Genomic DNA, 57,494 nt, shown 5'->3' with positions numbered 1-57,494 from the left:
GAGGAATAGTTGTGCCGAGGATGCCCATACCCAGCACAGTCGGAATGCCTGTCACGCTCATATCGACGTGTTGCATCGCAGTACGACTGTACTCAGTGTGGCCCACGGAACAACCGCTCAGTGCCAGCGCAGCAAGCGCAGGCCAAAGCAGAGAGGTTTTCATGGCTGTGATCTTCATTAAAGCATGTCCGTAAAATCCCTGGTGAAGACTTTCGACATGCGAATTAAATTCATTCCGTGAATGAATAAACGCGTCAGATCCCGCGCGCGCCGGTTTATATTATCAGTGAAATTACACAGTGTTCGTTAATGCTTTGTTATTTGAACGAATATAAATAGTAAATTGAAGCTAAATTATTATGACGACACACTGGATTTCAGGCTTAAATTTTACACGGTTTTTTCTTAAGAACAATTCATCAAATTTAATATTAATCAAAAAATACAAAAATACAGACTTAATCCAACCTGTAGTGCCAATTAACTATCAATTTAGATTTATCACTAAAGTGAGCCTTATTTAAGTCAGTTAAATAGTTTTATATGCTGTTTTTTGCTTTTAACTCAGTTATTGCGTTCGTGAATGATTATAAGCCTGGCAAGCTCTGCTGCTAAGACAGTCGTGAAAGGTGCTAATGTATCAGTGGGCTAAAGTTGGCAAAATGCTCATGCTAAAAAGCTTAGCGGCAAATGGTAATAATTCAGTGACTTGGCAATGTCGAACGTACGCTTTACGAAGAAGATCTATCAATTAGGCGAATGATTAGTATTGAACGGTCGAGCGGACGCTCTTTGCCGGGCCATCTATTATCGGCAGCAAAGGAAAAGGTGTTAACAAAACTTGCGTTAGTGTAAAATCGCGGGCCGCCTAAGATTGCACAAGCGATGCGCAGCGGTAACAGATTCTGATATAGGAATTGGTAATCCCTGTATCGCACCTCTTCTTACCACGACGCCTGGGAAGGCGACAACGAGGCTCCATGAGCGAAAAATTACAGAAAGTATTAGCGCGTGCCGGTCACGGTTCGCGTCGCGAAATCGAAACCATGATTTCTGCCGGACGTGTCAGCGTTGACGGCAAACTGGCGACGCTTGGCGATCGCGTCGAAAGTGATAAATCTTTGAAAATCCGTATTGATGGCCATCTGGTGTCCATCGCTGAGTCGGCGACCGAAGTGTGTCGCGTACTGGCGTATTACAAACCAGAGGGTGAACTCTGTACCCGTAACGATCCGGAAGGGCGCCCAACCGTGTTTGATCGTCTGCCGCGTCTGCGTGGTTCACGTTGGATTGCCGTCGGTCGTCTGGATGTGAATACGTGCGGGCTGATGCTGTTCACCACCGATGGTGAACTGGCTAACCGTTTGATGCACCCAAGCCGTGAAGTTGAGCGTGAATACGCGGTTCGCGTGTTTGGCGAAGTGGATGACGATAAGATCCGTCAACTGAGCAAAGGCGTGCAACTGGAAGATGGTCCGGCCTCGTTTAAAACCATTAAGTTTGCGGGTGGCGAAGGGATCAACCAGTGGTACAACGTGACGCTGACCGAAGGACGTAACCGCGAAGTGCGTCGTCTGTGGGAAGCGGTGGGCGTGCAGGTAAGTCGTCTGATGCGTGTCCGCTACGGTGATATTCAGCTGCCGAAAGGTCTGCCACGCGGCGGTTGGATCGAGATGGAATTACCCGCGGTGAACTATCTGCGCACTTTAGTCAGTATGCCCGAAGAGACAGTAACCAAAGTCGCAGTAGAAAAAGATCGTCGTCGCACCAAAGCTAACCAAATCCGTCGTGCGGTAAAACGTCACGGTGTGGTGAGCAACAATTCCCGTCGTAATAACACGAAACGCGGTTCCTGATGCGAATGCTGACGCCGCGTTCTGCGGCGTCAGGTTTTACCAATCTATTCCTTGTTGTGCCTGAATGCCCGCATCGAACGCATGTTTCACCGGACGCATTTCCGTCACAGTATCCGCTAAGTCCAGTAAGGTACGATGACAGCCGCGACCGGTAATGATCACGGTTTGCTGTAATGGACGTCGTTTCAGCGCCTCGGTCAGCTCATCTAAATCCAGATAATCCATGCTCACCATGTAGGTGATTTCATCGAGGATCAGCAGATCGACGCTGTCATCCGCCAGCATGCGACGTGCCTGCTGCCACACCAACTGACACGCGATGGTATCCGTTTCGCGGTTTTGCGTATCCCAGGTAAAACCGGTGGACATCACCTGGAATTCGACACCGTGCTGTTCCAGTAGATTGCGTTCACCATTCGGCCATTCGCCTTTAATGAATTGTACCGCCGCCACTTTTTTACCATGACCGCAGGCGCGCAACGCGGTACCGAAAGCGGCGGTGGTTTTACCTTTGCCGTTGCCGGTGAACACCATCAAAATGCCGCGCGTCTCAGTAGCAGCGGCGATACGGGCATCAACCTGTTCTTTCAGTCGTTGCTGGCGTTGCTGATGGCGATCGCTCATGCGCTTGCGGGTCCCGCTTTACGTCCGGGCTGCGCATCAAAGCTGGTGCCGGTTTTACGTCGGCTATCATCGCCCATTAAGTAAAGGTAGAGCGGCATCAAATCAGCGGGTGTTTTGAGCAAATTAGCATCCTCTTCCGGGAACGCACTGGCTCGCATTTTGGTGCGTGTGCCGCCGGGATTAATGCAGTTAACCCGTAAATGGCCGTTTTTATATTCATCGGCCAGCACCTGCATCATGCCTTCAGTGGCAAACTTTGAGACCGCATACGCACCCCAACCTGCACGCCCGGTACGGCCGACACTGGAGGTGGTAAACACCAGCGATCCGGCGTCCGATTTCAGCAGCAACGGAAGCAGTGCCTGCGTTAAATAGAAGGTGGCATCAAGGTTAATCTGCATCACATCACGCCAGATTTGAGGATCGAGTTCTTCTAACGGCACGATCTCCCCCAAAATGCCGGCATTATGCAGCACACCATCCAGACGCGGCACCAGCGCAGCGACCTGTTCGGCCAACTGCTGGCAAGTTTCTGGTGTAGCTTCAGCCAAATCCAGTAATAAAGAAGTTGCTGGCTGTTGGTTTAACTGGCTGATGGCTTGCTCAGTGTTGCGCAGCGTCTCGGGATTGCGTCCCAACAGGATGACGCGCGCACCATAGCGCGCATAGGTCAGCGCCGCTTCACGGCCAATGCCGTCGGAAGCGCCAGTGACGAGGATAATGCGATTTTCCAGTAGATCGCTTTTCGGTTGATAATGCACAGCGATGTCCTTTGGTTGGGTCAGAAGGTTTTTGGCTTTATGCCTTAATTTGCCGCCCGGTGCAATCACTCTGCCTCGCATTCTGTGCCGCCAGCGGGCATTTCAGGCGACGACAGCGCGCAAAGCGGGTAAACTCAAACTTGTTGTAATTTACTGTTTAATAAGGCGGCAGAATGGATTTTTTCTCCAGTTACGGATTATTTCTGGCTAAGGCTGTCACCATAGTGGTGGCGATCGCAGCTATTGTTCTGATTGTGCTTAATGCCGCGCTGCGTAAACGTCACAGCAGCGGGCAGCTGCGTTTGACCCATCTTGATGATGATTATCGTGAGATGAAAGAAGAGTTACAGCTCGCCAAAATGAAACCGCAGGCGCAGAAAGTATGGCTTAAGCAGCAGAAGAAAGAAGAGAAACAAAAGGCTAAAACCGAGAAACGCAATGCCAAAGCTGGCGTGAGCGAAACACCTAAACCAACACTCTATGTGCTGGAGTTCAAAGGTAGCATGGACGCGAGTGAAGTTGCCTCGTTGCGTGAAGAGATCTCCGCCGTGCTGGCGGTTGCCGCGCCTGGTGACGAAGTGCTGTTACGTCTGGAAAGTCCCGGCGGCGTGGTGCATGGTTACGGCTTGGCGGCTTCGCAACTGCAACGCTTACGCGATGCGGGCCTACAACTGACTGCCGTGGTGGATAAAGTCGCCGCCAGCGGCGGTTACATGATGGCTTGCGTAGCGGATCGTATTGTGGCCGCTCCGTTTTCTATCATTGGATCGATCGGCGTGGTCGCGCAGATTCCAAACTTCAATCGCCTGTTAAAACGTAACAATATTGATGTCGAGCTGCATACCGCCGGTCAATATAAGCGTACGTTGACGCTGTTTGGTGAAAACACCGAAGAAGGGCGTGAAAAATTCCAGGAAGATCTTAATGAAACGCATCAGCTGTTCAAGGATTTTGTGCAGCAGATGCGTCCGTCGCTCGATCTCAACAAGGTGGCGACCGGCGAGCATTGGTATGGACGTCAGGCGCTGGATTTAGGCCTGGTCGATGAAATTGGCACTAGCGATGCGTTGATTATCAAAAATATGGAACGCTTTACCGTGCTGGGCGTGCATTTCGCGCGGAAGCGGAAAATGATGGATCGCTTTACCAGCAGCGCGAGCCTGGCGGCTGAGCGATTGATTCTGAAAATATGGCAGCGCGGTGAGAAGCCGCTGCTGTAAGTGAGCCCGGCAATTGCCGGGCTTTTTTTTATGCCAGATGATATTGAGAGGAGAGTTCGACCGCGAGGTGTTTAAACACGTTAAACACCGTGGTGGTTTTGGCGGTAGGCAAACCTTCAGAATCGAGAAAATAGGGACCGCGAAACACCAATACGTCGCCTTGCTGAATCACATCGTCTGCTTCTAATCCAACAAAATAATTGTCGTGCTGCGTGATTATCTGATTGGCTATTTCCAGTAACATCTGGCGTGAAATAGATTCCGTTGGCCCTGACATTTTACACCTCTTTTTTGACAGCCATTTTTCTCCTTCTATATTACTTGCGAGTCGTCGCGTTCAGCAAATCAGCGTTGCGTCAGAAAAATGGCGCAAAATTAGGCAGAATGCTAATTAAGTTGCGTAACGGATTTTATCAGGTAGAGTGTGGGCGATTCAGCTTTCAGGGAGATCGCACCCGGATGTGTGGTTCTGTCAGATGGAAAACTCGCTCTTAATCATAAAGTTGCAGAAGTCGACGCAATCTGACCTGAGATTATCCCAGCTGCCTTGTAATGCGAAATTGTGGCAGCAATATTGAACCCATTGGGTTTTGGGACCTCCAATTCTCTCCCGTTTATCAGGACGTTTCATTTAGGTAAAGGTACATATGGGTAAATCACTCGTAATCGTTGAGTCCCCGGCAAAGGCCAAAACAATCAATAAATACCTCGGTAATGACTACGTGGTGAAATCCAGCGTCGGTCATATCCGTGATTTGCCGACCAGTGGTTCAACTGCCCGTAAAAGTGCCGACGGGGAAAAAGCGAAGCCTGGCAAAAAGGTTAAGAAAGATGAGAAAGCCGCTTTAGTCAATCGCATGGGTGTCGATCCCTGGCATGGTTGGGAAGCGGATTATCAAATTCTGCCGGGCAAAGAAAAAGTTGTCGCTGAGTTGAAAAATCTGGCAGCTGACGCTGACCACATCTATCTCGCAACCGACCTTGACCGCGAAGGGGAAGCCATTGCCTGGCACCTGCGGGAAGTGATCGGTGGAGACGATAAACGCTTTAGCCGCGTGGTGTTTAACGAAATCACCAAGAATGCGATTCGTCAGGCGTTTGATAAGCCGGGAGAGCTCAATATTGAACGTGTTAATGCCCAGCAAGCGCGCCGCTTTATGGATCGCGTGGTGGGTTATATGGTTTCGCCGCTGCTGTGGAAGAAAATTGCCCGTGGCTTGTCAGCCGGTCGCGTTCAGTCTGTTGCTGTGCGTCTGGTGGTTGAGCGCGAGCACGAAATCAAAGCCTTCGTGCCAGAAGAGTACTGGGAAATCGATGCTGATTTCGCCACGCCTAAAGGCGCCGATCTGGCCATGCAGGTCACACATCAGAATGACAAAGCGTTCCGCCCGGTTAATCGTGAGCAAACTCACGCGGCGGTCGCTATTTTGCAGAAAGCGCGTTATGAAGTGTTGGATCGTGAAGACAAGCCGACCAGCAGCAAGCCTTCTGCACCTTTTATTACTTCAACGTTGCAACAGGCCGCAAGCACGCGTCTTGGCTTCGGCGTTAAGAAGACCATGATGATGGCGCAGCGCTTGTATGAAGCCGGTCACATCACCTATATGCGTACCGACTCCACCAACCTGAGCCAGGATGCAGTGGCGATGGCGCGTGACTATGTTGAAAGCAGCTTCGGTAAGAAATATCTGCCAGATGCGCCCAATACCTATGCCAGCAAAGAGAATTCACAGGAAGCGCATGAAGCCATTCGTCCTTCAGATGTGAATATCGTGGCAGAGCAGCTGAAAGATATGGAAGCCGACGCGCAGAAACTCTATCAGCTAATTTGGCGCCAATTCGTTGCCTGCCAAATGGTACCGGCCCAGTACGACTCCACTACACTGACCGTGGGCGCGGCTGAGTTCAAATTGAAAGCCAAAGGCCGCACGCTGCGTTTCGATGGCTGGACGCGCGTGATGCCTGCGCTGCGTAAAAATGATGAAGATCTAACACTGCCGCCGGTTGATGTAGGCGACATGCTGGATCTTAAAGAACTGATGCCAAGCCAGCACTTCACCAAACCGCCGGCGCGCTTCAGTGAAGCTTCGCTGGTACGCGAGCTGGAAAAACGCGGTATTGGTCGTCCATCAACCTATGCCTCGATTATCTCAACTATTCAGGACCGTGGTTACGTGCGTGTAGAGAACCGCCGTTTCTACGCTGAAAAAATGGGTGAAATTGTTACCGATCGTCTTGAGTCTAATTTCCGCGAACTGATGAATTATGACTTCACCGCGCGCATGGAAAACAGCCTCGATCAGGTGGCTAATAATGAAGCCGAATGGAAAGCGGTGCTCGATTCCTTCTTCAGTGATTTCAGCCAGCAGTTAGATCACGCTGAAAAAGATCCGGAAGAGGGGGGCATGCAGCCGAACCAGATGGTGTTGACATCGATTGATTGCCCGACTTGCAGCCGTCCAATGGGCATTCGCACAGCCAGCACCGGTGTGTTCCTGGGTTGTTCGGGTTATGCCTTGCCGCCAAAAGAACGCTGCAAGCAAACCATCAATCTGATCCCGGAAAATGAAGTGCTTAACGTGCTGGAGGGCGATGATGCCGAAACCAACGCGTTGCGCGCCCGTCGCCGTTGCCAGAAGTGTGGTACCGCGATGGATAGCTATCTCATTGATAATCAGCGTAAGCTGCACGTCTGCGGTAATAATCCAGAATGTGATGGCTACGAGATCGAGCAGGGCGAGTTCCGTATCAAGGGCTATGATGGTCCGATTGTTGAGTGCGAGAAATGCGGCTCTGAAATGCACCTTAAAATGGGCCGTTTCGGTAAGTACATGGCTTGTACTAACGACGAATGCAAAAACACCCGCAAGATTCTGCGTAATGGTGACGTCGCGCCGCCAAAAGAAGATCCGGTGCCGCTGCCAGAACTGGAGTGCGAAAAGTCGGACGCTTACTTTGTGTTGCGTGATGGCGCAGCGGGCGTGTTCCTTGCCGCTAATACCTTCCCGAAATCGCGTGAAACCCGCGCGCCGCTAGTGGAGGAGCTGAAACGCTTTGCCGATCGTCTGCCAGAAAAGCTGAAGTATCTGTCAGAAGCGCCAGCCACCGATCCGGAAGGCAATAAAACGATGGTGCGTTTCAGTCGTAAAACGAAACAGCAGTATGTTTCATCGGAAAAAGATGGCAAAGCCACCGGCTGGTCAATGTTCTATATTGATGGCAAATGGCAGGAAGCGAAAAAGTAATTCCTCTTAAGGCCAGCGTCTGCTGGCCTTTCTCTTATCCTTATAGCTAATCGTTCTACATTCTTCCTTTAACTGATATAGTTGTTATAGAACTCTTTTCGTTTCGCTGACTCGCTTTCCCTCCCTCATTGCAATCAAGGCGGAAACACGCCTGCCGGGAATGCACCTCTGTCGCTACCAGGAAGATATAACTATGAAATTGCAGCAGTTGCGTTACATCGTCGAAGTGGTAAATCACAACCTTAATGTCTCATCGACCGCCGAAGGCTTATATACCTCACAGCCAGGCATTAGTAAGCAAGTACGTATGTTGGAAGATGAGCTGGGCGTGCAGATATTTGCGCGCAGTGGTAAGCATCTGACGCAAGTAACGCCTGCAGGCGAAGAGATCATCCGTATTGCACGCGAAGTTCTGTCTAAAGTTGATGCGATCAAATCAGTGGCAGGTGAACATACCTGGCCAGATAAAGGATCGCTGTATGTCGCGACGACCCATACGCAAGCGCGTTATGCGCTGCCGGGCGTTATAAAAGGCTTTATTGAGCGCTATCCTCGCGTCTCTTTGCACATGCATCAAGGATCGCCGACGCAAATTGCTGAGGCAGTTTCAAAGGGAAATGCTGACTTTGCGATTGCCACTGAAGCATTGCATCTTTATGACGACCTGATCATGCTGCCGTGCTATCACTGGAATCGTGCCATTGTGGTTACACCCGATCATCCGCTAGCGGGTAAATCCAATGTGACGATAGAAGAGCTGGCGGATTTCCCTTTAGTCACCTACACCTTCGGCTTTACCGGCCGTTCTGAGCTGGACACGGCGTTTAACCGCGCAGGATTAACGCCACGCATTGTTTTCACCGCGACCGATGCAGACGTAATTAAGACTTATGTGCGCTTAGGCTTAGGCGTTGGTGTGATTGCCAGTATGGCGGTGGACCCGGTTGCTGACCCTGATTTAGTGCGCATTGAAGCTTCAGAGATCTTTACGAATAGTACGACTAAGATTGGCTTTAGGCGCAGCACCTTCCTGCGCAGCTATATGTATGATTTTATTCAACGTTTTGCACCACACCTCACACGTGATGTGGTGGATGCGGCGGTCGCACTGCGCTCTAATGAAGATATCGAAGCCATGTTCCGCGACATCAAATTACCTTTCAAGTAAATTCATAACTCATTCTTTTGCCAAGGTGTCCAGTGGGCACCTTCGGAATCCCTTAGCGCTTAGCGCCACGAGTACATCAAAAAAAATCATTATTTTTATGTAAATGAAACATGGGTCACATGTTTTTTCATTGTTATTTATTAAATGCGAATCAGTACACATTTTTTACGATGCTACTTTGCAGCCCGCCAGGAATATTCCCATACTCTAGTTAAGAGTTGATGGAGAAGGGCTTTTTGACTGGGTTACTAAATTAAACTCAAATTTAGAATGGATCTAATTTGTGATTAACCCAAATTTACAATGTAACTATTTAATTAATAGTTATCATGGCAATTAAATTTATCTCATCAATTTTTTACGTTTTGATAAATAGCGTTAATCGTTGTGCTCAATAAAAATAACTGGATTTTCGGTCTTAACAAGTTTAGGATTCGTCCTAAATCTTAATCGTTGTCATCAATCGTTTTATTGAGAGTGATTATCAAAAACTATGAATACGAGAATAACTGTACAGCCGGGCTTCCGGACTAAAAGCACCAAAGTTGAGCGCACTGGCAACACCCGTCGCAAAGCTTGGATGACTGTCTTCGCTGCTTCAGCACTGTTCTGGGTAGTGGTGGCGTTAATGATTTGGCGTATGTGGGGTTAAACCATGTGGGCAAATACACTCAGTCGTAAACATCCGGTATCTGCGCGTCAGCCGCAAACGCCTGCGTGCAAAGTGAAAGATGTGGTTTCCACTGAACCGCAAGTTACGATTCCTACTTCGTGGGAACTCAGTGAAAACCAGCGTAATTTTATAGAATCCTTCATGGATATGAAGTCGAAATAACGCAGCATGCGTTCCGTTCCATATTTAGACATTTAGTCCCTCTTTTTGCCGGATTATCCGGTGGGCAAGTTAAAAGCCCGTCCTTTAACACTCAGCATTAAAAAAACGGTGTCATCAGTACAGCGCTGAAGACGGTGGTCTTTTTTTGCCCGGAATCCGGGAGGGAGTGAATTATGAACATCAATACAACAACGTTATCCTGGTTTAGCGTATATACCTTCTCGCTAGCGTTTTGGGCTGCCGCCTTTTGGGCGATGATTTAGCCTTAACGCAAATTAAATCGAATTCTTTAAATGCCCTGACAAATGTTGGGGCATTTTTCATTGTATTTTAATGTGTCTATTCGTGTTGTTATCAAAACGTTAACGCTAATGTAGTCTATCTTTAAGTTAAACCTTGCAGTCACTGAGGTTTAAAAGAGATCCACTTACATGGAGGCGCTATGTCGTTAACGTTACGCGAGCAGAGTCAGGACACGCTGGATGTTCGGGCAAAAAAATATCACTACTACAGCCTGCCTAAAGCAGCCCAGCAATTGGGCAATATTGATCGCTTGCCCAAGTCTATGAAAGTCCTGCTTGAAAACTTATTGCGCTGGCAGGATGGTGATTCTGTCACGCTTGAAGATATTGAGGCGTTGGTCGCCTGGCAAAAAGATGCTCACGCCGATCGTGAGATTGCCTATCGTCCGGCGCGTGTATTAATGCAAGATTTTACCGGCGTGCCAGCGGTGGTGGATTTAGCGGCCATGCGTGAGGCAGTAAAACGCCTCGGTGGCAACGTCGCTAAAGTTAATCCCCTTTCGCCGGTTGACCTGGTTATTGACCATTCCGTCACCGTGGATCATTTCGGCGATAACAAAGCTTTTGACGAAAATGTGCGCCTAGAAATGGAACGTAACCATGAACGTTACGTTTTTTTGCGCTGGGGACAAAAAGCGTTTAACCGCTTCCGTGTGGTCCCACCTGGCACGGGCATTTGTCATCAGGTCAATCTCGAATATCTGGGTAAATCTGTCTGGCATGAAACACAAGATGGCAAAGAGGTCGCTTATCCGGATACGTTAGTCGGCACCGATTCGCATACCACAATGATCAATGCGCTTGGCGTATTAGGGTGGGGTGTTGGCGGAATTGAGGCTGAAGCGGCAATGCTTGGCCAACCGGTGTCTATGCTGATACCAGACGTGGTCGGTTTTAAACTCACGGGTAAATTGCGCGCTGGCATTACTGCAACTGATCTGGTGTTAACCGTCACGCAAATGCTACGTCAACATGGGGTAGTGGGTAAATTCGTTGAGTTTTACGGTGATGGCTTGGCTGATTTGCCGCTTGCCGATCGCGCGACCATCGCTAATATGGCTCCAGAATATGGCGCGACCTGCGGTTTCTTCCCTATTGATGAAGTCACGCTGAGCTACATGACACTCACCGGCCGCGACGCTGATCAAGTTGAACTGGTTGAAGCCTATGCCAAAGAACAAGGCATGTGGCGAAACGCAGGCGATGAGCCGGTGTTCACCAGCTCCTTAGCACTGGATATGGGTGAAGTTGAATCCAGTCTCGCCGGTCCAAAACGTCCTCAGGATCGAGTATCGCTTGGCGATGTTCCCACTGCCTTCGACGCAAGCAACGAACTGGAAGTTAATCAGGCGCAAAAACCGCATAAAACTGTCAGCTATCGCGACAGCGAAACCGGTGACAGTTATCAGCTGGATGACGGGGCAGTAGTGATCTCGGCGATTACCTCCTGTACCAACACATCAAACCCTAGCGTACTGATGGCGGCCGGTTTGCTGGCAAAGAATGCGGTTGAGCGCGGTCTGATGCGCAAACCATGGGTCAAGGCTTCGCTCGCGCCGGGATCGAAAGTTGTTTCTGATTATCTGGCGGTAGCGCAACTAACCCCTTACCTGGATGAGTTGGGTTTTAATCTGGTCGGTTACGGTTGCACCACCTGTATCGGTAATTCGGGTCCATTACCTGATGCCATTGAAAGCGCGATTAAAGAGGGTGATCTCACGGTTGCCGCGGTGCTCTCTGGTAACCGTAATTTTGAAGGCCGTATTCATCCGCTGATTAAAACCAACTGGCTGGCTTCGCCGCCGCTGGTGGTGGCTTATGCTTTAGCGGGCAACATGAAGATCAATCTGCAATCTGAACCGATCGGACAAGATCGTCAGGGCAATGATGTTTTCCTCAAGGATATCTGGCCATCGCCGGAGGAGATTGCAGAAGCGGTGCAGAAAGTGACCAGCGATATGTTCCACAAAGAGTATGCTGAGGTGTTTGACGGCACCCCGGAGTGGCAGCAAATCAAAGTCAGCGAAGCGCCTACTTATGATTGGGATGGCGATTCCACCTACATTCGCCTGTCGCCGTTCTTTGACGATATGGAGAAAACGCCGAAGCCGGTGCAGGATATTAAAGGCGCGCGCATTCTGGCAATGCTGGGCGACTCTGTAACCACCGACCATATTTCGCCTGCAGGGAGCATCAAGGCGGAAAGTCCGGCCGGTCGCTATTTGCTCACTCACGGTGTCGAGCGCACCGATTTCAACTCCTACGGGTCTCGTCGTGGTAACCACGAAGTGATGATGCGCGGAACCTTCGCCAATATTCGTATCCGCAATGAAATGGTGCCGGGAGTGGAGGGCGGTTATACCAAACACTTCCCCAGCAACGAACAGTTGGCTATTTACGATGCCGCGATGAAATACCAGCAAGAAGGCGTGCCGTTAGCGGTCATTGCTGGTAAAGAGTACGGTTCCGGCTCCAGTCGTGACTGGGCAGCGAAAGGGCCGCGCTTACAAGGTGTACGTGTGGTTATTTCCGAATCCTTCGAGCGCATTCACCGCTCTAACCTGATTGGGATGGGGATTCTGCCGCTCGAGTTTCCGTCCGGCGTAACGCGGAAAACGCTGCAATTGACGGGTGAAGAGTTCATCGATGTGGCGAACCTATCACAGCTTAAGCCAGGTGGTACGGTAACCGTGACGCTGACGCGCGCGGATGGCAGTAAAGAGACGCTTGAAACGCGCTGCCGCATTGATACCAGTAATGAACTGACCTATTACCAGAACGACGGCATACTGCATTATGTTATACGCAATATGCTGAATTAAAAAATAAAGCCGGGATGTCCCGGCTTTTTTTATTGGCTTTTGAAACTGTTTAAGACTTCGGCAGCAGGTGACCCATTTTTGCGGCTTTAGTATCGAGATAATGCGCATTTTTCGGGTTGCGCCCGACAACCAATGGCACGCGTTCAACGATATTGATACCGGCCTCGGTCAGAATCTCAACTTTGCGCGGATTGTTCGTCAGCAAGCGCACTTCATTGACGCCCAACAGTTTGAACATATCTGCACACAGCGTGAAATCACGCTCATCAGCGGCGAAACCAAGCTGGTGGTTGGCTTCGACGGTGTCGTAGCCTTTATCCTGCAAAGCGTAAGCACGAATTTTATTCAGCAAACCGATGTTACGTCCTTCCTGACGGTGATACATCAGGATGCCACGACCTTCTTCAGCAATCGCCGTTAACGCGGCTTCGAGCTGAAAACCGCAGTCGCAGCGTAAGCTGAACAGGGCATCGCCAGTCAGGCACTCAGAATGGACGCGCGCCAGCACCGGATTGTGATCGCTAATATCACCAAAAACCAGCGCGACATGGTCGTGGCCGGTTGCCAGTTCTTCAAAACCAACCATCAGGAAATCTCCCCATGGCGTGGGCAGTTTGGCTTCTGCTACCCGTTTAAGCTGCATGTGACTCTCCAGAACCTTCAGAGGATGCGCTATCATCATGATAACGCACGGGCCCAAGTGGCCCGATGAAACTCACGCTATTGTGCCACAACCAGAACTGCTGCCGTTAATCGGTCAGAGTGATTGTAGTGATAAAGCACAATTATCCAAGCCGCAATAGGTATGTTATTCTTTTTTCAGCTAAAGTTATGCATTACGCACGCGTTTATGCGGATCTAAAAGGAAGCGAATGTTAAAAATCATTCAGCGCACCACCCTCGGGGCGTTTTTATTGTTGCTGATGCCGTTAGGCGTTTGGATATCGGGCTGGCAATGGCAGCCCGAGGAAAGTGGCCATCTTCTGCGAGCGCTGTTCTGGATGACGGAAACTGTCACCAATCCATGGGGCATTCTTACCAGTATCATCCTGAGCGCTTGGGTGTTGTGGTGTTTACGCTTTCGCCTTAAACCCGCGATTCTGCTCATCATCATTATGAACGGGGCGATTCTTGCCGGTCAGTACACCAAATCCTCAATTAAAGAGCAGGTGCAGGAACCGCGCCCGTATGTTATCTGGCTGGAAAAAAGCCACGGTATTAACGGTGATGCGTTTTATCAGCTTCATCGCCAACAGCGCGGGGAAATGGTTTCAACTTTGCTGGCCAACGATACACAGTTGCCGCAATGGCTAAAGCATCATTGGGCATTTGAAACCGGCTATGCGTTTCCTTCCGGGCACACCATGTTTGCCGCCAGTTGGGCACTTTTAGCGATCGGTTTATTATGGCCACGCCGCCACTTTGCCACGGTCGCGGTATTGTTCGTTTGGGCGACCGCGGTAATGGGCAGCCGTTTAGTATTAGGTATGCACTGGCCGCGCGATTTAGTGATGGCAACACTGATTTCCTGGTTGTTAGTGACCATTGCCACGTTACTGGCCCAGCGTTTCTGCGGCCCGCTAACTATCCCACCGGAAGAACATCGTGAAATCGCCCAACGTGATGATGGATTGTAATTACACTGTTCGTCCCCATATGATTGATTGTGCTTGCAGAAAAAAGCGTTAACAGATGTGGGGATAAGCAGCATCGACGGCGGTTTTTTGGCATACTTCTATTGGATAACCTCTCGACAGGACGCATTGTGAAATATTTGCTCATTTTTCTCGTGGTATTGGTCATTTTCATCATCTCCGTCACGCTTGGAGCGCATAACGATCAAATCATCACCTTTAACTATCTGCTAGCGCAGGGCGAATTCCGCATTTCAACATTGCTCGCCAGTCTGTTTGGCGCTGGATTCCTGCTGGGATGGGCGATTTGCGGTCTGTTCTGGTTGCGCTTACGTGTTTCTCTTGCCAACGCGCAGCGCAAACTCAAACGTATGCAGGCTCAGAATGAACAATCTAACGCCGTGACCCCATCACCAACTGCCAGTCGTCGGGATTAATTTTCGATGCTTGAATTGCTGTTTCTGCTTCTTCCTGTTGCTGCGGCGTATGGCTGGTATATGGGCCGTCGCAGCGCGCATCATGATAAGCAACAGGAAGCCAATCGCCTGTCGCGTGATTATGTGACCGGGGTGAATTTCCTGCTGTCCAATCAACAGGACAAAGCGGTTGACCTCTTTCTTGATATGTTGAAAGAGGACAGCGGTACCGTCGAGGCGCATCTCACGCTGGGTAACCTGTTTCGTTCGCGCGGTGAAGTTGACCGCGCCATTCGTATTCACCAATCTCTGATGGAAAGTGCCTCGCTCAGTTATGAGCAGCGCTTACTGGCGATCCAACAACTCGGCCGTGATTACATGGCGGCGGGACTGTACGACCGAGCCGAAGATATGTTTGGGCAATTGGTGGACGAGACCGATTTCCGCATCGGCGCTTTACAGCAGTTATTGTTGATTCATCAGGCAACCAGCGACTGGCAAAAAGCCATCGAAGTGGCGGAAAAGCTGGTTAAGCTCGGCAAAGACAAGCAAAAAGGCGAAATTGCCCATTTCTATTGTGAACTGGCGTTGCAGGCGTTAAGCAGTGACGACCTCGATCGTGGGATGAGCTTGTTGAAGAAGGGCGAGTCTGCGGACCATCAGAGCGCACGCGTTTCAATCATGATGGGCCGGATATTAATGGAGCAGGGCGAGTACGGCAAAGCCGCTAGCCGACTGCAGCGCGTACTTGAGCAGGACAAAGAGCTGGTGAGCGAAACCTTGCCGATGCTGGAAACGTGCTATCAGCGCCTGAACCAACCTGAAAACTGGGCACAATTTTTACAACGCTGTGTCGATGAAAACACCGGCGCCGCAGCTGAGCTTTATCTTTCTGATATTCTTGAGCAGCAGCAGGGCCCGGAGGCGGCACAGCTGTATATCAATCGTCAGCTTCAACGTCACCCGACCATGCGCGTGTTCCATCGTTTGATGGATTTCCACTTACATGAGGCTGAAGATGGACGGGCGAAAGAGAGCCTGATGGTCCTGCGCGACATGGTTGGCGAGCAGATCCGCACTAAGCCGCGTTATCGTTGCCAGAAATGCGGCTTCACAGCGCATGCACTCTATTGGCATTGCCCATCTTGTCGCGCCTGGTCATCGGTTAAACCTATCCGTGGACTCGACGGCCAATAATGGCCGAATTTTTTGTCGTTTCATCCCTTATTAGTTACAACATACTTATATGTTTAAAAATAAAAACCACCTCAGCAATGTGCAGTTAGCCGTCGAACAGATAAGTAATGGCGGCAGCGTGATTGTCGGCACCGGCCTGCGCAGGTAGAATGCTTGCCGTTTGTCCATCGCGCCCGCGGGTGCCTGTCACTGAGGAAACGTTATGCCTGTAACCACTTCACCTATTCTGGTGGCACTCGACTATCATGATCTCAACAGCGCACTGCAATTTGTAGATCGCCTCGACCCGAGCCAGTGTCGCCTGAAAGTGGGCAAAGAGATGTTCACGTTGTTTGGCCCGTCGGTGGTGAAAACGATTCAGGAACGCGGTTTCGACGTGTTCCTCGATCTCAAATTTCATGATATTCCGAACACCACCGCACATGCGGTAGCAGCAGCAGCAGATCTTGGCGTATGGATGGTCAACGTACACGCGAGCGGCGGTGCGCGCATGATGAACGCAGCACGTGAAGCACTGGTGCCGTTTGGTGATGATGCGCCCCTGCTAATTGCCGTCACCGTGTTGACCAGCATGGATGAAGACGATCTTAAAGGTTTAGGTATTACCTTATCTCCGGCTCAGCAGGCTGAGCGTCTGGCGCGTTTAACCCGCGATTGCGGTCTGGACGGCGTAGTTTGCTCAGCGCAGGAAGCCGCGCACTTCAAGCAGGTGATAGGTCAGGATTTCGCGCTGGTTACCCCCGGTATTCGCCCGGCTGGCAGCGACGCTGGCGATCAGCGACGTATTATGACGCCGCAGCAGGCAAAACTCGCTGGCGTGGATTATATGGTTATCGGGCGTCCGATCACCCAATCCGCTGACCCGGCAGCAACATTGCAGCACATCCTGCACAGTTTACAGGAGGCGTAATGGCTCAGGACAATCGCTTAGTGTATTCGACCGATACGGGTCGAATTACGCATGAAGAAGAGAAAGCGCCGCGACCAAAAGGCGATGGTATTGTGCGTATTCAGCGCCAAACCAGCGGACGCAAAGGGAAGGGCGTGTGTCTGGTAACGGGTATCGATCTGGATGATAGCGCGCTCGAAAAACTGGCGGCCGAACTGAAGAAAAAGTGTGGTTGCGGTGGGGCAGTCAAAGACGGTGTGATTGAGATTCAGGGCGATAAACGCGATGTGATAAAAACGTTGCTGGAAGCCAAAGGTATGAAAGTCAAACTGGCTGGTGGTTGAATAAGTTCGGGCCACTTTATAAGTGGCCCGTTATTAAGTAGATGCGCTGCGTAGCCTGATAATTATAATTTATTTGCTAATCTGATGGCCGATGATGCCGCCGACAGCGGCGCCGCCTACAGTTCCGAGTCCACTACCGTTGGTCAGCACTGAACCACCAATGGCACCGGCACCCGCACCAATTGCGGTATTTCGGTCGCGTTTTGACCAATTTGAGCAGCCGCTCAGAGCGACAACTAATGTTGTTGCCAATATGGCAGCAGTAAGGCGCTTCATTGTTGTAGTCATTAACTTCTCCTTGAATGTTAACAGCGAGGTAACACCATAAGTATAGATGTTACGCCTCACTCGTCATTTTAAAACGGACCTTTTAATTCACGTTTTGACATGTATTCGGACGAATCCTGTCCCACACTTTTACAGCCTCAGCCACTTTCCGCCGCTTTTACAGCCATTCCTTCCATAACGTTTTTTCTGCCTGCTCCGCACAATTTAGCTATCACAGATTGCAGGAGAGAAAACATGCTGGAAGCGTTAAAACAGCAGGTGCTGGAAGCCAACCTCGATTTACCTCGCTATAACTTGGTCACCTTTACATGGGGCAATGTCAGCGCTGTGGACCGCGAGCGCGGCTTATTGGTGATCAAACCGTCCGGCGTAAAATACGAACAGATGCAGCGCGACGACATGGTCGTCGTTGACCTCGCAAGCGGGGATGTTGTTGAAGGTAAAATGCGTCCGTCTTCAGATACCGCGACGCATCGTGCGCTCTATCTCGCCTGGCCCGAGATCGGCGGCATCGTGCATACACACTCGCGTCACGCTACCATTTGGGCACAGGCCGGACGCGAAATCATCGCGCTTGGAACCACCCACGCCGATGATTTTTACGGCACCATCCCTTGCACACGTCAGATGAAGCGTGAAGAGATTGAACAGGAATATGAGTGGAACACCGGTCAGGTGATTATCGAGACCTTTGCACAGCAAGGCATTGAACCAACCGCCATTCCCGCCGCACTGGTCAATTCGCACGGTCCCTTTGCCTGGGGAAAAGATGCGCTTGCTGCAGTACACAGTGCGGTGGTCTTAGAAGAGGTGGCCTACATGGCGCTGCATACTGAACAGCTGCGTACTGAGATACCGCCGATTTCGCAAACGCTACTTGATCTGCACTACCTGCGTAAACACGGTAAAAATGCGTGGTATGGACAGAACTGATCGACAGTGGACACTCAGGCGCCTGTGGGCGCCTTTCTTTTTTTAGTTCTTATCGTCTGGTATGGCGATGCCCATCATAAATGCAAAATGATTTATCAATAAAAATAAAACAGTGTTTCATAAATGGATTTGCGATCACTTTTTTCCCCTTCACCAATCGTTATCTTGCTCGCCATGCCATCCGGCAAATCATAACAGCACCTCCCTCTGGCTCAGTTAAGGTGACACAATTATGCATATCAAACGTGCAATCGATAAGATTCCTGGCGGCATGATGCTCATTCCGCTGTTTTTGGGCGCGCTGTGCCATACATTTTCTCCAGGCGCAGGTAAATACTTCGGCTCTTTCACCAACGGCTTAATGACCGGTACCGTTCCGATTCTGGCAGTATGGTTCTTCTGCATGGGCGCATCCATCAAGCTCAGCGCCACGGGTACGGTGCTGCGTAAGTCGGGCACGCTGGTGCTCACCAAAATTGCGGTGGCATGGGTTGTCGCAGCAATTGCTTCACGTGTGATGCCGGAAAACGGTGTAGAAGTGGGCATGTTTGCCGGACTCTCCACATTGGCTTTAGTGGCGGCGATGGATATGACCAATGGCGGCTTATACGCCTCAATAATGCAGCAATATGGCTCGAAAGAAGAGGCAGGCGCATTTGTATTGATGTCATTGGAGTCGGGGCCGTTAATGACGATGGTGATTCTCGGCACCGCGGGTATTGCTTCGTTCGAGCCGCACGTGTTTGTTGGCGCGGTATTGCCGTTTATCGTCGGTTTTGCGTTGGGTAACCTGGATCCAGAACTGCGTGAGTTCTTTGGCAAAGCGGTGCACACGTTAATTCCGTTCTTTGCCTTCGCCTTGGGTAATACGATTGACCTGGGTGTCATCGCACAAACGGGCTTACTGGGGATTATGCTCGGTGTCGCCGTCATTATCGTCACCGGTATCCCGCTGATTATCGCCGACCGCCTGATCGGTGGCGGCGATGGTACTGCCGGGATTGCGGCCTCCAGCACCGCCGGAGCTGCAGTCGCGACACCGGTGTTGATTGCTGAGATGCTGCCCCAGTTTAAACCGATCGCACCTGCCGCCACTGCGTTGGTCGCCACGTCAGTGATTGTGACCTCCGTCATTGTGCCCATCATCACCGCCGTTTATTCGCGACGCGTTAAGCGTTCTCATGTTGCCGTGGGGCAACACGCAGCCATCAAGTAAGCCCGCTAATGCTTCCCCGGCCGCTGGTCGGGGATATCTCTGGATTTTGCTTTATAAATCAATCTCTCATTTGGTCTGGCCTCACTCTGGATTACGCTGATGTGGCGTTTAACGCACTACATAAACATAAACAGAGGATGAGACAATGACAGTAATTAACCAACCGACATGCAGACTGTTCACCGAAGTTGGACAAACCACACAGCTCGCCGCCTACTATGAAGAGGGCCGACGCACGATGTGGATGATGCTGCGCGCTCAACCCCGTCCGAGTTTCAACCATGAACTGATTGAGGAGATCATGAACCTGAGCTATTCCGCTCAGCGTTCCGGTTTGCCGATTGATTTCTGGGTGACGGGATCGTTAGTGCCACAGATGTTCAATGCCGGCGGCGATTTGCGCTTCTTTGTCGAATGCATTCGCAACAACCGTCGCGAAGCATTGCGTGCCTATGCGCGAGCCTGCGTCGACTGCATCCACTCCGCGGCGCGGGGTTTCGATACCGGTGCAGTCACGCTGGCAATGATTGAAGGCAGTGCGCTGGGCGGCGGCTTTGAAGCGGCGCTAGCGCATCACTTTATTCTGGCGCAGAACAGCGCACGCATGGGGTTCCCGGAGATCGCGTTCAACCTGTTCCCGGGCATGGGCGGCTACTCTTTAGTCGCGCGTCGATCGGGTATGAAGCTGGCGGAAGAGCTGATTTGTGAAGGGGAATCGCACAGCGCGGAATGGTATGAAACACGAGGTCTGGTCGACAAAGTGTTCCAGCCCGGCGATGCTTACCGCACCACGCGGACCTTTATCGATACGTTACGGCCGAAGCTCAACGGCGTGCGTGCGATGCTGAAAGCGCGTCAACGCGTATTGCAGTTATCACGCGCCGAGTTGATGGATATCACGGAGGATTGGGTCGACTATGCCTTCACACTGGAGCCAAAAGACATTGCTTACATGGAACGACTGGTACAACTGCAGAACCGTCATAGCGCATCCTTGCGCAAAGCCGGTTAATCTCGCAGACCAGCGTTAAACGCGGGCAGGATGCTTAGCCAGCCAATGCCCGAGCTGTTCTGCGGGCATTGGTTTTGCATAATAATAACCTTGACGCCCATCGACACCGTTGGCCATCACAAACTTCTCTTCAGCTTTAGTTTCAATGCCTTCGGCAATCACCTGCAGCTTAAGGGCTTTGGCAACCGCGACAATCGCACGGACCAGCGACTGCGCAACAGGTTGCTTGTTGATATTACGCACAAAACTCTGATCCAGTTTAATGGCATCAATAGGGATACGCGCCAGCTGGGACAGCGAGGAGTAACCGGTACCAAAATCATCAAGATGAATTTGCGCACCCAGTTCCTGGAACTGTTTCATCAACATCAGCGCGCCGGCCTCATTCTCGATTAAACAGCTTTCTGTTAGTTCGATATCAATCGGACAATCTTTCAGCCCAGCTTCATTCAGCGCCTGCTTCAGGTCAGTGTAAATGCTTTGATCAATCAGTTGCTTAGCGGAGACATTAACCGCGACGCGCAGATAGATGCCTTCGCTGCGCCATTTAATAACCTGCTGCAGCACATTGAGCATCACCCAGCGGCCCAAAGGCACAATCAAACCGGATTCTTCGGCATACGAGATAAAATCACCCGGCGGCACCAAACCGCGTTCTGGTGAATTCCAGCGCACCAGTGCCTCAGCGCTCAGCACGTCGCCCTCGGCATTGAGCTTCGGCTGGTAATGCACCACCAGATGATCCAGTTCGAGTGCTTTGCGCAGGTTGGTATCGAGCCAAAGATACTCAAACACACGCTGATTCATTTCGTTAGCGAACACGCAGAATTTGCCGCGTCCATTCTCTTTGGCGTGATACATCGCGGTATCGGCATTCCGAATCAAGCTTTCGCGGTCCTCGCCATGTAGCGGGGCAAGGGCGATACCAAGTGAGCATCCGCTGTAAACCTCGATCAGGCCGATACGGAACGGCTGACGCAGGCGCTCGAGAATGCGCGATGCCATCGCTTCCAGCGCCGCCTGGCTGGTGTGTTCCGCCAGCACCACAAATTCATCCCCGCCAAGGCGCGCCAGCGTCTGGTCTTTGCCCAGGCAGCTGAGAATCGCCAGTGACACGGCTTGCAGCAGCTGATCGCCAAACATATGGCCGTAAGCGTCGTTCACCTTCTTAAAATTGTCTAAATCAAGGTAAACCACGCCGGTTTGACTGCCATTCGCCAGCTCCAGTGCCAGACTAATCTGCTGATGAATAGCATTGCGATTAGGTAAACCGGTCACCGTATCGGTATTGGCTAACACGCGTAGGCGTTCCTGAGCTCGGCGCTCTTCAGTAATGTCGGTTCCTGAACAGATGAGGAAAATTTCATTTTTCCCGCTACCGCTGTGAACGAACTTATTACGAAACAGAAACAGTCGCTGACCTTTACGGGTTTTTATCCAGCGCTCAACTTCGTAAGAACTGCCTTCACGGAAGAAACCGGCGATATTGCGGCGTGACGCCTGCGCTTCCTGCTTGGTCATAAACAGCTGGAATACGTTGCGGCCAATCACTTCCTGCTCTTTCAGCCCGGTGTACTCTTCACTCAGGCGATTGAAGCGCTGAATGTTGCCGCGTTGATCGAGAATGACAATGACTGAATTCGCTTCAGAAACCACTTGTTCTGCGAACGACAAGCCTAGCGTCAAATCGCGCGCGACAGCCGACGTATCGCCCCAGGCAGAAGAGGTGCCTGCCCAGGTAGATTGATTGACTTTGCGGCCGACGAAATGCATCGGAACGGGCTCGCCATGCAGTGACAGCGTGAGGTTAATACTTGAGGTAATGACCGTCATCGCACGTAATAAACTGGCTTGTGCGGGAGTAAGCGGAACCGCCATGTTGGTGTTCGCGTTCTCATCTTCGGCAAAATGCAGAGCATCACTATCTGAAGTTAAACGCCAATGAGGGCTGGTGGTGCCAAACAAGGTATATAGCAATGTTTGCCCTTGTTCATCGGTCATGGAAACTTCCTCCGGGGGAATGCTCAGCGGGCGGTATCTCATTATTTTAGCAACAGTATTCAACCTCCTGCGCCAGCACAAGATGCAATTCAATTATATTTTTGTTTTTACTAAAGAATGGCACGAAAAAGCCCCGACAAGCGGGGCTGAAGTGTTTTAGCACGGGCACTTACCCAGTTTTCCGGCCTGGCTGGGAAAGCGTGCATCGAGGCAATGACGGTGAAAAGCGCGCTCATCCATCGGGGCGAGAGTTGGATGATGTTCACGCATATGCTTCAGATAAGTTTGATAGTCATGAACGCCGACCATTAAACGAAAACTTTGCTGCAAACCCTGCCAGATGCGCTGCCAGCGCGTAAGATTTTGCCCAGATGCTGCGGGTGCGATTGGTAAGCACTGCTGAATATGCCACGCGCCGGTCGGTTTTCTCCAATGATAAATGGACTCAGACATTTCTCACCTCTTTACGCAATGAGATCTCGGATTCATGGGTGGTTGGCACCGCACTGTTGAGCGCACGACGAATCACAAAGAACGCTGCCACCAGCATGGTCACGGCCACCAGCATAAAGAAGGCGCACAGGGCCGCGTTAATTTGATTGCTGAAGACGATGGTTTGCATGTCGGCGACGGTTTTGGCGGGCGCGATGACGATACCGTCATCAATCCCTTTGCGGAACTTGTTGGCCTGCGCAAGGAAACCAATCGACGGCTTCTCATGGAAGATCTTCTGCCAGCCAGCGGTCATTGAGGTAATAAACAACCAGGCGGTGGGAATAATCGTCACCCATGCGTAACGCTGCTTCTTCATTTTAAACAGCACCACGGTGCCGAGTATCAGCGCCATCGACGCCAGCATCTGGTTACCGATACCAAACAGCGGCCACAGGGTATTAATACCGCCTAATGGGTCGACGACGCCCTGATAGACGAAGAACCCCCAGCCCGCAACAGCGACGGTGGTGCCCGCCATATTGCCCAACCATGAACGGTTATTGGCCATCGACGGCACTACAGTGCCCACCAGATCCTGCACCATAAAGCGACAGGCGCGAGTACCGGCATCAACAGCGGTCAGAATAAACAGTGCTTCAAACAGAATGGCAAAATGGTACCAGAACGCCATCATCGCGCGGCTGTTAAACACGTCGGTGATGATATGCGCCATGCCCACCGCGAAGGTGGGTGCGCCACCGGCACGCGAAAGAATAGTGCTTTCGCCAACGTCTCGCGCAATACCACTTAGCATCTCTGGTGTTACCACAAAGCCCCAGCCGTTAATTGCCTGCGAAGCACTTTCTACCGTGGTACCAATCAATGCAGCGGGTGAGTTCATGGCAAAGTAGACGCCCGGATCGAGCACTGAAGCGCAAATCAGCGCCATAATCGCCACGAACGATTCCATCAGCATTGCGCCATAGCCGATAAAGCGGATATGACTTTCGCGCTCGACCAACTTCGGTGTGGTGCCGCTTGAGACCAGCGCATGGAAACCCGAAATTGCGCCACAGGCGATGGTGATAAACAGGAACGGGAATAGCGCACCGGAGAACACCGGCCCAGTGCCATCAATAAATTTGGTCACTGCAGGCATCTTCATCTCAGGCATGGCAAACAGAATGCCGATCGCCAGGCCGATGATGACGCCGATTTTCAGGAAGGTGGAGAGATAATCGCGCGGTGCCAGCAGCAGCCACACTGGCAGCGAAGAGGCGATAAAACCGTAGATTACCAGCACCCACGTCAACTCCGTGCCTTTCAGCGTGAACAGCGGGCCCCAATAGGGATCGGCTGCCACGTTGCCGCCGTAGATGATTGCCGCCATCATCAGCACAAAGCCGATTATCGATACTTCCGCGATTTTACCCGGGCGCAGGAAACGCATATACACGCCCATAAACAGCGCAATCGGAATGGTCGCGGCAATAGTAAACAAGCCCCACGGACTGTTGGCCAGCGCCTTCACTACCACCAAAGCCAGCGCCGAGAGAATGATGATCATCACGCCCAGTGCGCCCAGCATGGTGACCACACCGGCGAACGAACCCAGTTCCTGACGCGCCATCTCGCCAAGCGAGCGGCCATCACGGCGGGTCGAGATAAACAGAATCAGGAAGTCCTGCACCGCGCCAGCAAACATCACACCGACCAAAATCCAGATGGTGCCAGGCAAAAAGCCCATTTGCGCCGCGAGGATCGGGCCAACCAACGGGCCCGCACCCGCAATCGCTGCAAAGTGGTGGCCAAACAGCACCCATTTATTGGTGGGTACATAATCGAGGCCGTCGCTTAAACGCTCCGCCGGCGTACGGCGACGGTCATCCAGCTCAAAAATACGTTTAGAGATAAACAGGCTGTAAAAGCGATAGGCAATGCTGTAGCAGGCGACAGAGGCAATCACCAGCCAGACAGCGTTGACGTGTTCGCCACGGCTGAGGGCCAGCATGGCAAAGGCGCCCGCGCCAACTAACGCCACCGCTAACCAGGTAACACTGGTTTTGACGTTGTTCATGAGTTAACTCCTTGTAGAGACCGGTAAAAGAGGCGATCGAATACAACAAGTTAAAAGTAATGTAATGAATTGTTAACGACAGGCGAAGGCACGAGAAGTGTGAAGCGGAATGCAAATTTAACATTTGCTAAAGCGGACAGAGAGAAATGCGGGATAACGGCTGTTATCCCGCACGTATTCATGCTCAGACGGCTGGGCGAGCAACCACGCTGCGCGTTTCCATGCGTACTTCAGCGATGGTCACATCAATGATGTCAGTTACGCGGTAAGCGACTTCACCTTTAATTTGCACAGTGCCGCTTTCCTGTGAGCACACTAGCTCATCACGCACCGCGTGGATGAATGGCGCAGGGATGAAGGCCACCGCACCATTTTCCTGTAAACGGACGCGCATCCCGCCACGTGACACGTCGATGATTTCGGCGCTGAACTTGCGGTCGGTACCGGCGAACGGCGCGAGGAAGCGTGCGTAGAGCCAGTCGCCGACATCGCGTTCTGCCATGCGGTTGAGACGTCGACGTTCGCTCATGATGGTTGTCAGCGCATCCTGCGGACGGGCAGTGCTGTCGCCGCGCACAATCGCTTTCAGCAAACGATGGTTAATCATGTCGCCGAACTTACGAATCGGCGAAGTCCAGGTTGCGTAGGCGTCAAGACCGAGGCCGAAATGGGGGCCCGGTTCGGTGCCGACTTCGGCAAACGACTGGAAGCGACGAATACGGCTGTCGAGATACTGGGTAGGTTGCGCATCGAGTTCACGACGCAGCTGACGGAAGCCTTCCAGCGTCGTGATCGCCTGCGGATCAACCGTGATGCCATGGCCGGCCAGCACGCCAGCGGCCTGCTCAGCATTGGCCAGATCAAAACCGGTGTGCAGGTTGTAGATCCCGAAGCCCAGTTTCTCCTGCAGCACTTTCGCGGCACAGACGTTAGCCAGAATCATTGACTCTTCAACGATTTTATTCGCGATGCGGCGTGGTTCGGAGATGATATCCAGCACTTCGCCTTTCTCACCCAGAACAAAACGGTAGTCCGGACGATCCTTAAACACCAGCGCGTGGGTTTGACGCCATTCACTGCGCGCCAGACAAACCTGATGCAGCAGGCGAATCTGCTGAGCAATGGCGTCGTTCTCAGGCTGCCAGCTGCCGCTGTTTTCCAGCCAATCGGAAACGTCGTCATACACCAGCTTAGCTTTGGACTCGATCCACGCGGCAAAGAAATGGGCGTCATCGGCCAGGCTGCCATCTTTCAACACGGTAACGCGGCACGCCAGCGCTGGGCGACGCTCGTTCGGACGCAGTGAGCAGACGTCGTCAGAGAGTTCGCGTGGCAGCATCGGGATGTTAAAGCCCGGAAGATAGTTGGTGAAAGCGCGTTTTGACGCCAGCTTATCCAGCTCGCTGCCTTCCGGCACGTATGCGGTTGGATCGGCGATTGCGATGGTCAGAATCAGTTTGCCATCGCTGGCTTCTTCCACGTACAGCGCATCATCCATATCCTGGGTGCTGGCGCTGTCGATGGTGACGAAATTCAACGCAGTGAGATCTTCACGCTGCAAATTTTCGTCGAGCATCTCACCAAAACCAACGTCCGGAGCCTGACGTTCGAGGTTATGGCGCGACAGTGTGACCCACCACGGTGCGAGATGATCGTCCGCCGTGACAATGAACTCGGTCAGTTCGGCATAGAAACCGCGATCGCCTTTCAGCGGGTGACGGCGCATTTCCGCCACCGCCCAATCACCGTTCTGGAAATCGTGGGTTACGCCACGTTCGGCGCGGCACTGAATCGCGTCTTTCAACAGCGGATGATCCGGCACAATGGACAGACGATCGTCTTTTTTCTGCACGCGGCCGACAAAGCGGGTCAGGAACGGCTCAACCAGGGTTTCCGGCTCGGCACTCTCGCGGTCTTTATCGGTGTGGATCACGGCAGAAATGCGGTCGCCGTGCATCACTTTCTTCATCTGCGGTGGCGGAATGAAGTAGCTTTTCTGGGCGTCAACTTCAAGGAAGCCAAAGCCTTTTTCCGTACCTTTAACAACACCTTCGACGCGCGGAGTCTGCGCGTGAAGCTTCTCTTTAAGCTGCGCGAGCAGCGGATTATCCTGGAACATAATTTATATAGTTTCGTGGCCTAAGAGCGGCTGACAGTTTTACGCGAATCGCGTGCGCGCGGCAAGGCCAAAACAGGCTAAAAAGCCGCTTTACGCGGCTTTTTACCTTCTGATAACGCTTTGGTCAGGCGATACGTTGTGAGGGTGCAGCGGCGGTTAATGCCAGCTTCACCGGTACCGATTTTGAGGTCGGGGTGCCGCTGCCGTCGCCAAAGCTGGAGAGCGGCACCAGCGGGTTGGTTTCCGGATAATAAGCCGCAAGATTACCGCGCGGAATGTTATACGGCACCAGCTTGAAACCGCTGACGCGACGGGTCAAACCGTCATTCCACAGCGTCTCAATGTCCACCAGTTGGCCCTCAGCAAAGCCCAGCGACGCCATATCGTCCGGATGGATAAACACCACTTCACGCTGACCATACACGCCGCGATAACGGTCATCGAGGCCGTAAATCGTGGTGTTGTACTGATCGTGTGAACGCAGGGTTTGCAGCGTGAACGGCACCGCAACATCGCCCAACTGCGGGAACAGCGAGGTCGGCAGGGCGGCAGCGCTGAACTCGGCCCGTTTGCTTGGCGTGTTGAAGCGCAACTCGGCCGCCGCGTTACCCAGATAGAAACCGCCTGGCATGTCGCACTTGTTATTAAAATCAGCAAAGCCTGGAATGGTGGCGGCGATGTGATCGCGAATCAAATCATAATTGCCTGCCATCGCCAGCCAGTCGATTTTGTCGCTGCCTAACGTCGCATGAGCAATACCCGCAACAATCGCGGTTTCGGAACGCTGCGTCTCCGCCAATGGAATGCCGACACCTTCTGAGGCGTGCACCATGCTGAAGGAGTCTTCAACGGTAATGTACTGATTGCCGCTTGCCTGGCGATCGCGTTCGGTACGGCCCAGCGTCGGCAGAATCAAACCTTCATGGCCCGGCACCAGATGGCTGCGATTGAGTTTGGTGCTGATGTGCACAGTCAAACCGCAATGCTGCAGCGCTTCTTCGGTTACCGGTGAATCTGGCGCGGCAGCGGCAAGGTTTCCGCCCAACGCAATCAGCACTTTCACTTCGTCACGCAGCATCGCGTTCAGCGCTTCAACGGTGTTATGACCGTGCTCGCGCGGCGGCTCGAAATCAAAATGGGCGCCCAGTGCATCGAGGAAGGGCTTGCCTGGCTTCTCATCAATGCCCATGGTGCGGTTGCCTTGCACATTGCTGTGGCCACGCACCGGACACAGGCCAGCGCCTTTTTTGCCTAACTGACCAAACAGCAGCTGCAGGTTAGTAATTTCGCGCACGGTATCAACCGAGTGTTTATGCTGGGTAATGCCCATCGCCCAGGTCACGATGACGCGTTCGGCACGTTGATAAATCGTCGCCGCTTCACGAATCTGCACTTCGCTCAGACCGGATTGGCGCACAATATCATCCCAGCGCGTGTTATCTACCGCCGCGAGATAGTCCTCTACGCCTTGCGTATTGGCATCGATAAAGGCTTGATCGAAGATCCCTGTTTCACCGGCCGCCAGGCGTGCACGCTGGCGTTCGAGCAGGGCTTTAACCATGCCGCGAATCGCTGCCATGTCGCCGCCGAGATTCGGTTGGTAATAGGCAGAACTAATCGTACCCGCCTTTGACGTGACAATTTCCAGCGGCTTCTGCGGATCGGCAAACCGTTCCAGACCGCGCTCACGCAGTGTGTTAAAGGTGACGATCTTCGCGCCGTGATCGGCCGCATGGCGCAGGCTGTGCAGCATACGCGGATGGTTGGTGCCCGGATTCTGACCCAGGACGAAAATCGCATCGGCGTGATCAAAATCGTCCAGACGAATGGTGCCTTTACCGACGCCGATACTGCGCTTCAAGCCGGTGCCGCTGGCTTCGTGGCACATGTTGGAGCAGTCAGGGAAGTTGTTGGTGCCCATTACGCGGCCAAAAAGCTGATAAAGCCATGATGCTTCGTTGCTGGCGCGGCCGGAGGTGTAAAGCTCCATTTGGTTCGGGTGATCCATCGCCTGCAGGTGGCGAGCAATCAAGGCTAACGCATCGTCCCAGCTGATCGGTTCGTAGTGGTCGGTGGCGCGGTTGTAGCGCATTGGATGGGTTAAGCGTCCCTGATACTCAAGGAAGTAATCGCTCTGCTGATACAGGGTACTGACGCTGTGTTGGGCAAAAAATTCCGGCTCAACCATACGACGCGTGGCTTCCCACGTCACCGCTTTCGCGCCGTTTTCACAGAAGCTGAAGGTGCTTTTATTATCATCGCCCCAGGCGCATCCGGGGCAGTCAAAACCGCGCGCTTTGTTCATGCGCATCAGGTTGCGCATGTTTTTCAGCGCAGATTTGCTATCAAGGACGAAACGGGTGGTGGCTTCCAATGAACCCCAGCCGCCTGCTGCTGCGCGATAGGGTTGAATCTTACGTTTAAATTTCATAGTTGCAGGCTTATTTGTTTATGAGTTGTTATCAGAATATGTCTTCTGTTAGCGGGAAGTGTGCGTCTCTCTTTAAAAGTTGTCTAATTGATTGGTTTAATGGTGCGATAGGCGGCGCTTATCGTGAAGAACGTGACCTAAGTCAAACTTTCCCGGGTGGTAAGGGGTTGCGGTTACGTGTTGCCGAGATAACTGACTAATAATTGCTCTTTCCATTTTGAAAAGGGCACGCAGCATGAAGAATCTGGCCAGCCAAATTCACGCCTTCGGTAAAGCCTTAATGATGCCGATCTCGGTGATCGCCGCCGCCGGGATCTTTCTCGGGTTAGCCGCCGCGATGCAAAATCCGGCCATCACCGGCGATGCTTTCGCCAATATGCAAGTGCCGCAACTGATCATCGGGTTCATCCGCAAAGTGGCGGGCGCGCTGTTCGCCAATCTGCCGCTGTTTTTTGCCGTGGCCAGCGCTATCGGGCTGGCGAAAGCGGAGAAACCCACGGCGGCGTTTGCCGCCGTCATTGGCTACATCGCCATGAACGTCGGTATCAGCTCAACGCTGGCGTCTAAAGGATTAACGGCGGCGACCACCACGCCAGAAGCGCTGCAGAAAGCGGGCATGGACCAAACCGCGGCGATGATGACGTCGGCCGAATATATCGACATGCTCGGCATCTTCACTTACAACATGAGTGTGCTGGGCGGCGTCATTGCCGGACTAATTACCGTGCTGCTGCATAACCGCTTTTACACTCAGCAGCTGCCGACGGCGATCAGCTTCTTCGGCGGGCGCCGCTTTGTGCCGATTGTCACCGTGGTGGTTCTGCCGCTGGTCGGCGTGCTGCTGGCCTTAATATGGCCGACTATCGGCGCAGGGATCGCGTGGGTGGGGTTGATGATTGGTAAAAGTGGGCAATATGGTGCGTTTCTGCTTGGTACCAGTGAACGCCTGCTGATTCCCACCGGCCTGCATCACATTCTCAATGAAACGGTGCGCTTTACCCCCATTGGCGGCATGGCAACGGTTGATGGGCAAAGCATCGTCGGGGCGCTCAACATCTTCAACACTTCGCTGACACATCCTGGCGTCATCCCGGACGCTACGGTGCGTGGCGCCACGCAGTTTCTTGCCCAGGGCAAAATTCCGGTGATGATGTTTGGCTTGCCGGCCGCTGCGCTGGCGATCTATCACACCGCGCGACCCGAGCATAAACAGCGCGTCAAAGCGCTGGTGTTGGCGGGTGCGCTGACCTCATTCACCACCGGCATCACCGAACCGCTGGAGTTCTGTTTCATCTTCGTTTCGCCGGTGCTGTATATCCTGCATGCGCTGTTAACCGGCCTGTCATTTATGTTGATGTCGATGCTGCATCTGATGATTGGTAACGTGCAGGGCGGCGCGATCGATTTGGTGGTATTCGGCATCCTTGGCGGCAGCAAAACCCATTGGTGGTGGACGATTGTCCTTGGCGTGATTTATGTGCCGATATACTACTACGGCTTCCGTTTTGTCATTACCCGCATGCGCGTGGAAACGCCGGGGCGCGAATCGGACGAGGAGCAGAAACCTGAATTGGTGACCGCCGATGAACGTACCAGAGTGATCATCAGCGGGCTAGGCGGTGAAGCCAATATAGAGGACATCGATTGCTGTTTTACGCGGTTGCGCGTGCGGGTGAAACAGATGAATGAAGTCGTTGATCAAACGCTACTCACTACCGGCGCGAACGGCATTAATCGCGTTAGCGAACATGATGTGCAGGTGATTTACGGTCCGCAGGTCGAGAAGATCGCCAACGACGTAAAAACTGCCCTCGGCGTGGCGTAACGCGCTGTCGCTGCGCGTGGCATCAGCGCAGCGACATCCGCCATGATACACTGCTGTTTTCCAGCCAATTCTGCTTTCCATGGACATCAAACAATTAATTTATCTGTGTAATCTGGAGCGCGAACGCCACTTTGGTCGCGCGGCAGAAGCCAGTTTTGTCAGCCAGCCGACCTTGTCGATGCGTTTAAAAAATCTTGAGCGCGAATTAGGGCTGTCGCTGATTAACCGCAGCAACAATTTCGATGGCTTTACGCCAGAAGGCGAGCGCGTACTGACGTGGGCGCGGGAGATTGTCTCGGTATATCAGGGATTGAAGCTGGAAGTGGAGTCGCTCAAGCATGGCGTCAACGGCACGTTGCGGCTGGGTGTGATGCCGCAGTGCAGCGTGGCATTGCCAGCGTTATTAAAAGCGGTGGAAGCGCGATATCCGCAGCTCGATTATCGCGTTGCCGCGATGAGCGCCGATCAGCTATTGGAAGCGCTCAACAGCCACACGGTGGATGGCGGTATCGGCTTCTTTGAACTGACGTCACTGCGTGAGCTGCATTTCCAAACCGCGCTGTTGAAAGATCCAGGCGTCGAAGCGCTGTTCAGTCCGGCGCATTTCCCGGCGCTGCTAGAGCAGGAGAGCATCTCGCTCGCCACGCTGGCCAGTCAGCCGCTGTGTCTGGCGGAGCCTACACGCTATTTTCGTCGCTATCTTGATGGGCAGCTGCGTGAAACCGGTCTGATTCCGCGCGTCATCGTTGAGAGCGCGTCGATCATGCAACTGTTGCAAAGTGCGCAGGTTGGCCTCGGCGTGATGGTATCGCCACGCGGACATTTGTTGCCGGGGCTGATGCAGAATCTGGCGCGGCGGCCAATTGAGATGGCACCGATGGGCAGGCAGGCGGCATTAGTGATTGCCGAGCCGGGCAGAGCATCGCCGCTGGCTCAGCATTTCTTTGATGAAGCGCGCAGGCATCTACCCGATTAACGTGATTCGCCGAGCGCCATCAGCAAGCGATCCTGCCAGCTGGCAAAGGCTACCGCGTGTAACAGCGTAAAGAGGCGTTCGCTGCCCCAGCCGGCGTTCAGCAGCGGCTGCAAATGTGCAGCGCTGAAGCGATCGGGCAGGCGAGTGAGCTGGGCGCTGAGTGAAATCACCGACGATGTCGTGCTTGCGCTTTCTACATCCTGCAATAGCGCAGCGCGCCATTCATCAGGCACGTGATCAAACTGGCGTCGACAACCCAGCACCCGCGCGCTGACTGCCTGCGCCAATACTTCATCCTGCGCGAAATGTTCGCTTAGCCGCTGCTTCAGGGTAGCGAAACCGTACAGCGCTTGCGCATCATGCACCAGCAGCCACATGGCATCATCCAACCCCTTAATCCCCTGACAGAAGGTAACTGCTGCCAACTGATCGGCGCTGGCGTAGCGCAGTTGAACCGGTTTTAACGCGTGCTGCCAGTCGTCATTACGCGTAAACAGCTCCGCATTAGCATCTGGCGGCGGCGAAACGCCCGGAATCCAGCGCACCGGCAGGCCCATCATCGCCTGCAAAGACGCCACCACGCGCGACTGATAGCTGACAAACCCCACCAATTGATTCAGCGTGACAATATCAGGCTCGGTTAATCCCACCGCGTCCAGCGCGCTGATGCTATTAGCGGTGATCAGTTCGGGCTGCATCGCCAACTGCCGCGCATATTGGGTAATTTGCGTCAGACGATTATTGCTTTCGCGTGAAGAGTCGGGGCCGGGCAATGGATTAAGTCGGGCAGAGTAGTGGTTGCATAAGCGCTGCACACCGGCGACCTGCGCAACAGTTAGCGCGGTGCTCAGGCGATCGTACAGCGTCAACGTGTGCGTCAAGCTGGTGGTGAACGTATCGGGAAACAGAAGCTGGCTGACATCGCGCGCGGCCAATAAAGCAGGCTGAAATCGCGAGAGCAGCGGCTGTAACGCTGTCGCTTCCTGTTGCAAACCCAGCAGGAAACGATCTTCGATATAGGCGGCTTCGGGCACCAGCGGTGCGGTGGCGGTGCTATTCGGACGAGTCTGGCTTTCATAAAACCAGTGGTCATGGCCGGGAGAACGGCGTTGTTCCATGGTCATTCCTTTCGCTAAAAACGGACTTGCTGCACAGCGTGCGAATCTGAAAAGCAGGCATACAACAAAGGGCTGGCTTATCGTCGCTGAACGGCTGTCCACGGCAAAAGAATGATGGGGAATAATTAATAGCTTACGAGTATAAGGAGGGATGTTTTGCAAAAGAGGTCGCCATGAATGGCGACCCAACGTAGCTTATTTCAGTTCCAGCTCGTTCATTGCGGCGATGCTGAAGCCGCCATCAACGTGTACCACTTCACCGGTGATACCACCCGCCAGATCAGAGCACAGGAAGGCAGCAGAGTTACCTACGTCTTCGATGGTAACGGTACGACGAATCGGGGTCACCGCTTCGCAGTGTGCCAGCATCTTACGGAAGTCTTTGATGCCTGACGCCGCCAGGGTACGGATTGGACCCGCAGAAACGGCGTTAACACGCGTGCCTTCTGGACCCATCGCGTTCGCCATATAGCGCACGTTGGCTTCCAGCGAGGCCTTCGCCAGACCCATTACGTTGTAGTTCGGGATCGCGCGCTCTGCACCCAGGTAAGACAAGGTCAGCAGGGCAGAATTCGGGTTCAGCATCGCGCGGCACTCTTTTGCCATCGCCACAAAGCTGTAGGCGCTGATGTCGTGTGCGATTTTGAAGCCTTCACGGGTAACGGCATTCACGTAGTCGCCATCCAGCTGATCGCCAGGTGCGAAACCGATGGAGTGAACGAAACCGTCAAATTTCGGCCAGGTTTTTGCCAGTTCGGTGAACAGCGCAGTAATGCTCTCGTCTTCAGCCACATCGCATGGCAGAACAATGTCTGAACCCAGATCTTTAGCAAACTCTTCCACACGACTTTTCAGTTTGTCGTTCTGGTAGGTGAAAGCCAGTTCTGCGCCCTGTTTGTGCATCGCCTGCGCAATACCGTAGGCGATTGAGAGTTTACTGGCAACGCCAGTAATCAGAATGCGCTTACCGGAAAGAAAACCCATAGCTGTAATCCTTTTGGTCATTGTTGTTGGCGGTCGCGATGGTTGAAAAGTAGGCGACCGACGTTAATCTCGTGCGAAGTCTAGCACGTCTCTACAAATGCGGTAAATCGCACCGCGTTTTCCGCGCCTTAACGCTCGCGGCGCCAGGCTTCGGCGGTTAAGGCTTCACCAAAGTGACTGGTGATCAGCCGTTTGGTCAGGTCGTGCAACGGCGAGGCCAAAACATCGGCTGTGCCGCCGCGCTCCACGACTTCGCCGTGATGCATCACCAGCACCTGATCGCTAATGTGCTTCATCATGCCAAGATGCTGCGTGACATAAATATAGGCAATGCCGTGCTTCTCTTGCAGTTCCAGCATCAGGTTCACCAGCTGCGAACGCATGGTCATATCCAGCGAGGCGAGGGCTTCATCGGCGACGATCACTTTTGGCTGCAGAATCAGCGCACGCGCCAGCGCCAGACGCTGCTTCTGGCCCGGTGCCAGCATATGGGGATAGTAACCGGCGTGGTCGCGCAGCAAACCCACCTGGCGCAGCGTGGCGATGATGCGCTTTTCGCGCGCTTCATCATCCAGTTCGGTATTCAGGCGCAGCGGGAAATCAAGAATCTGACTCACACGCTGACGCGGGTTGAGTGAGGTTGACGGATCCTGAAAAATCATGCGAATGCGCTGGCTGCGATAACCGTAGTCGCCGAACTCCAGCGGATGATCGTCAATCAGCATTTCGCCTTCGCTGGGCTCGACCATACCGCTGAGCATTTTCGCCAGCGTGGATTTGCCCGAGCCGTTTTCACCAATCACCGCCAGCGTCTGTTTCTCGCGCAGGGTAAAACTCACGCCTTTCACCGCCTCAACGTGCTGACGACGAAACAGCCCGGTGCGATAGCGATAGGTTTTACTCAGATTGCGCACTTCCAGTAGCGTTTCCATGCTTACTGGCTCTCCATATTCAGTGGGAAATGACAGGCGAACAGATGCGCTTTATTGCCGGTCAGGCGCGGCGTTTCGATACACTTACGTTGCGCATACGGGCAACGCGGCCCCAGACGACAGCCAATCGGCAGGTGTTCCAGCGACGGAATCGCGCCAGACAGCGTATTCAGACGGCTTTTATGCGGCAGCGCGCTACCAAAATCGGGCATCGCCCGGATCAGTGCCTGCGTGTAAGGATGATGCGGCGTATCCATCAACTCTTCACTCTGAGCACTCTCCACCGTTTGGCCGCAGTACATCACATTGATACGGTCGGCCCAGTGGCTCATGGTGCGCAGATCGTGGCTGATCAGCAAAATGGTGGTGTTGTTGTTCTGATTGAGGCGACTCAGCAGGCGGAAAATCTGCGCTTGCGTGGTCGGTTCCATCGCGTTGGTCGGTTCATCGGCGATCAGCAAACGCGGCTGATTGGCCAGCGCAATGGCGATCATCACTTTCTGGCATTCGCCGTCGGTCAATTCGTACGGAAAACTGCGCATGATGTCTTTGTGATCTTTGATGCCGACGCGATGCAACAGCTCAATAGCCCGCACTTTGCGCCAGAACCATAGGCGTTTATACCAGCGGCCTTTGTGGGTCCAGCGCGGAATGGCCTGCATCAACTGGCGCCCAATGCTTTCAGACGGATCGAGACAGGATTGCGGCTCCTGGAAAATCATCGACACGTTATGGCCGATAATGCGACGGCGTTCGCGCGGTGACAGGCGCAGCAGATCGATATCATCAAACACCATGCGATCGGCGGTCACGCGCCAGTTGTCTTTGGTGACGCCGCAAATCGCTTTGGCGATCAGACTTTTGCCGGAACCTGATTCACCCACCAGACCGCGGATTTCGCCTTCGGTGAGCGTCAGATTGATGCGATCAACCGCTTTGACCGGACCGTCAGCGGTCATAAATTCAATGGTCAGGTTACGGATATCCAATAGCGGCATTATTCAACTCCCGCTTCTACTGCGCGACGAATGCCGTCGCCCAGCAGGTTAACGATCAATACGCTAACCATTAGCGCTACGCCCGGCAGCATCACCGTCCAGGGCGCAACGTAGATCAGCTCCAGCGCGTCACCGAGCATCGCACCCCATTCAGGTGAGGGTAGCTGCGCGCCAAGATCGAGGAAACCGAGTGCGGCGATATCCAGAATGGCCATGGACAGCGAGCGAGCAAACTCACTCACCAGCAGCGGCAGCACATTGGGCAGCACCGCATGCCACAAAATATTCAGGTTACGCGCACCATCGAGGCGCAACGCCACCACATACTCTTTTTCCATCTCGTCATGCACAGCAGTATAGATCTCGCGCACCAGGCGTGGGATCAGCGCCAGAAATACCGCCAACATCGCGTGTTCAAGACGCGGGCCGAGAAACGCCACCACGATAATTGCCAGCAGCAGCGAGGGAATCGACAGCAAGGTATCCAGCACGTGATTCATTACCGCTGAGCGCACACCGTGCGTGATACCGGCAAACACGCCGAGTACCAGCGCACAAAGCGCCGCTAATACGGTCACAAGCATGGCCGACCCCACGGTGGGCGCCACGCCACTCAGCAAGCGGCTAAGCACATCGCGGCCTAAATCATCGGTGCCGAGGAAGAAAGAAACATCACCATAGCGCGACCACGACGGCGGCAGCAGCTGATAACCGAGGAATTGCTGATCGATGCCGTATGGCGCCAGCAAGCCGCCAAACAGGCACAGAAACAGCAGCATGCCAAAGCCGTACAAACCGATCATGCCGCTGGTATCACGATACAAGCGCTGCCAGCTGCGACGCAGCGTGCTGGGCAGCCGCTTCTCGTCGTAGACATTATCTAAGGGCATACCATTCCTTATGTTTCAACGGATTAAGCGCCGCACCGAGAATATCGGACAATACGCTAACCATAATCACCAGCCCGCCAACCACCATCACACCAGCGGAAATCGCTGCGTAATCCTGCTGACGAATAGCGTTAATCAACCAGCGGCCAAGGCCCGGCCAGTTGAACACCACTTCGGTAATCATCGCTAACGTTAGCATGGTGGAAAATTGCAGCCCAAGGCGCGGGATCACCGGTGGCAGCGCATTGTGCAGCACGTGGCGGCGGATCACTGTGAAACGCGATAATCCGCGTGTGGCGGCCGCTTTGACGTAGTTCTTGTCCATCACATCGCTGGTGCTGCTGCGCAGTAAGCGGATCATCTCCGTGGTTGGCGCAACAGCCAACACCACCACCGGCAGAATCATATGCGTCAAGGCGCTGACCAGCATTTCATGGCGCGATGGCGACGGGCTCAGCCAGGCATCAATCAGTGCAAAACCGGTTATATTTTGCACGGGATAGAGCAAATCGAAACGCCCGGAAACCGGCAACCAGCCGAGCGTTAACGAGAAGAACAGGGTAAAGAGCAGCGCCAGCCAGAACACCGGCATCGAGAAGCCGAGCAGCGCCAGCGCGCTGATGGCTTTATCCTGCCATTTTTTGCGCATCACGCCGGCGCAAATTCCCAGCGGAATACCCACCAGCAGCGCCAAAATAAACGCCATGACGCACAGCTCCAGCGTGGCGGGAAACACTTCGCCCAGCTGAAGATCGATCGGCTGGCCATTGGTACTGGAAACACCGAAATCAAACTGCAGCAGGCCCTTAAACCAGAACCACCACGCATCAAACAGCGAGGCGCCTTCGAGCGGGGCATTCGGTGTGAAGTAGCTCAGGCTGAAGCTCACCAGCGATAATAAAAACAGGGTGATCAGCAGCAGCACCACTCGACGCAAAATATAGATAATCATGCTTATTCCTCGCTGCTCTCATCGCGGTAAACGCCAGCGAATGAGGCGTTACCAAACGGGCTTAGCACTAATCCTTTAATATCATGGCGATAGGCCTGCAAACGCAGCGATGAGGCCAGCGGTAAGACGGGCAACTCCTGCGCCAAAATCTGCTGCGCTTTGTCGTAACTGTCTATGCGCGCCGACAGCTGCTGCGACAACAGCGCATGTTGTAAGGATTCATCAAATGCGGGCGAACACCAGTGCGCGTAGTTGGTCTGCGAACGTATCGCCGCGCAGCTTAACAGCGGACGGAAGAAGCTGTCGGGATCGTTGCTGTCGGTTGCCCAGCCGGTCAGGGTGAGATCGTGATTCATCTCCATTAACTGTGCTTCCTGGAAGCGACCTTCCACTGGCGCGATGGTGACGCGCACGCCAACCTGGGCCAAATCCGCTTGTAACAGCTCGGCGGTTTTCAGCGGGCTGGGATTCCACGACTGTGACGATGACGGCACGACTAAGCGCAAATGCAGATTTTCCAGCCCGAGCGCTTTCAACGCCTCACGCGCTTTGGCCGGATTATATTCGGTCACACGTGCATCATTGTCATACGCCCAGGACGCCCGCGGCAAAATAGAGGCCGCGGTTTCGGCGGTGCCGTAATAGATGGACTCCATCAGACGTTCATTATTAATCGCCAGCGCCAGAGCATGACGCACTTCCGGCCTATCGAGCGGTGGCTTGCGCGTGTTGAACGCCAGATAGGCGATATTCATGCCAGGCCGCAGCGTCATGCGCAGACGCGGATCGTCGCGCAAAATACTCAGCTGGCTGGCGGCAGGATAGGCCAGCACATCGCATTCACCGGTCAGCAGTTTGGATAGACGTCCGGTGCCACCCACGCCTAAGTCAATCACCACCTGCTGCAAACGCGGAACGCCTTTCCAGTACTGCGGATTACGTGCCAGGCGTAAATATTGTCCGGTGCGATATTCGCTCAGCTGGAACGGGCCGGTGCCGACCGGTTCGCGATCCAGCTGTTCCTGCTGGCCTTTAGCGCTGAGATTATTGGCGTATTCATGCGACAAAATCGGGGCGTAATGGGTGGCGATATGCCAGAGGAAAGAGGCGTCAGGGCTGTTCAGGCGGATTTCAACCGTATCGCTATCGAGCTTTTTCACGCTCTGCACTGAATCGGCGAACTGCAGGCTATCAAAGTAGGGATAGCTGCCGCCGTTGACGTTGTGCCACGGATGTTTACGGTCAAACATGCGCGCAAAGCTGAACACCACATCATCGGCGTTCATCTTACGCGTCGGTTTAAACCAGTTAGTGTGCTGGAAGGCGACATCTTTCCGCAGGTGGAAACGGTAAGTTGCGCCGTTATCACGCACTTCCCAGCTCTGGGCGAGGTCAGGAATCAGCCGATAGGTATAAGGGTCCACGTCCAGCAGCCGGTCATACAACTGCGCTGCCAGCGTATCGACGACTAAGCCGCTGCTGACCATTTGTGGATTAAAGGTATTAACCGTGCCGTTAACACAATAGACAAAACCGCTGTTGCGGATGTTGTCGGTTGGCGCGGCCCACGCTGACGCGCTCATCATGCTGAGACCCAGCAGCAGAGAGGGGAATAATTTTGGCATAGAACTCAACGATTCTGAGGCAATAGCGAGAGTGTATCCCAAACGTCACGTACTCCCCAAATTCGCGACACTTTTGCTGTGTTTTTCGCCAGTGCGGCGATGAGGTAATCACAATATTAGTGTGGAAATGAGAAAAATTCTCAATTAGGGGTTTACAGATGATAATAAGAATGATTATTATTCATCTGCGCTTCGACGGTGGCTCTACCGAAGAAGAGCACGACATTGCTCACATTGCTTCCAGTATTAGTTGCCCGCACTCTGTTGCGGGCTTTTTTTTCGTCCTGTTTCGCGCGGATGCTGCGTTGGCTGCGCGCGTCAACCCTGGTCACATACTTGTGTATGCTCCCAGGGATGTCCTCGCTTGCCGCCTTGCTTCCGCGCGAAACAGTTAGAAAAAACACCGTGCGGTAGGCTAAAAAACCCGCCGCTTTCGTAGGGGCGCCATTCATGGCGACCGATGCACGCTTAACTGATTATGGCGACCTGGCTAATCCTCGTCGCGCGCCTGGATGCCATGCTTTTTCATCATGGCGCGTAACTGGTGATAGGTCACGCGCAACAACTCGGCGGCGCGGCGCTGGTTGTATTTGGCCTGCTGCAAACTCGCTTCAACCAACTCGCGTTCTTGCTGGTTTTGCCACTGACGTAAATCCAGCGGCAGGGAAGGCAAGGCCGAGTCGACCGCTTGCGCGATGGCGTCGGCTGGCGGCGTGCGGGGGGCGAACGGGTTAATGATGATGTTATCCAGCTCAACGTCGGCGCTATGATGGCGATAAACCGAACGCTCAACCACATTCTTCAGTTCGCGTACGTTGCCGGGCCAACGGTGATTCAACAGCGTCAGCTGCGCGCGATCGCTAAAGCCGGGAAAGAGCGGTAAGCCGAGTTCGCGACACATCTGAATGGCGAAATGATTGGCCATCACCAAGATATCACTGCGACGTTCACGCAGCGGCGGCAGCTGTACCACATCAAAGGCAAGGCGATCGAGCAGGTCGGCGCGGAATTTTCCGGCAGCGGCAAGCGCGGGGAGATCTTCGTTGGTCGCACAAACTAATCGCACATTCACCTGCAAAGATTGATTACCGCCAACGCGCTCCAGCTGACCATATTCAATGACACGCAGCAGTTTTTCCTGTACCAGCATCGGCGCGGTGGCGAGTTCATCGAGAAACAGCGTGCCGCCATCAGCGCGCTCGAAACGTCCTAAATGGCGTTTTTGCGCACCGGTAAAAGCGCCTGCCTCATGGCCGAACAGTTCAGAATCGAGCAGGTTTTCATTGAGCGCGGCGCAGTTGAGAGAAACAAATGGGCCTTCCCAACGGTTGGACAGGTAATGCAGGCGGCTGGCGATCAGCTCTTTACCGGTGCCGCGTTCGCCAATCACCAATACCGGTTTTTCCAGTGGCGCCAGGCGCGAAACCTGTTCCAGTACCTCAATAAAGTTATTGGATTCGCCTAACAGATTGTCGTTGCCATTTGCCATGATGAAATTCGCCACTGATTAATCAATTTCACTACATTAGGTGATGTTCTGGAAGTTGTAAAATAAATAAATCACCTAAAATCAACAAATTAAAAGTTGGCACGCGAATTGTATTAGTAAAGAGCGCCTCGCGCACCTACATACAAAATTTGAGGAACATCATTATGGGTATTTTTTCTCGTTTCGCCGACATCGTGAACGCTAACATCAACTCTCTGCTGGAGCGCGCCGAAGATCCGCAGAAACTGGTACGCCTGATGATTCAGGAAATGGAAGACACGCTGGTGGAAGTCCGTTCTACTTCAGCCCGCGCGCTGGCAGAAAAGAAACAGCTGCTGCGCCGCATTGAACAGGCTGAAATTCAGCAGGCTGAATGGCAGGAAAAAGCCGAGCTGGCGATCAATAAAGGTAAAGAAGATTTAGCCCGTGCGGCATTAATTGAAAAGCAGAAACTGACCGATTTAATGGTTACGCTGCAGCAGGAATCGACTCAAGTTGAAGAGACGCTGGGTCGCATGAAGGGTGAGATTGGTGAGCTAGAGAAAAAGCTCACTGAAACCCGTGCGCGTCAGCAAGCGTTAACGCTGCGTCATCAAGCTGCGTCATCTTCACGCGATGTACGTCGTCAGCTCGACAGCGGCAAGATTGATGATGCGATGGCACGTTTCGAATCCTTTGAACGTCGTATCGATCACATGGAAGCGGAAGCAGAAAGCCAGCGTTTTGGTAAACCAAAAGGTCTGGATCAGGAGTTCGCCGAGCTGAAAGCCGACGATGAAATCAGCCAGCAGCTGGCCGCGCTGAAAGCCAAAATGAATCGCCCAGAGTGATCGCCACGGGCCTGGTATCAGGCCCGAGTTAAAAGGGTGTCAATGATTAAGGAGAGTCGAATTAATGAGCGCACTTTTTCTCGCCATACCGCTAACTATTTTCGTGCTGTTTGTGGCGCCGATCTGGTTATGGCTGCATTACAGCAATAAACGTAACGGCGGCACCGATTTATCATCGAGTGACCTGCAGCGTTTACAACAAATTACCCAGGATGCACGCCGCATGCGTGAGCGTGTTGAAGCACTGGAAGCCATTTTGGATGCCGAACATCCGAACTGGAGGCAACCATGATGAATGGCCGTAAATTGTGGCGCATTCCGCAGCAGGGAAAAGTGCGCGGTGTTTGCGCCGGTGTGGCGGAATATCTCGACATCCCGGTGCGTTTGTTGCGGGTGATTGTGGTGCTGTCGCTGTTCCTTGGCTTATTTATGTTCACCATTATTGCCTATTTTATTTTGGGCTTTGTGCTCGACGAGAAACCTTCCGATGCCTCGGTTGAACGCACACCGAGCGCACGGGAACTGCTCGACGAGCTGGAAGCCACGCTACACAGCGACGAACGTAACGTGCGTGAGATTGAACGCTATGTCACCTCGGAAACATTTAGCGTGCGTAGCCGCTTCCGCCAAATCTGATTTTTATCCCCGAGCCCGCTAATGGGCTCGCTTCTTCTACATTAAGGTAAGAGGCTCTATGCAAACTCAACGTTTTACTGCTCTGCGCCGTCGCGCGACACCTGCGTTGATGTCGGCGGGGAAATTTATCATCATTAGTGCAGTAACTTACGGGCCTGGCGGTATTGCTGGCTGGGCTGTGAAATCGGTGGCGCGCCGTCCGCTGCGCCTGTTGCTGGCGGCCGCCCTGGAACCGTTGCTGAGCAAAGCGTTTAAACGCTTATCAGCACGATTCATCAGGGAGAACGATGAAAAGACTGCAAAATGAATTAGTGGCGCTGATGAACCGCGGTGTTGACCGTCATCTGCGCCTGGCTGTAACCGGTTTGAGCCGCAGCGGCAAAACCGCGTTTATCACTTCGCTGGTTAACCAGCTTCTCAATGTCCACAGCGGCGCACGTTTGCCGCTGTTTTCCGTGGTGCGCGAAGATCGCCTGCTGGGCGTAAAGCGCGTACCACAGCGCGAACTCGGCACGCCGCGCTTCACCTATGATGAAGGTCTGGCGCAACTTTACGGTACGCCACCGATATGGCCGACGCCGACGCGCGGCGTAAGCGAAATGCGCCTGGCGCTGCGCTATCGTCCTGATGAATCGCTACTGCGCCACTTCAAAGATACCGCTACGCTGTACCTTGAAATTGTCGATTATCCCGGTGAATGGCTGCTGGATCTGCCGATGCTGGCGCAGGATTATCTCAGCTGGTCACGCCAGATGGTGGGCCTGCTGCAAGGCGACCGCGCGGCCTGGTCCACCGAGTGGCGCCGTTTGTGTGCCGATCTCGATCCTTTTGCGCCTGCCGATGAAAATCGTCTGGCGGCGATTGCGGCTGCATGGACCGATTACCTGCATCAATGCAAAACCGAAGGGTTGCATTTTATTCAGCCAGGTCGTTTTGTGTTGCCTGGCGATATGGCCGGTGCGCCAGCGCTACAGTTTTTCCCTTGGCCGCAAGTCGAGGAGATGCAGATCAGCAAACTGGCGCAAGCACCGGCGGGCAGCAACTTTGCCATGCTGCAGCAACGCTTCAACTATTACTGCCAGCACGTGGTGAAAGGTTTTTACAAAAATCATTTCCTGCGTTTCGATCGGCAAATCGTGCTGGTTGATTGTCTGCAACCGCTTAATAGCGGACCGCAGGCGTTCAATGACATGCGTCTGGCGTTGACCCAACTTATGCAGAGCTTCCACTACGGCCAGCGCACGCTGTTTCGCCGCTTGTTTTCCCCGGTGATCGATAAGCTGCTGTTTGCCGCTACCAAAGCCGATCATGTCACCTCGGATCAGCACGCTAACATGGTGTCACTGTTGCAGCAGCTGGTGCAGGACGCATGGCAGAACGCGGCGTTTGAAGGCATTAACATGGATTGCCTTGGTTTGGCCGCGGTACAAGCTACCGAAAGTGGGCTGGTCGACCATCGTGGTGAGAAGTTGCCGGCATTGCGCGGGCATCGTCTTGCCGATGACGAAGCGCTGACATTTTATCCTGGCGAAGTGCCGCCGCGCTTGCCGGGAAATAGCTTCTGGCAGCAACAGGGTTTTCAGTTTGAACAGTTCCGACCGCAGCAGTTGGATGTTGACCGGCCGCTGCCGCACATTCGTATGGATGCGGCGCTGGAATTTTTACTGGGAGATAAATTGCGATGAGCGACGAAACACCTTTAAAAGGGCGGATTGATTTTGCCCGCCCACTGACGGTGGAAGCGGAAAAGCCGCTGCGCGCCGCGCAGACCTTTAGTGCGGAAGCTGAAAATGCCTTTCTTGCCACCGCGGAAGTTGAGCCACTGGAAGAGGGTGAAGGCGAAAAAGTGGTGGAAGCCGCGCTGCGTCCCAAACGCAGCCTGTGGCGTAAAATGGTGGGCGTGGGTCTTGCTATTTTCGGTGTTAGCGTGGTGGCGCAGGGCGCGCAAACGCTGCACGATGCGTGGATGGTGCGCGACTGGTTTACGCTGGGCACCGGCGTGGCCGGTACCTTCATTGTTGCGGCGGGTGCGGGGGCGCTAATTGGCGAATGGCGGCGTTTATATCGTCTGCGTCAGCGTGCCGAAGAGCGCGATATTGGCCGCGAACTGCTGCACAGCCACGGCGTGGGGAAAGGCCGGGCGTTCTGTGAAAAACTGGCGCAGCAGGCGCAACTCGATCAAGCCCATCCCGCACTGCAACGTTGGCATGCGGCGCTGCACGAAACCCACAACGATCGCGAAATCGTCACCTTATACGCTCAGCTGGTGCAGCCGGTGCTGGATCGTCAGGCGCGTCGTGAGATCAGCCGTCACGCTGCCGAATCGACGCTGATGATTGCTGTCAGCCCGCTGGCATTGGTCGATATGGCATTTATCGCCTGGCGCAATCTGCGGCTGGTGAATCGCATCGCGGCGATTTATGGCATCGAACTCGGCTACTTTAGCCGCATCCGCTTGTTCCGCTTAGTGCTGCTCAATATGGCATTTGCCGGGGCTTCGGAGTTGGTGCGTGAAGTCGGCATGGATTGGATGTCGCAGGATCTTGCAGCACGGCTCTCCACCCGCGCTGCCCAAGGGATCGGCGCCGGTTTACTTACCGCACGTCTCGGCATTAAAGCGATGGAATTGTGTCGTCCGCTGCCGTGGCTGGAAGATGATAAGCCGCGCCTCGGCGATTTTCGTCGTGAGTTAATTGGACAGCTAAAAGAATCCCTGGTAAAAAAAGGGGATAAAGCAGGGCAGGCTGCTAAATAATCAGCACTTGCTTACCTTTCACGCTGCTACAGGCGTGAAAGGTGAAATTATCTGTGTTACATCGCATATTCGGCGGGATTTTTGTTGGTCGCTCCGCTACACTTCTCTCTATCACCTACCTCAGGCTGTCAACTTTTCCTGACAGGCCTCTTCTGAGGCGCTGCAAGTTAGCGTATTATCATTAAAATCAAAACCTGACTAAGGCTCATCGCAATGCGTTTGGAAGTTTTCTGCCAAGACCGAATCGGTCTGGCGCGCGAGTTGCTCGATCTGCTAGTTGCCCGCAATATCGACCTGCGTGGCATCGAAATTGCGCCACTTGGCCGCATTTACCTCAATTTTACCGCGCTGGAGTTTGAACCCTTCAGCAATCTGATGGCGGAAATTCGCCGTACACCTGGCGTGACAGATGTGCGTACCGTTTCGTTTATGCCGTCAGAACGTGAGCATCGCGCGTTGAGCGCGCTGCTGGTAGCAATGCCCGAACCGGTGTTATCCATCGATCTGAAATGCAAGGTCGAGTTGGCGAACCCGGCGGCACAAAATCTGTTTACCCTCGACGAACAGAAGCTGCGTAACCAAAATGTTGGCACCTTAATTACCGGTTTTAATTTCCAGCGCTGGCTGGAAAACGAACGTGTTGACGCCCAGGCGCAGCATGTGGTGATTCAGGGGCGCGATTTCCTGATGGAAGCACGGCCAATTTATCTGGCTGAAGAAGAGGGGCAAAGTGATCTGCCTGTCGGTGCAATGATCACCCTGAAATCCACGGCGCGTATGGGCCGTCAGTTGCAGAATCTCACCGTGACTGATGAATCCGAGTTCGATCACATTGTGGCAGTCACGCCAAAAATGCGTCAGGTGATTGAACAGGCGCGCAAGCTGGCGATGCACGATGCACCGTTGTTGATTGTTGGCGATACCGGCACCGGCAAAGATATGCTGGCGCGTGCCTGTCATTTACGTAGCGCGCGCGGCAAAAAACCGTTCCTCGCACTGAACTGCGCATCATTGCCGGATGATGTGGCTGAGAGCGAACTGTTTGGTCACGCTGCAGGCGCTTATCCTAACGCGCTTGAAGGTAAGAAAGGTTTCTTCGAACAAGCTAACGGCGGCTCGGTGCTGCTGGACGAGATTGGCGAAATGTCGCCACGCATGCAGACTAAGCTGCTGCGCTTCCTCAATGACGGGACATTCCGCCGCGTAGGGGAAGAGCATGAAGTGCACGTGGATGTGCGCGTGATTTGCGCCACCCAGAAGAATTTGATCGAGCTGGTGCAACGCGGTGAGTTCCGTGAAGATCTGTTCTATCGCCTGAATGTACTGACGCTTAACCTGCCGCCGCTGCGCGAACGTCCGCTGGATATTTTGCCGCTGACTGAAATGTTTGTCGCACGCTTCGCTGACGAACAAGGCTTACCGCGTCCGCGCCTCTCATCGCAACTGACGCCGTTCCTGACCCGCTACAACTGGCCGGGTAACGTGCGTCAGTTGAAGAATGCGCTGTACCGTGCGTTAACGCAGCTGGAAGGTTATGAGCTGGGCCCACAAGATATTGTGTTGCCAGAGCAGGCGCTGGATGTGTCTCTGGGTGAAGAGGCGATGGAAGGTTCGCTGGATGACATCACCAGCCGCTTCGAACGCTCGGTGCTGACGCGTCTCTATCTCTCTTATCCGAGCACACGCAAACTGGCGAAACGCCTGGGTGTGTCACATACCGCAATTGCCAATAAATTGCGTGAATATGGATTGGGGCAGAAGCGTAACGAAAGCGAGTAATCGCACATTCAATTAGCGCACATTCCGTAGCAGCGCGATTTATTACGCAATAAATTGCGCCGCTACGATAGCTGCGACCGGTAATACCGGCGTGCAAACCTACACTTATTCAGATGCGCGTATGTCTACCTGGCTTCCTTCCCGCATAAACACCGGAATCTCACTGAGTGGTGCGGCAACGTTGATGCGCTGCCCGCCCCGATAGCTCTCGCCATTGCGGGCAATCCATTGCTCACCGGCAGGTAGCCATACTTCACGTTCACGTTGACCAGCATGCAGCACCGGCGCGACCAGAAGATCGCGTCCCAGCAGATACTGATCTTCCACTTGCCAGCTCTCTGGCTGCTGCGAATAGTGATAGAACAGCGGTCGCATTACCGGATCGCCTAATTCATGCGCTTCGCGCATCAAACCATCAATATAGGGGCGCAGCCGCTCACGTTGCATCAGGCAACTTTTCATCAGTGCATAATTCTCCTCACCGTAACTCCATACCTCATTGGGTGAGCCACTGTTGCATTGGGCAATGCCGTCGCGCCAGGCTTCTGCAGGCGCAATCTGCGGTTCGCGATAACCATGCAGACGCATCACCGGACAGAAAACCGCCCATTGGAACCAGCGGATCAACAGCTCATGAAACGCCGGATCGTGTATGTTACCACCCTGAAAACCGCCAATGTCGGTGGTCCACCATGGAATACCCGCCATCGCCATATTTAACCCGGCAGTAAACTGATTGCGTAAGGCATGGAACGAGGAGTGAACATCACCTGACCAGGCGAGCACGCCGTAACGCTGGCTACCCGCCCAGGCGCAGCGCACCAGATTGACGATCTCGCGCTCACCCTGTTGTTGTAGCCCTTCATAAAATCCGCGAGCAAACAGTTGCGGATAAATGTTTCCCACTTCCTGTACCGGTCCCAGGTGATAGCGGTAGTTATCAAAATCGTAGGCGCGATACTCCGGCTCCGCTTCATCGAGCCAGAAGGTGCGAATACCGTGGTCATAATAGTTGCGCTTAACTTCCTGCCAGACGAACTCGCGCGCAGTGGGATGCGTGGCATCAAAAAAGGTGGTATTGCCCATAAAATCGAGATTAACCGACACACCGCGTTCACTGTTGACCAGCAACCCTTTGGATTTCATCAGACGATAGTTGTCACTTCTGCTGTCAACCGTGGGCCACACTGACACCATGGTTTCGATACCCATCTCCTTGAGTTCCTGAACCATGGCACGGGGATCCGGCCAGTCGCGTGCGTCGAAACACCAGGTTCCCTGATTTGGCCAGTGGAAAAAGTCGATGACAATCACCGAGAGCGGCAGCTGCAAGCGGCGATATTCACGCGCCACCTCCAACACTTCCTGCTGGGTGCGATAGCGCAATTTGCATTGCCAGAAGCCGGTAGCGAACGCGGGCATCATTGGTGCTGTACCGGTGGCGCGACCATATTGGCGCAAAATCTCCGCCGGTGTGTCGCCTGCGGTGATCCAGTAATCCATCTGATCGGTCACCTCGGCCTGCCAGCGGGTGCCGTTTTTACCAAACGTCACTTCGCCGATGGCCGGGTTATGCCACAGCAGGCCATAGCCAAGGTTAGAAACCATAAACGGCACGCTGGCCTGCGAGTTACGCTGTGCCAGCTCAAGCGTGCAGCCTTTCAGGTCGAGGCAATCCTGCTGATACTGGCCCATTCCATAGATTTTCTCTTCCGCCCGCGCTTCAAAGCGCACGCTGAGCTGGTATTTACCACCTGGAATCGGCCGAAAGGCACGCGCATCCAGCTTCAGGGCGCTGATGTATTTGTCCTGACTCTTTTCGCTGGCACCAATACCCACGGTGCTGCGCTGACGCCAGAACTCCTCCAGCAGCAACTCCCCGCGCTGATTATAAAAAGCCAGCTGGCCGCGAATATTCAAGGTGGCGGTGATATTGCCGTTACGTAAGCTGAGCGATTCATGATCGCGCTGAATCTCTACCTCGCAAGCAGCAGGCGATAGCAACGCCCAGTCATGATCAATCAGGTCGGGCTGACAGGTGGCTCGTACTCGCAGGCTATGCGCGCCCCAGGGTTCGATGACCAGCGTCTGACGGTCAAATGTCCAGATAATACGCTGGGATTCGGCGCGTAATTCACTCATGACAACTCCTGTGGTTGTAAAAGGGTGGAGGCAGTTGCAGCCGGTTGGGCTGACATCTTGTTCTGATTGATGGTGCGCATGGTGGCATCGTTAAGTTTGTAACCGCGCATTGCCAGCGCGCTTAACAGCGACAGCACGCCGGGAACCACCGAAAACAGCGCCACAATGGCCATCATGGCGGCGGGCTGCTGATGCGGTGCCTGAGCAACGTAACCGCTCAAACCGAGCGTCCAGCCAACAATCGCGCCGCTGATGGCCATGCCCATTTTTAATACGGCCAGCAACGTGGAGAAGACGGTGCCATCGAGGCGCTTCCCTTGACGATATTCACCGTAATCCACCACGTCGGCCATCATTACCCACATCAGCGTGGTAGTGACCTGATAGAAGCTGGAGACGATAAACGTCATGCCGACCAACAGCGCCAGCGATTGAGGCAGGAACACAATGCTGATACTTAACACGCCGGCAGTGATAGCGCTGAGGGTAAAGGCGGTGATTTTATTTAAGCGGCGAGTCAGCAGCTTAGCCAACACGCTTCCGACGCTCTTGCCAATGATATGTGCGGCCAGCAGCCACATGAAGAAGCTGGCATTGCCAAGGAAATATGTGACGTAGTACATCATTGCGCCGAGCCGTACCACACCGAACGAGATATTGCAGAACACCAGTAATGCCACAACGCGCCACTGGTCGTTACGCAACAAATCGCGCAAATCGGCAAGAAAGTTGCCGTGGTTAGCGGGGGCATTGATACGTTCGCGGGTATTGAGGAAGCAGATAAAAAACAGCAGGGTTGCCAGTGTCGCCATAATCGACATTGCTGCGAAGTAACCGTCCAGTTTATTGCCGCCCCCCAGCCAGGTGGCGAGCGGGATCATCAGGAAAGTGGACATGGCGCCGCCCAGCGTGGCAAGGAAGAAGCGCCATGATTGCAGAGATATACGCTGATTATCATCGGCGGTGATAATCGCCCCCATCGAGCAGTAAGGAATATTAATGGCGGTATACATCAGCATCATCAGGCTGTAGGTCACAGCGGCGTAGATCATTTTTCCAGTGAGTGACAGACTTTCCGGCACGGCATAAATCAGCATGCAACTGGCGCCGAATGGCACCGCCAGCATCAATAACCAGGGACGGAATTTACCCCAGCGTGAACGGGTTCGGTCGGCAACCATGCCCATCGCCGGATCGATCACCGCATCAGCAACGCGTGCCAGCAAAAACAGCGTGCCGACAAAGATTGCGGGCAAACCCACCACATCGGTGTAGTAAAAGGTGAGAAAAATAATGACGTTATCAATGGCAATATGGCTGGCCATATCGCCCAGACCATAACTGAACTTTTCTTTAATCGTTAAGCTTGCTTGCATAAAGACTCCCGCCGGACTTTGAATCGCTTAAGGGCAATTAGCGGTTAGTTATAGGTAGCGAACCGGATAGGAACAATTGCGGGATTTGTTACGGGTTTTATGTTTTTTAATTAATGTGATACGGGTAACAAGAATCACAGCTAAAATGAAACCTGGCGGGAGGAGATGCTACGTATGATGATTAATCAATGGCTTAAAAAGAGAGCGTTATTGATGGCGCCATAAAAAAGCACCGAAGAATGAATCATTCGGTGCTTACTGTTTGATCTACATGACGGGCTTTTCAGTCAGGCGAAAATTACTTCAGCGCAGCCAGTGCCGCATCGTAGTTAGGTTCTTCGGTAATTTCGTTTACCAGTTCGCTGTAAATCACTTTATCGTTTTCATCCAGCACCACCACAGCACGCGCGGTCAAGCCCTTCAGCGGGCCATCCACAATCGCCACGCCATAGTTTTCCTTGAATTCAGCGCCACGCAGTGAAGAGAGGGTGATCACGTTGCTGACGTTTTCGGCGCCGCAGAAGCGTGACTGCGCGAAAGGCAGGTCGGAAGAGATGCACAGCACCACCGTGTTATCCGCTTCACCCGAGCGTTCGTTAAACTTACGCACGGATGCCGCACACACGCCAGTATCAATGCTTGGGAAAATGTTCAGAACTTTACGTTTGCCTGCATAATTAGCAAGGGATACATCGCCAAGATCTTTAGCGACCAGGCTGAAAGGTTTAGCCTGCTCGCCAACTTGTGGGAAGTGGCCTGCAACCGGTACTGGTTTGCCCTGAAAGTGAACAGTCTGAGACATGCGATTTCCTTTTTTAACGATGAAATATCTGACTTTTAAGGTATAGCGCTTGTTTATGACATAATTTTTAAGGGTTTACGAGCGCATATCCTGGCGATAATCGAGCTGGCTCGCATTTAAACGACGGATTTATGGAGAAATAATGAGAACAGTGAAGAGTTATCCGGAAGCCTGGCCGTTACATTCGCCGTTTGTTATTTCACGCGGCAGCCGTACCGAGGCGCATGTCGTGGTGGTGGAAATCGAGCAGGATGGTGTGAAAGGCGTGGGTGAAGCCACACCGTACGCGCGCTACGGTGAAAGCGAAGAGTCGGTACTCAAGCAGATCGCCTCGCAGCTGAGCACGTTGCAAAGCGGGATGACGCGTGAAGCGCTGCAACAGGCATTACCCGCGGGCGCAGCACGCAACGCCATTGACGGCGCTCTGTGGGATCTGGAGCGTCAGCAGCAGGGCAAAAGTCTGGTGCAATTATGCGCTGTGCCACTGGCCGATGAGATTGTCACTGCGCATACCATCAGCATCGATACGCCAGACGCGATGGCCAGCAGCGCGCAGGCGCTATGGCAGCATGGCGCACGTTTATTGAAGATCAAAATGGACGATCACCTGATCAGCGAACGTTTAGTGGCGATACGCAGCGCAGTACCGGACGCGACCTTGATTGTCGATGCCAACGAATCCTGGCATGCCGAAGGCCTGGCGGCGCGCTGTCAGTTGCTGGCCGATCTCAATGTCGCCATGCTGGAACAGCCCCTGCCCGCCGCAGAAGACAGCGCGCTGGGCAACTTTATCCATCCGCTGCCCATCTGCGCGGATGAAAGCTGTCATACGCGTGAGAGTCTGAACCAGCTGAAAGGGCGCTATGAGATGGTGAATATTAAGCTGGATAAAACCGGCGGATTAACCGAAGCGCTGGCGCTCGCAGAGGCCGCGCAGCAGCAGGGATTCGCTATTATGCTCGGCTGCATGCTCTGCACTTCGCGGGCGATTCGTGCAGCGTTACCGTTGACGGAGCGGGCGACATTTGCGGATCTCGACGGTCCAACCTGGCTCGCTGCCGATGTTGAACCGTCTTTACATTTCTCGCACGGCCTACTTAAACCGCGGGCTGCCAGCGCAGCAGATTGATCATCGCTTCCAGATAGACTTCGGTGGCTTCGTCCACCGAAATCGGCGGCATCTCGGCGGTAATGCATAACAGGCCGAGATCGTCGCACCAGCTCCCAAACGAACCTGGCGTGGCATAACCGACGCTGCTCACCACCGGCAACGCGGTTTGCTGCGCCAGCCACTGCGCTAAATCGCTGTGATGCGGATCGTCAATGCAGGCCAGCGGCTCGTGCCAGGAAACCACCCAGCGTGGTTTTATCTGATGAATCAGCTGGCACAGTGCGCGGGTCTCGGGTTCCGATGAGGGACTGGCCCCGGTTGATAGCACTACATCGCGCTCATCCGCTTCACTGTTCCAGCGATACACCGTATCGCCGTTCTGCCAATTGGCGGCGGGAAAGTTACGGTTGAGATCGACGCCATTAGCGTTTGCGCGCAGCCCCAGCTGACAACCATCGGGATTCACCGCCAGAATAACGTGATGACGGCGCAGCGCGTCCGGCAAGGTGCGCATGGCACCCGATAAGGTGGCAATGGCGGCATTCTCGTCGCCGTGCGAGCCTGCGATAATCAGCCCGCTTTCGGCATCTGCGGCAGGTGCAGGAAACCACAGCAGCGGCGCGCCCAGCACCGATTGCCCGTATTGTTGCCAGACAGCGTCCAGCTTGCCGCGCAGCGGACGGGGATGGTATGACGACATGACGTTCCTCTATGAAATGTTTCCAATACCGCCAAAGGCCTACTGGCGCTGAAGGTAAAAAATGTGACCGGGAATCCAGCCTCAAGATAACGGTAAACAGCGTGCGGGGAAATAGCTATATATCAATCAGCAATTTGCGATAAAGTGCCAAAAGTTGCTGGCGACAAAATCTCTTCATGGTCGCCATTTTTTTCGCGTAAAGGAGTGGTGATGAAACTAACGTTCCGCAAGACGCTGGCTGCCTTAATTGTAGCCAGCGCAGTCTCACCCGTATTCGCCGCCAACGTGCCATCGGGCGCACAGTTGGCCAGCACGCAGGAAATCGTTCGCCATATAAAAGATGAACCCGCATCACTGGATCCGATGAAGGCGGTTGGCCTGCCGGAAATTCAGGTGATGCGCGATCTGTTTGAAGGGCTGACTAATCAGGATGCCCACGGCAAAATCGTGCCGGGCGTGGCTCAAAGCTGGAGCAGCAACGATAACAAAACCTGGATTTTTACTCTGCGCAAAGAGGCGCGCTGGTCAAATGGCGAGCCGGTAACCGCGCAAGATTTTGTTTATAGCTGGCAACGTTTAGTTGAACCGAAGAACAGTTCGCCGTTCGCCTGGTTTGCCGCATTGAGCGGGATTGAAAACGCTGAAGCGATCACCAAAGGCCAGATGAGTGCCGACAAACTTGGCGTCACAGCGACCGATGCGACCCACCTTAAGGTGACGCTGTCACGACCAGTGCCGTGGTTCCCGAGCATGGTTGCCAATGCCGCGATGTATCCGGTCTCGCAGAAAGTGCTGGAAAAAGAGGGCGATAACTGGACATCTCCGGGCAAGTTGGTTGGCAATGGTGCCTATCAACTGCAAGATCGCGTGGTAAACGAAAAAATCGTGCTGGTACGCAACGCCCATTATTGGGATGACAAAAAATCGGTGCTGACGAAAGTGACCTTTATCCCGATTAATGAAGAGTCTTCCGCCACCAAACGTTATCGTGCCAACGACATCGATATCACCGAATCTTTCCCGAAAAACATGTATGCACTACTGAAAAAAGAGTTGCCTGGCGAGGTGTATACGCCGGATCAGCTTGGCACCTATTACTACGCGTTTAATACCGAAAAAGGGCCAACCGCTGATGTGCGCGTACGTAAGGCGCTGTCGTGGAGCATCGATCGTCGCATCATCGCGGAGAAAGTGTTGGGTACCGGCGAGAAACCGGCATGGCACTTCACGCCGGATGTAACTGCCGGTTTCACGCCGATGAAGAGTTATCTGCAGCAACATAGCCAACAGGAGCTGAACGCGCAGGCTAAAGCGTTGCTTACGGCGGCAGGTTATGGACCGAGCAAACCGCTGCATTTGACACTGCTCTACAACACCTCGGAAAGCCATCAGAAAATCGCTATCGCGGTGGCCTCGATGTGGAAGAAGAATCTCGGCGTGGATGTCACCTTGCAAAACCAGGAGTGGAAAACCTATATCGACAGCCGCAATAGTGGCAGTTTTGATGTGATCCGCGCGTCGTGGGTCGGCGATTATAATGAGCCTTCTACCTTCCTCAGTCTGCTGACCTCGACTCATACCGGCAACATCGCGCGCTTCCGCAGTGCCGATTACGACGCGGTGATGACCAAAGCCAGCACAGAAACCAGCGCCGCGGCGCGTAACACCGATTACAACAAAGCCGAGCAGATCATCGCCGATCAGGCACCCATCGCGCCTATCTACCAATATACCAACGGACGTTTGATTAAACCGTGGGTAAAAGGGTACCCGATCACCAATCCAGAAGACGTGGCGTACAGCCGCGAGCTGTGGATAGAGAAGCACTAAATCCAACCACAAGCCAGGCGATCATTTGGGTCGCCTGTCATCTTTGCTCACAGCCTGATGATTGCAACTGGTCTGCGCCACGCTAGACTGTATCGTATTGATTTTAATAGTGAGGCGAGTTCGTGAACGTCATTGAAGGAAAAGCACTGCAAGTATCCGATGCCATCATCGCCTGTCAGCTTGATGGCGCAGGCGGTATGATCCCCATCGAAGATAAAGACGTAATTAACTGCGAACGTCCCTGTTGGTTACATCTTAACTATACCCAACGACAAAGCGCGGAATGGCTGCAAAGTACGCCGCTGATCCCTGATGCGGTGCGTGATGCGCTGGCGGGAGACAGCATGCGTCCGCGGGTTACGCGTCTTGGCGACGGCTTTATGATTGTGCTGCGTAGCGTGAACCATAATGCCGATTCGCGCCCGGATCAGCTGGTGGCGATGCGCGTGTTTATCAACGACAAGCTGATTGTGTCGACGCGTCGCCGCAAAGTGTATGCCATTGACGCCGTGCTGAACGATCTGCAAAACGGTAACGGTCCGGTTGATGGCGGCAGCTGGCTGGTGGATGTGTGCGATGCATTGACGGATCACGCCAGCGAATTTATCGAAGAGATGCACGATAAAATTATCGAGCTGGAAGATGCGTTGATGAATCAGGAAGTTCCTGCGCGTGGCGATTTGGCACTGCTGCGAAAGCAGCTGATTGTCATGCGTCGTTACATGGCACCGCAGCGCGATGTGTATGCCAGGCTTGCCATCGAGAAAATGGCGTGGATGAACGATGACGATCGTCGTCGCATGCAAGAAGTGGCTGACCGCCTTGGACGCGGATTGGACGATCTCAATGCCGGCGTTGCGCGTACCTCGATTCTGGCAGATGAAGTGGCGTCAATCCTCGCGGAATCGATGAACCGTCGTACTTATACCATGTCGTTGATGGCCATGATTTTCTTGCCTGCTACCTTTCTTACTGGCTTATTCGGCGTCAACCTGGGTGGCATTCCCGGCGGCAACTGGGCGCTTGGCTTCACCGCCTTCTGCGTGCTGCTGTTGGTGATGGTGGGGGGTGTGGCGATATGGCTGAAACGGCGGAAATGGTTGTAAGGCAGAAAAGCGGAATAAACCTGATCGATATCAATATCCCGCCGGGGCAATCGGGGCAAACTCTTTCCCGCAGGTGAATGCAACGTCAAGCGATGGGCGTTGCGCTCCATATTGTCTTACTTCCTTTTTTGAATTACTGCATAGCACATTTGATTCGTACGACGCCGGCCTATCCGCCGGCTTTTTTTTGCCCGCTTGGCTTGGTCGCATAACCTTTCCTATGCTTATAGGACATTCAGCGACAAGGAGAAAGGCATGCAAGAGATCATTGCCAGCGAACCGATTCCTACCGATCCACTACCGATTCCTGAACCTATTCCACAACCGCAGCCGATACCACCCGCACAACCTCCACACGATCCCGAGTTTCCACCGATCCAGGATCCACCGCCGCACCGCTAATAAAAAAGGCGCGTTGCCGAAGCGACGCGCCTTTTTTCACATCTAATAGGATTATTTAATTTCCAGCACATCCAGGCGCACGCTGAGGTTTGGCGCGTCCTCTTCTTCAGGCTGCCAGCCCGCAGGCTGCACTGGCATGCTTTCGCGATCAAACGCCAAATCACCACCATCCACTACAGCATCACCGTGTTTAATGCCTTTGAAATCGAACAGATTGATATCCGCCATATGCGACGGCACCACATTCTGCATCGCAGTGAACATGGTTTCGATGCGGCCAGGGTAACGCTTATCCCAATCGCGCAGCATGTCGGCGACCACCTGACGTTGCAGATTCGGCTGCGAGCCACACAGATTGCATGGGATAATGGGGTACTGACGTGCTTCTGCAAAACGAATGATGTCCTTTTC

53 protein-coding genes (2 of these 53 only partly in view) are annotated in these 57,494 nt (G+C 53.5%); 28 read left to right on the top strand and 25 right to left on the bottom strand.

Annotation, left to right across the window (positions count from 1 at the left end; translation table 11 throughout):
• Positions 1-163 carry the 5' end (the start) of a serine protease gene (locus AC6I8K_RS10140; RefSeq protein WP_196762325.1) on the bottom strand. It extends 494 nt beyond the left edge of the window, so only the first 163 of its 657 coding nucleotides appear in the window; the start codon lies at positions 161-163; the stop codon falls past the left edge of the window.
• An 817-nt stretch (positions 164-980) separates the two neighbouring features.
• Between AC6I8K_RS10140 and rluB the strand changes: the two genes are divergently transcribed.
• The gene (gene rluB, locus AC6I8K_RS10135) at positions 981-1,856 is read left to right on the top strand and encodes a 23S rRNA pseudouridine(2605) synthase RluB (protein WP_064738819.1); all 876 of its coding nucleotides are present in this window, start codon (positions 981-983) and stop codon (positions 1,854-1,856) included.
• A gap of 36 nt (positions 1,857-1,892) precedes the next feature.
• On the opposite strand, the gene cobO is transcribed toward rluB, so the two are convergent.
• A complete protein-coding gene (gene cobO / locus AC6I8K_RS10130) occupies positions 1,893-2,480 on the bottom strand; it encodes a cob(I)yrinic acid a,c-diamide adenosyltransferase (protein WP_064738818.1) in 588 nt (195 codons plus the stop codon).
• The gene (locus AC6I8K_RS10125) at positions 2,477-3,241 is read right to left on the bottom strand and encodes a YciK family oxidoreductase (RefSeq protein WP_497826665.1); all 765 of its coding nucleotides are present in this window, start codon (positions 3,239-3,241) and stop codon (positions 2,477-2,479) included. Before AC6I8K_RS10125 ends, cobO begins: the two co-directional genes overlap by 4 nt.
• 173 nt (positions 3,242-3,414) lie before the next feature.
• Here AC6I8K_RS10125 and sohB point away from each other — a divergent pair, with 173 nt between their 5' ends.
• Positions 3,415-4,461, top strand: coding sequence for a protease SohB (gene sohB, locus AC6I8K_RS10120; protein WP_483817489.1), 1,047 nt, complete (start codon positions 3,415-3,417; stop codon positions 4,459-4,461).
• A 28-nt stretch (positions 4,462-4,489) separates the two neighbouring features.
• Here the strand turns inward: sohB and AC6I8K_RS10115 are convergent, their stop codons facing one another.
• On the bottom strand, positions 4,490-4,738 hold the full coding sequence (locus AC6I8K_RS10115; protein WP_483817488.1) for a DUF2498 family protein: 249 nt from the start codon (positions 4,736-4,738) through the stop codon (positions 4,490-4,492).
• A 370-nt stretch (positions 4,739-5,108) separates the two neighbouring features.
• Between AC6I8K_RS10115 and topA the strand changes: the two genes are divergently transcribed.
• The 5 genes from topA (at position 5,109) to acnA (ending at position 12,833) form a co-directional block, all read left to right on the top strand.
• Entirely contained in the window at positions 5,109-7,706 is a 2,598-nt protein-coding gene (gene topA / locus AC6I8K_RS10110) for a type I DNA topoisomerase (protein WP_497826664.1), read from the top strand.
• Positions 7,707-7,899: 193 nt separating this feature from the next.
• Positions 7,900-8,874 (top strand): HTH-type transcriptional regulator CysB, encoded by a 975-nt coding sequence (cysB, locus tag AC6I8K_RS10105; RefSeq protein ID WP_064738814.1) that lies wholly within the window; start codon positions 7,900-7,902, stop codon positions 8,872-8,874.
• 493 nt (positions 8,875-9,367) lie between these two features.
• Entirely contained in the window at positions 9,368-9,526 is a 159-nt protein-coding gene (locus AC6I8K_RS10100; RefSeq protein ID WP_071531660.1) for a YmiA family putative membrane protein, read from the top strand.
• A gap of 3 nt (positions 9,527-9,529) precedes the next feature.
• Entirely contained in the window at positions 9,530-9,709 is a 180-nt protein-coding gene (locus AC6I8K_RS10095; RefSeq protein ID WP_064738813.1) for a YciX family protein, read from the top strand.
• A gap of 442 nt (positions 9,710-10,151) precedes the next feature.
• Entirely contained in the window at positions 10,152-12,833 is a 2,682-nt protein-coding gene (gene acnA, locus AC6I8K_RS10090; RefSeq protein WP_497826663.1) for an aconitate hydratase AcnA, read from the top strand.
• 49 nt (positions 12,834-12,882) lie between these two features.
• On the opposite strand, the gene ribA is transcribed toward acnA, so the two are convergent.
• Positions 12,883-13,476: a GTP cyclohydrolase II gene (gene ribA, locus AC6I8K_RS10085; RefSeq protein WP_064738811.1), complete on the bottom strand. Its 594-nt coding sequence runs from the start codon at positions 13,474-13,476 to the stop codon at positions 12,883-12,885.
• Between the two features lie 229 nt (positions 13,477-13,705).
• On the opposite strand from ribA, the gene pgpB reads away from it, so the two are divergent.
• From pgpB to yciH, 5 genes are all read left to right on the top strand, one after another.
• The gene (pgpB, locus tag AC6I8K_RS10080) at positions 13,706-14,470 is read left to right on the top strand and encodes a phosphatidylglycerophosphatase B (protein ID WP_064738810.1); all 765 of its coding nucleotides are present in this window, start codon (positions 13,706-13,708) and stop codon (positions 14,468-14,470) included.
• Between the two features lie 128 nt (positions 14,471-14,598).
• Entirely contained in the window at positions 14,599-14,904 is a 306-nt protein-coding gene (locus tag AC6I8K_RS10075; protein WP_483817485.1) for a LapA family protein, read from the top strand.
• 6 nt (positions 14,905-14,910) lie between these two features.
• Positions 14,911-16,080 carry a lipopolysaccharide assembly protein LapB gene (lapB, locus tag AC6I8K_RS10070; protein WP_497826662.1) on the top strand — a complete coding sequence of 390 codons (1,170 nt, stop codon included), beginning with the start codon at positions 14,911-14,913 and terminating at the stop codon, positions 16,078-16,080.
• A gap of 202 nt (positions 16,081-16,282) precedes the next feature.
• Positions 16,283-16,990, top strand: coding sequence for an orotidine-5'-phosphate decarboxylase (pyrF, locus tag AC6I8K_RS10065; RefSeq protein WP_497826661.1), 708 nt, complete (start codon positions 16,283-16,285; stop codon positions 16,988-16,990).
• Positions 16,990-17,313: a stress response translation initiation inhibitor YciH gene (gene yciH / locus AC6I8K_RS10060; protein ID WP_064738806.1), complete on the top strand. Its 324-nt coding sequence runs from the start codon at positions 16,990-16,992 to the stop codon at positions 17,311-17,313. Before pyrF ends, yciH begins: the two co-directional genes overlap by 1 nt.
• 69 nt (positions 17,314-17,382) lie before the next feature.
• On the opposite strand, the gene osmB is transcribed toward yciH, so the two are convergent.
• Positions 17,383-17,601, bottom strand: coding sequence for an osmotically-inducible lipoprotein OsmB (gene osmB / locus AC6I8K_RS10055; protein WP_064738805.1), 219 nt, complete (start codon positions 17,599-17,601; stop codon positions 17,383-17,385).
• Positions 17,602-17,835: 234 nt separating this feature from the next.
• On the opposite strand from osmB, the gene araD reads away from it, so the two are divergent.
• The 3 genes from araD to AC6I8K_RS10040 all read left to right on the top strand — a co-directional run bounded on the left by araD (position 17,836) and on the right by AC6I8K_RS10040 (position 20,762).
• Entirely contained in the window at positions 17,836-18,534 is a 699-nt protein-coding gene (araD, locus tag AC6I8K_RS10050) for an L-ribulose-5-phosphate 4-epimerase (protein WP_497826660.1), read from the top strand.
• 232 nt (positions 18,535-18,766) lie between these two features.
• Entirely contained in the window at positions 18,767-19,750 is a 984-nt protein-coding gene (kdgT, locus tag AC6I8K_RS10045; protein WP_497826659.1) for a 2-keto-3-deoxygluconate transporter, read from the top strand.
• A 145-nt stretch (positions 19,751-19,895) separates the two neighbouring features.
• On the top strand, positions 19,896-20,762 hold the full coding sequence (locus AC6I8K_RS10040; RefSeq protein WP_064738802.1) for a crotonase/enoyl-CoA hydratase family protein: 867 nt from the start codon (positions 19,896-19,898) through the stop codon (positions 20,760-20,762).
• A gap of 15 nt (positions 20,763-20,777) precedes the next feature.
• Here AC6I8K_RS10040 and pdeR read toward each other — a convergent pair whose 3' ends face one another.
• From pdeR to AC6I8K_RS10015, 5 genes are all read right to left on the bottom strand, one after another.
• On the bottom strand, positions 20,778-22,763 hold the full coding sequence (gene pdeR, locus AC6I8K_RS10035) for a cyclic di-GMP phosphodiesterase (RefSeq protein ID WP_497826658.1): 1,986 nt from the start codon (positions 22,761-22,763) through the stop codon (positions 20,778-20,780).
• A 156-nt stretch (positions 22,764-22,919) separates the two neighbouring features.
• Positions 22,920-23,216, bottom strand: a complete 297-nt coding sequence (locus AC6I8K_RS10030) for a YbdD/YjiX family protein (protein ID WP_483817479.1) — start codon at positions 23,214-23,216, stop codon at positions 22,920-22,922.
• Positions 23,209-25,275, bottom strand: a complete 2,067-nt coding sequence (locus AC6I8K_RS10025) for a carbon starvation CstA family protein (protein WP_483817478.1) — start codon at positions 25,273-25,275, stop codon at positions 23,209-23,211. Before AC6I8K_RS10025 ends, AC6I8K_RS10030 begins: the two co-directional genes overlap by 8 nt.
• Positions 25,276-25,459: 184 nt before the next feature.
• Positions 25,460-27,394 (bottom strand): exoribonuclease II, encoded by a 1,935-nt coding sequence (locus AC6I8K_RS10020; RefSeq protein ID WP_497826657.1) that lies wholly within the window; start codon positions 27,392-27,394, stop codon positions 25,460-25,462.
• Positions 27,395-27,518: 124 nt separating this feature from the next.
• Complete coding sequence (locus AC6I8K_RS10015) at positions 27,519-29,825, bottom strand: FdhF/YdeP family oxidoreductase (RefSeq protein ID WP_483817476.1); 2,307 nt, start codon at positions 29,823-29,825, stop codon at positions 27,519-27,521.
• A 235-nt stretch (positions 29,826-30,060) separates the two neighbouring features.
• Here AC6I8K_RS10015 and AC6I8K_RS10010 point away from each other — a divergent pair, with 235 nt between their 5' ends.
• Together AC6I8K_RS10010 and AC6I8K_RS10005 are read left to right on the top strand one after the other, a co-directional pair.
• Complete coding sequence (locus AC6I8K_RS10010) at positions 30,061-31,650, top strand: PTS transporter subunit EIIC (RefSeq protein ID WP_497826656.1); 1,590 nt, start codon at positions 30,061-30,063, stop codon at positions 31,648-31,650.
• A gap of 79 nt (positions 31,651-31,729) precedes the next feature.
• On the top strand, positions 31,730-32,626 hold the full coding sequence (locus AC6I8K_RS10005; protein ID WP_064738795.1) for a LysR family transcriptional regulator: 897 nt from the start codon (positions 31,730-31,732) through the stop codon (positions 32,624-32,626).
• On the opposite strand, the gene AC6I8K_RS10000 is transcribed toward AC6I8K_RS10005, so the two are convergent.
• The 9 genes from AC6I8K_RS10000 to pspF form a co-directional block, all read right to left on the bottom strand.
• The gene (locus AC6I8K_RS10000) at positions 32,623-33,744 is read right to left on the bottom strand and encodes a CMD domain-containing protein (protein WP_497826655.1); all 1,122 of its coding nucleotides are present in this window, start codon (positions 33,742-33,744) and stop codon (positions 32,623-32,625) included. The two genes, AC6I8K_RS10005 and AC6I8K_RS10000, sit on opposite strands and share 4 nt — an antisense overlap.
• Positions 33,745-33,939: 195 nt before the next feature.
• Positions 33,940-34,728: an enoyl-ACP reductase FabI gene (gene fabI, locus AC6I8K_RS09995; RefSeq protein WP_007892455.1), complete on the bottom strand. Its 789-nt coding sequence runs from the start codon at positions 34,726-34,728 to the stop codon at positions 33,940-33,942.
• A gap of 128 nt (positions 34,729-34,856) precedes the next feature.
• Complete coding sequence (gene sapF, locus AC6I8K_RS09990) at positions 34,857-35,660, bottom strand: putrescine export ABC transporter ATP-binding protein SapF (protein WP_064738793.1); 804 nt, start codon at positions 35,658-35,660, stop codon at positions 34,857-34,859.
• Between the two features lie 2 nt (positions 35,661-35,662).
• Positions 35,663-36,658, bottom strand: a complete 996-nt coding sequence (sapD, locus tag AC6I8K_RS09985) for a putrescine export ABC transporter ATP-binding protein SapD (RefSeq protein ID WP_483817473.1) — start codon at positions 36,656-36,658, stop codon at positions 35,663-35,665.
• Positions 36,658-37,548 carry a putrescine export ABC transporter permease SapC gene (sapC, locus tag AC6I8K_RS09980; protein WP_064738791.1) on the bottom strand — a complete coding sequence of 297 codons (891 nt, stop codon included), beginning with the start codon at positions 37,546-37,548 and terminating at the stop codon, positions 36,658-36,660. Before sapC ends, sapD begins: the two co-directional genes overlap by 1 nt.
• Positions 37,535-38,500, bottom strand: coding sequence for a putrescine export ABC transporter permease SapB (gene sapB, locus AC6I8K_RS09975; protein WP_497826654.1), 966 nt, complete (start codon positions 38,498-38,500; stop codon positions 37,535-37,537). The genes sapC and sapB overlap by 14 nt, the downstream gene beginning before the upstream one ends.
• A gap of 2 nt (positions 38,501-38,502) precedes the next feature.
• Positions 38,503-40,125 (bottom strand): ABC transporter substrate-binding protein SapA, encoded by a 1,623-nt coding sequence (gene sapA, locus AC6I8K_RS09970; RefSeq protein WP_064738789.1) that lies wholly within the window; start codon positions 40,123-40,125, stop codon positions 38,503-38,505.
• 152 nt (positions 40,126-40,277) lie between these two features.
• A complete protein-coding gene (locus AC6I8K_RS09965; RefSeq protein ID WP_483817471.1) occupies positions 40,278-40,577 on the bottom strand; it encodes a hypothetical protein in 300 nt (99 codons plus the stop codon).
• 38 nt (positions 40,578-40,615) lie between these two features.
• Positions 40,616-41,614, bottom strand: coding sequence for a phage shock protein operon transcriptional activator (pspF, locus tag AC6I8K_RS09960; protein ID WP_497826653.1), 999 nt, complete (start codon positions 41,612-41,614; stop codon positions 40,616-40,618).
• Positions 41,615-41,778: 164 nt separating this feature from the next.
• Here pspF and pspA point away from each other — a divergent pair, with 164 nt between their 5' ends.
• From pspA to tyrR, 7 genes are all read left to right on the top strand, one after another.
• Positions 41,779-42,444 (top strand): phage shock protein PspA, encoded by a 666-nt coding sequence (gene pspA / locus AC6I8K_RS09955; protein WP_483817469.1) that lies wholly within the window; start codon positions 41,779-41,781, stop codon positions 42,442-42,444.
• A gap of 64 nt (positions 42,445-42,508) precedes the next feature.
• The gene (gene pspB / locus AC6I8K_RS09950) at positions 42,509-42,736 is read left to right on the top strand and encodes an envelope stress response membrane protein PspB (protein WP_064738785.1); all 228 of its coding nucleotides are present in this window, start codon (positions 42,509-42,511) and stop codon (positions 42,734-42,736) included.
• Positions 42,733-43,080 carry an envelope stress response membrane protein PspC gene (pspC, locus tag AC6I8K_RS09945; RefSeq protein ID WP_497826652.1) on the top strand — a complete coding sequence of 116 codons (348 nt, stop codon included), beginning with the start codon at positions 42,733-42,735 and terminating at the stop codon, positions 43,078-43,080. The genes pspB and pspC overlap by 4 nt, the downstream gene beginning before the upstream one ends.
• 58 nt (positions 43,081-43,138) lie before the next feature.
• Complete coding sequence (gene pspD / locus AC6I8K_RS09940; RefSeq protein WP_007888070.1) at positions 43,139-43,387, top strand: phage shock protein PspD; 249 nt, start codon at positions 43,139-43,141, stop codon at positions 43,385-43,387.
• Entirely contained in the window at positions 43,368-44,765 is a 1,398-nt protein-coding gene (locus AC6I8K_RS09935) for a YcjX family GTP-binding protein (protein WP_497826651.1), read from the top strand. Before pspD ends, AC6I8K_RS09935 begins: the two co-directional genes overlap by 20 nt.
• The gene (locus AC6I8K_RS09930) at positions 44,762-45,835 is read left to right on the top strand and encodes a TIGR01620 family protein (RefSeq protein ID WP_064738781.1); all 1,074 of its coding nucleotides are present in this window, start codon (positions 44,762-44,764) and stop codon (positions 45,833-45,835) included. Before AC6I8K_RS09935 ends, AC6I8K_RS09930 begins: the two co-directional genes overlap by 4 nt.
• 213 nt (positions 45,836-46,048) lie before the next feature.
• On the top strand, positions 46,049-47,614 hold the full coding sequence (gene tyrR / locus AC6I8K_RS09925) for a transcriptional regulator TyrR (RefSeq protein ID WP_064738780.1): 1,566 nt from the start codon (positions 46,049-46,051) through the stop codon (positions 47,612-47,614).
• Between the two features lie 105 nt (positions 47,615-47,719).
• Here tyrR and AC6I8K_RS09920 read toward each other — a convergent pair whose 3' ends face one another.
• From AC6I8K_RS09920 to tpx, 3 genes are all read right to left on the bottom strand, one after another.
• Positions 47,720-49,756, bottom strand: coding sequence for a glycoside hydrolase family 31 protein (locus AC6I8K_RS09920; protein ID WP_497826650.1), 2,037 nt, complete (start codon positions 49,754-49,756; stop codon positions 47,720-47,722).
• The gene (locus AC6I8K_RS09915) at positions 49,753-51,132 is read right to left on the bottom strand and encodes a glycoside-pentoside-hexuronide (GPH):cation symporter (RefSeq protein ID WP_483817464.1); all 1,380 of its coding nucleotides are present in this window, start codon (positions 51,130-51,132) and stop codon (positions 49,753-49,755) included. Before AC6I8K_RS09915 ends, AC6I8K_RS09920 begins: the two co-directional genes overlap by 4 nt.
• 298 nt (positions 51,133-51,430) lie before the next feature.
• Positions 51,431-51,934, bottom strand: coding sequence for a thiol peroxidase (gene tpx / locus AC6I8K_RS09910; RefSeq protein ID WP_483817463.1), 504 nt, complete (start codon positions 51,932-51,934; stop codon positions 51,431-51,433).
• Between the two features lie 142 nt (positions 51,935-52,076).
• Between tpx and ycjG the strand changes: the two genes are divergently transcribed.
• A complete protein-coding gene (ycjG, locus tag AC6I8K_RS09905; RefSeq protein ID WP_497826649.1) occupies positions 52,077-53,063 on the top strand; it encodes an L-Ala-D/L-Glu epimerase in 987 nt (328 codons plus the stop codon).
• Here ycjG and mpaA read toward each other — a convergent pair.
• The gene (gene mpaA / locus AC6I8K_RS09900) at positions 53,032-53,745 is read right to left on the bottom strand and encodes a murein tripeptide amidase MpaA (protein WP_497826648.1); all 714 of its coding nucleotides are present in this window, start codon (positions 53,743-53,745) and stop codon (positions 53,032-53,034) included. The two genes, ycjG and mpaA, sit on opposite strands and share 32 nt — an antisense overlap.
• Positions 53,746-53,955: 210 nt before the next feature.
• Between mpaA and AC6I8K_RS09895 the strand changes: the two genes are divergently transcribed.
• The 3 genes from AC6I8K_RS09895 (at position 53,956) to AC6I8K_RS09885 (ending at position 57,083) form a co-directional block, all read left to right on the top strand.
• Positions 53,956-55,575, top strand: a complete 1,620-nt coding sequence (locus tag AC6I8K_RS09895) for a peptide ABC transporter substrate-binding protein (RefSeq protein ID WP_497826647.1) — start codon at positions 53,956-53,958, stop codon at positions 55,573-55,575.
• Between the two features lie 122 nt (positions 55,576-55,697).
• Entirely contained in the window at positions 55,698-56,681 is a 984-nt protein-coding gene (zntB, locus tag AC6I8K_RS09890; protein WP_483817459.1) for a zinc transporter ZntB, read from the top strand.
• Positions 56,682-56,936: 255 nt separating this feature from the next.
• Positions 56,937-57,083: a hypothetical protein gene (locus tag AC6I8K_RS09885; RefSeq protein WP_483817458.1), complete on the top strand. Its 147-nt coding sequence runs from the start codon at positions 56,937-56,939 to the stop codon at positions 57,081-57,083.
• 51 nt (positions 57,084-57,134) lie between these two features.
• Here the strand turns inward: AC6I8K_RS09885 and ttcA are convergent, their stop codons facing one another.
• Positions 57,135-57,494, bottom strand: the end of a protein-coding gene (gene ttcA / locus AC6I8K_RS09880) for a tRNA 2-thiocytidine(32) synthetase TtcA (RefSeq protein WP_497826646.1). 576 nt of this gene lie beyond the right edge of the window; only the last 360 of its 936 coding nucleotides appear in the window; the start codon falls outside the window, past its right edge — the gene reads right to left on this strand; its stop codon occupies positions 57,135-57,137.

The organism is Pantoea sp. X-Soil-ISGK-421 (assembly GCF_059730785.1).
Note: the sequence above shows the minus strand (reverse complement) of the source record. Positions and strands in the feature narration are given on the sequence as shown.

What these genes read in the sequence shown, in the direction of transcription:
- pyrF (WP_497826661.1), top strand. Translation starts at nt 16,283, where the DNA reads ATGCCTGTAACCACTTCACCTATTCTGGTGGCACTCGACTATCATGAT.
- pspC (WP_497826652.1), top strand. Translation starts at nt 42,733, where the DNA reads ATGATGAATGGCCGTAAATTGTGGCGCATTCCGCAGCAGGGAAAAGTG.
- tyrR (WP_064738780.1), top strand. Translation starts at nt 46,049, where the DNA reads ATGCGTTTGGAAGTTTTCTGCCAAGACCGAATCGGTCTGGCGCGCGAG.
- AC6I8K_RS10010 (WP_497826656.1), top strand. Translation starts at nt 30,061, where the DNA reads ATGAAGAATCTGGCCAGCCAAATTCACGCCTTCGGTAAAGCCTTAATG.
- acnA (WP_497826663.1), top strand. Translation starts at nt 10,152, where the DNA reads ATGTCGTTAACGTTACGCGAGCAGAGTCAGGACACGCTGGATGTTCGG.
- sapD (WP_483817473.1), bottom strand. Translation starts at nt 36,658, where the DNA reads ATGCCGCTATTGGATATCCGTAACCTGACCATTGAATTTATGACCGCT.
- araD (WP_497826660.1), top strand. Translation starts at nt 17,836, where the DNA reads ATGCTGGAAGCGTTAAAACAGCAGGTGCTGGAAGCCAACCTCGATTTA.
- sapA (WP_064738789.1), bottom strand. Translation starts at nt 40,125, where the DNA reads ATGCCAAAATTATTCCCCTCTCTGCTGCTGGGTCTCAGCATGATGAGC.
- AC6I8K_RS10025 (WP_483817478.1), bottom strand. Translation starts at nt 25,275, where the DNA reads ATGAACAACGTCAAAACCAGTGTTACCTGGTTAGCGGTGGCGTTAGTT.
- AC6I8K_RS09935 (WP_497826651.1), top strand. Translation starts at nt 43,368, where the DNA reads ATGAAAAGACTGCAAAATGAATTAGTGGCGCTGATGAACCGCGGTGTT.
- AC6I8K_RS10000 (WP_497826655.1), bottom strand. Translation starts at nt 33,744, where the DNA reads ATGGAACAACGCCGTTCTCCCGGCCATGACCACTGGTTTTATGAAAGC.
- AC6I8K_RS10015 (WP_483817476.1), bottom strand. Translation starts at nt 29,825, where the DNA reads ATGAAATTTAAACGTAAGATTCAACCCTATCGCGCAGCAGCAGGCGGC.
- tpx (WP_483817463.1), bottom strand. Translation starts at nt 51,934, where the DNA reads ATGTCTCAGACTGTTCACTTTCAGGGCAAACCAGTACCGGTTGCAGGC.
- cobO (WP_064738818.1), bottom strand. Translation starts at nt 2,480, where the DNA reads ATGAGCGATCGCCATCAGCAACGCCAGCAACGACTGAAAGAACAGGTT.
- ribA (WP_064738811.1), bottom strand. Translation starts at nt 13,476, where the DNA reads ATGCAGCTTAAACGGGTAGCAGAAGCCAAACTGCCCACGCCATGGGGA.
- sapB (WP_497826654.1), bottom strand. Translation starts at nt 38,500, where the DNA reads ATGATTATCTATATTTTGCGTCGAGTGGTGCTGCTGCTGATCACCCTG.
- AC6I8K_RS10005 (WP_064738795.1), top strand. Translation starts at nt 31,730, where the DNA reads ATGGACATCAAACAATTAATTTATCTGTGTAATCTGGAGCGCGAACGC.
- sapC (WP_064738791.1), bottom strand. Translation starts at nt 37,548, where the DNA reads ATGCCCTTAGATAATGTCTACGACGAGAAGCGGCTGCCCAGCACGCTG.
- pdeR (WP_497826658.1), bottom strand. Translation starts at nt 22,763, where the DNA reads ATGACCGATGAACAAGGGCAAACATTGCTATATACCTTGTTTGGCACC.
- AC6I8K_RS09965 (WP_483817471.1), bottom strand. Translation starts at nt 40,577, where the DNA reads ATGAATGGCGCCCCTACGAAAGCGGCGGGTTTTTTAGCCTACCGCACG.
- AC6I8K_RS10115 (WP_483817488.1), bottom strand. Translation starts at nt 4,738, where the DNA reads ATGTCAGGGCCAACGGAATCTATTTCACGCCAGATGTTACTGGAAATA.
- cysB (WP_064738814.1), top strand. Translation starts at nt 7,900, where the DNA reads ATGAAATTGCAGCAGTTGCGTTACATCGTCGAAGTGGTAAATCACAAC.
- mpaA (WP_497826648.1), bottom strand. Translation starts at nt 53,745, where the DNA reads ATGTCGTCATACCATCCCCGTCCGCTGCGCGGCAAGCTGGACGCTGTC.
- pspA (WP_483817469.1), top strand. Translation starts at nt 41,779, where the DNA reads ATGGGTATTTTTTCTCGTTTCGCCGACATCGTGAACGCTAACATCAAC.
- rluB (WP_064738819.1), top strand. Translation starts at nt 981, where the DNA reads ATGAGCGAAAAATTACAGAAAGTATTAGCGCGTGCCGGTCACGGTTCG.
- AC6I8K_RS10020 (WP_497826657.1), bottom strand. Translation starts at nt 27,394, where the DNA reads ATGTTCCAGGATAATCCGCTGCTCGCGCAGCTTAAAGAGAAGCTTCAC.
- sohB (WP_483817489.1), top strand. Translation starts at nt 3,415, where the DNA reads ATGGATTTTTTCTCCAGTTACGGATTATTTCTGGCTAAGGCTGTCACC.
- AC6I8K_RS10040 (WP_064738802.1), top strand. Translation starts at nt 19,896, where the DNA reads ATGACAGTAATTAACCAACCGACATGCAGACTGTTCACCGAAGTTGGA.
- AC6I8K_RS10030 (WP_483817479.1), bottom strand. Translation starts at nt 23,216, where the DNA reads ATGTCTGAGTCCATTTATCATTGGAGAAAACCGACCGGCGCGTGGCAT.
- AC6I8K_RS09930 (WP_064738781.1), top strand. Translation starts at nt 44,762, where the DNA reads ATGAGCGACGAAACACCTTTAAAAGGGCGGATTGATTTTGCCCGCCCA.
- pspD (WP_007888070.1), top strand. Translation starts at nt 43,139, where the DNA reads ATGCAAACTCAACGTTTTACTGCTCTGCGCCGTCGCGCGACACCTGCG.
- AC6I8K_RS09915 (WP_483817464.1), bottom strand. Translation starts at nt 51,132, where the DNA reads ATGCAAGCAAGCTTAACGATTAAAGAAAAGTTCAGTTATGGTCTGGGC.
- AC6I8K_RS10100 (WP_071531660.1), top strand. Translation starts at nt 9,368, where the DNA reads ATGAATACGAGAATAACTGTACAGCCGGGCTTCCGGACTAAAAGCACC.
- AC6I8K_RS09920 (WP_497826650.1), bottom strand. Translation starts at nt 49,756, where the DNA reads ATGAGTGAATTACGCGCCGAATCCCAGCGTATTATCTGGACATTTGAC.
- topA (WP_497826664.1), top strand. Translation starts at nt 5,109, where the DNA reads ATGGGTAAATCACTCGTAATCGTTGAGTCCCCGGCAAAGGCCAAAACA.
- lapB (WP_497826662.1), top strand. Translation starts at nt 14,911, where the DNA reads ATGCTTGAATTGCTGTTTCTGCTTCTTCCTGTTGCTGCGGCGTATGGC.
- ycjG (WP_497826649.1), top strand. Translation starts at nt 52,077, where the DNA reads ATGAGAACAGTGAAGAGTTATCCGGAAGCCTGGCCGTTACATTCGCCG.
- yciH (WP_064738806.1), top strand. Translation starts at nt 16,990, where the DNA reads ATGGCTCAGGACAATCGCTTAGTGTATTCGACCGATACGGGTCGAATT.
- osmB (WP_064738805.1), bottom strand. Translation starts at nt 17,601, where the DNA reads ATGACTACAACAATGAAGCGCCTTACTGCTGCCATATTGGCAACAACA.
- sapF (WP_064738793.1), bottom strand. Translation starts at nt 35,660, where the DNA reads ATGGAAACGCTACTGGAAGTGCGCAATCTGAGTAAAACCTATCGCTAT.
- pspB (WP_064738785.1), top strand. Translation starts at nt 42,509, where the DNA reads ATGAGCGCACTTTTTCTCGCCATACCGCTAACTATTTTCGTGCTGTTT.
- pspF (WP_497826653.1), bottom strand. Translation starts at nt 41,614, where the DNA reads ATGGCAAATGGCAACGACAATCTGTTAGGCGAATCCAATAACTTTATT.
- kdgT (WP_497826659.1), top strand. Translation starts at nt 18,767, where the DNA reads ATGCATATCAAACGTGCAATCGATAAGATTCCTGGCGGCATGATGCTC.
- AC6I8K_RS10095 (WP_064738813.1), top strand. Translation starts at nt 9,530, where the DNA reads ATGTGGGCAAATACACTCAGTCGTAAACATCCGGTATCTGCGCGTCAG.
- fabI (WP_007892455.1), bottom strand. Translation starts at nt 34,728, where the DNA reads ATGGGTTTTCTTTCCGGTAAGCGCATTCTGATTACTGGCGTTGCCAGT.
- pgpB (WP_064738810.1), top strand. Translation starts at nt 13,706, where the DNA reads ATGTTAAAAATCATTCAGCGCACCACCCTCGGGGCGTTTTTATTGTTG.
- AC6I8K_RS09885 (WP_483817458.1), top strand. Translation starts at nt 56,937, where the DNA reads ATGCAAGAGATCATTGCCAGCGAACCGATTCCTACCGATCCACTACCG.
- AC6I8K_RS09895 (WP_497826647.1), top strand. Translation starts at nt 53,956, where the DNA reads ATGAAACTAACGTTCCGCAAGACGCTGGCTGCCTTAATTGTAGCCAGC.